The sequence below is a fragment of the Alistipes sp. UBA6068 genome (assembly GCF_949428155.1).
Taxonomy (GTDB): domain Bacteria; phylum Bacteroidota; class Bacteroidia; order Bacteroidales; family Rikenellaceae; genus Alistipes; species Alistipes muris.
Genome location: NZ_CASQFS010000013.1, coordinates 1 through 46196, shown reverse-complemented (window position 1 = coordinate 46196; position 46196 = coordinate 1). Strand labels below are relative to the sequence as shown.

45 protein-coding genes and 2 tRNA genes are annotated in these 46196 nt (G+C 58.9%); 34 read left to right on the top strand and 13 right to left on the bottom strand.

Annotation, left to right across the window (positions count from 1 at the left end):
- The first annotated feature begins 111 nt into the window (after positions 1–111).
- The 3 genes from QVG21_RS08205 to QVG21_RS08195 all read left to right on the top strand — a co-directional run bounded on the left by QVG21_RS08205 (position 112) and on the right by QVG21_RS08195 (position 4178).
- Positions 112–1038 (top strand): tyrosine-type recombinase/integrase, encoded by a 927-nt coding sequence (locus QVG21_RS08205; RefSeq protein ID WP_287923937.1) that lies wholly within the window; start codon positions 112–114, stop codon positions 1036–1038.
- A gap of 112 nt (positions 1039–1150) precedes the next feature.
- Positions 1151–2380, top strand: coding sequence for an AAA domain-containing protein (locus QVG21_RS08200; RefSeq protein ID WP_287923934.1), 1230 nt, complete (start codon positions 1151–1153; stop codon positions 2378–2380).
- A 1204-nt stretch (positions 2381–3584) separates the two neighbouring features.
- Positions 3585–4178: an ORF6N domain-containing protein gene (locus tag QVG21_RS08195; RefSeq protein WP_287923932.1), complete on the top strand. Its 594-nt coding sequence runs from the start codon at positions 3585–3587 to the stop codon at positions 4176–4178.
- Positions 4179–4231: 53 nt separating this feature from the next.
- Here QVG21_RS08195 and QVG21_RS08190 read toward each other — a convergent pair.
- Positions 4232–4321, bottom strand: a tRNA-Ser gene (locus QVG21_RS08190).
- Positions 4322–4644: 323 nt separating this feature from the next.
- Here QVG21_RS08190 and QVG21_RS08185 point away from each other — a divergent pair.
- Entirely contained in the window at positions 4645–5766 is a 1122-nt protein-coding gene (locus QVG21_RS08185; RefSeq protein ID WP_287923929.1) for a hypothetical protein, read from the top strand.
- Between the two features lie 21 nt (positions 5767–5787).
- Complete coding sequence (locus QVG21_RS08180) at positions 5788–7509, top strand: OmpP1/FadL family transporter (protein ID WP_287923927.1); 1722 nt, start codon at positions 5788–5790, stop codon at positions 7507–7509.
- 165 nt (positions 7510–7674) lie between these two features.
- Here the strand turns inward: QVG21_RS08180 and QVG21_RS08175 are convergent, their stop codons facing one another.
- A complete protein-coding gene (locus QVG21_RS08175; protein ID WP_251214533.1) occupies positions 7675–8667 on the bottom strand; it encodes a manganese catalase family protein in 993 nt (330 codons plus the stop codon).
- Between the two features lie 283 nt (positions 8668–8950).
- Between QVG21_RS08175 and QVG21_RS08170 the strand changes: the two genes are divergently transcribed.
- The 6 genes from QVG21_RS08170 to QVG21_RS08145 all read left to right on the top strand — a co-directional run bounded on the left by QVG21_RS08170 (position 8951) and on the right by QVG21_RS08145 (position 13327).
- Complete coding sequence (locus QVG21_RS08170) at positions 8951–9580, top strand: hypothetical protein (RefSeq protein WP_287923924.1); 630 nt, start codon at positions 8951–8953, stop codon at positions 9578–9580.
- Between the two features lie 7 nt (positions 9581–9587).
- Positions 9588–10091: a helix-turn-helix domain-containing protein gene (locus tag QVG21_RS08165; RefSeq protein WP_287923921.1), complete on the top strand. Its 504-nt coding sequence runs from the start codon at positions 9588–9590 to the stop codon at positions 10089–10091.
- A complete protein-coding gene (locus QVG21_RS08160; RefSeq protein ID WP_287923918.1) occupies positions 10054–10506 on the top strand; it encodes a hypothetical protein in 453 nt (150 codons plus the stop codon). The genes QVG21_RS08165 and QVG21_RS08160 overlap by 38 nt, the downstream gene beginning before the upstream one ends.
- Positions 10507–10667: 161 nt before the next feature.
- Entirely contained in the window at positions 10668–12152 is a 1485-nt protein-coding gene (gene proS / locus QVG21_RS08155) for a proline--tRNA ligase (RefSeq protein WP_251214532.1), read from the top strand.
- Positions 12153–12538: 386 nt separating this feature from the next.
- A complete protein-coding gene (locus tag QVG21_RS08150) occupies positions 12539–13120 on the top strand; it encodes an RNA polymerase sigma factor (RefSeq protein ID WP_251214531.1) in 582 nt (193 codons plus the stop codon).
- Between the two features lie 57 nt (positions 13121–13177).
- Positions 13178–13327 carry a hypothetical protein gene (locus QVG21_RS08145; protein WP_251214530.1) on the top strand — a complete coding sequence of 50 codons (150 nt, stop codon included), beginning with the start codon at positions 13178–13180 and terminating at the stop codon, positions 13325–13327.
- Between the two features lie 121 nt (positions 13328–13448).
- Here QVG21_RS08145 and QVG21_RS08140 read toward each other — a convergent pair whose 3' ends face one another.
- Positions 13449–14039 carry an HdeD family acid-resistance protein gene (locus QVG21_RS08140; RefSeq protein WP_251214529.1) on the bottom strand — a complete coding sequence of 197 codons (591 nt, stop codon included), beginning with the start codon at positions 14037–14039 and terminating at the stop codon, positions 13449–13451.
- Positions 14040–14227: 188 nt separating this feature from the next.
- On the opposite strand from QVG21_RS08140, the gene QVG21_RS08135 reads away from it, so the two are divergent.
- Positions 14228–15097, top strand: coding sequence for an enoyl-ACP reductase FabI (locus QVG21_RS08135; RefSeq protein WP_287923913.1), 870 nt, complete (start codon positions 14228–14230; stop codon positions 15095–15097).
- Between the two features lie 51 nt (positions 15098–15148).
- On the opposite strand, the gene QVG21_RS08130 is transcribed toward QVG21_RS08135, so the two are convergent.
- The 3 genes from QVG21_RS08130 to QVG21_RS08120 are packed head-to-tail and all read right to left on the bottom strand — an operon-like array spanning position 15149 to position 18183.
- Positions 15149–16372, bottom strand: coding sequence for a cytochrome d ubiquinol oxidase subunit II (locus tag QVG21_RS08130; protein ID WP_287923911.1), 1224 nt, complete (start codon positions 16370–16372; stop codon positions 15149–15151).
- A 5-nt stretch (positions 16373–16377) separates the two neighbouring features.
- Positions 16378–17964, bottom strand: coding sequence for a cytochrome ubiquinol oxidase subunit I (locus QVG21_RS08125; RefSeq protein ID WP_287923908.1), 1587 nt, complete (start codon positions 17962–17964; stop codon positions 16378–16380).
- Positions 17965–17979: 15 nt separating this feature from the next.
- Positions 17980–18183 (bottom strand): DUF4492 domain-containing protein, encoded by a 204-nt coding sequence (locus QVG21_RS08120; protein ID WP_287923939.1) that lies wholly within the window; start codon positions 18181–18183, stop codon positions 17980–17982.
- Between the two features lie 118 nt (positions 18184–18301).
- On the opposite strand from QVG21_RS08120, the gene QVG21_RS08115 reads away from it, so the two are divergent.
- Together QVG21_RS08115 and QVG21_RS08110 are read left to right on the top strand one after the other, a co-directional pair.
- Complete coding sequence (locus QVG21_RS08115) at positions 18302–19741, top strand: Na+/H+ antiporter NhaC family protein (RefSeq protein WP_287923905.1); 1440 nt, start codon at positions 18302–18304, stop codon at positions 19739–19741.
- A complete protein-coding gene (locus tag QVG21_RS08110; protein WP_287923904.1) occupies positions 19738–20388 on the top strand; it encodes an HAD family hydrolase in 651 nt (216 codons plus the stop codon). Before QVG21_RS08115 ends, QVG21_RS08110 begins: the two co-directional genes overlap by 4 nt.
- Here QVG21_RS08110 and QVG21_RS08105 read toward each other — a convergent pair.
- A complete protein-coding gene (locus tag QVG21_RS08105) occupies positions 20385–21512 on the bottom strand; it encodes a sigma-54-dependent transcriptional regulator (protein ID WP_251214523.1) in 1128 nt (375 codons plus the stop codon). The two genes, QVG21_RS08110 and QVG21_RS08105, sit on opposite strands and share 4 nt — an antisense overlap.
- A gap of 307 nt (positions 21513–21819) precedes the next feature.
- Between QVG21_RS08105 and QVG21_RS08100 the strand changes: the two genes are divergently transcribed.
- From QVG21_RS08100 to QVG21_RS08050, 11 genes are all read left to right on the top strand, one after another.
- Positions 21820–22503 (top strand): DUF4290 domain-containing protein, encoded by a 684-nt coding sequence (locus QVG21_RS08100; RefSeq protein ID WP_287923899.1) that lies wholly within the window; start codon positions 21820–21822, stop codon positions 22501–22503.
- A 114-nt stretch (positions 22504–22617) separates the two neighbouring features.
- A complete protein-coding gene (locus QVG21_RS08095) occupies positions 22618–23760 on the top strand; it encodes a peroxiredoxin family protein (protein ID WP_251214521.1) in 1143 nt (380 codons plus the stop codon).
- Between the two features lie 3 nt (positions 23761–23763).
- Positions 23764–24516 (top strand): UDP-2,3-diacylglucosamine diphosphatase, encoded by a 753-nt coding sequence (locus QVG21_RS08090; RefSeq protein ID WP_251214520.1) that lies wholly within the window; start codon positions 23764–23766, stop codon positions 24514–24516.
- The gene (thyA, locus tag QVG21_RS08085; RefSeq protein WP_287923893.1) at positions 24513–25406 is read left to right on the top strand and encodes a thymidylate synthase; all 894 of its coding nucleotides are present in this window, start codon (positions 24513–24515) and stop codon (positions 25404–25406) included. Before QVG21_RS08090 ends, thyA begins: the two co-directional genes overlap by 4 nt.
- A gap of 77 nt (positions 25407–25483) precedes the next feature.
- Entirely contained in the window at positions 25484–25963 is a 480-nt protein-coding gene (locus QVG21_RS08080; RefSeq protein ID WP_251214518.1) for a dihydrofolate reductase, read from the top strand.
- Positions 25964–26140: 177 nt separating this feature from the next.
- Positions 26141–26839, top strand: a complete 699-nt coding sequence (locus QVG21_RS08075) for a 4Fe-4S dicluster domain-containing protein (protein ID WP_251214517.1) — start codon at positions 26141–26143, stop codon at positions 26837–26839.
- 8 nt (positions 26840–26847) lie between these two features.
- Positions 26848–27933, top strand: coding sequence for a heterodisulfide reductase-related iron-sulfur binding cluster (locus tag QVG21_RS08070; protein ID WP_287923889.1), 1086 nt, complete (start codon positions 26848–26850; stop codon positions 27931–27933).
- A gap of 28 nt (positions 27934–27961) precedes the next feature.
- Complete coding sequence (locus QVG21_RS08065; RefSeq protein ID WP_251214515.1) at positions 27962–28966, top strand: FAD-dependent oxidoreductase; 1005 nt, start codon at positions 27962–27964, stop codon at positions 28964–28966.
- A gap of 4 nt (positions 28967–28970) precedes the next feature.
- Positions 28971–29306, top strand: a complete 336-nt coding sequence (locus tag QVG21_RS08060) for a 4Fe-4S dicluster domain-containing protein (protein ID WP_251214514.1) — start codon at positions 28971–28973, stop codon at positions 29304–29306.
- 2 nt (positions 29307–29308) lie between these two features.
- Complete coding sequence (locus QVG21_RS08055; protein ID WP_287923885.1) at positions 29309–31093, top strand: (Fe-S)-binding protein; 1785 nt, start codon at positions 29309–29311, stop codon at positions 31091–31093.
- A gap of 141 nt (positions 31094–31234) precedes the next feature.
- Positions 31235–31310, top strand: a tRNA-Met gene (locus QVG21_RS08050).
- A gap of 151 nt (positions 31311–31461) precedes the next feature.
- Here the strand turns inward: QVG21_RS08050 and QVG21_RS08045 are convergent.
- From QVG21_RS08045 to QVG21_RS08030, 4 genes are read right to left on the bottom strand one after another with little or no spacing between them, the layout of a single operon-like run.
- The gene (locus QVG21_RS08045) at positions 31462–31737 is read right to left on the bottom strand and encodes a hypothetical protein (protein WP_287923883.1); all 276 of its coding nucleotides are present in this window, start codon (positions 31735–31737) and stop codon (positions 31462–31464) included.
- A gap of 51 nt (positions 31738–31788) precedes the next feature.
- A complete protein-coding gene (locus QVG21_RS08040; protein ID WP_251214511.1) occupies positions 31789–33198 on the bottom strand; it encodes a CCA tRNA nucleotidyltransferase in 1410 nt (469 codons plus the stop codon).
- A gap of 3 nt (positions 33199–33201) precedes the next feature.
- Positions 33202–33924: a pyridoxine 5'-phosphate synthase gene (locus QVG21_RS08035; protein ID WP_287923879.1), complete on the bottom strand. Its 723-nt coding sequence runs from the start codon at positions 33922–33924 to the stop codon at positions 33202–33204.
- Entirely contained in the window at positions 33896–34090 is a 195-nt protein-coding gene (locus tag QVG21_RS08030; protein ID WP_287923877.1) for a hypothetical protein, read from the bottom strand. The genes QVG21_RS08035 and QVG21_RS08030 overlap by 29 nt, the downstream gene beginning before the upstream one ends.
- Between QVG21_RS08030 and QVG21_RS08025 the strand changes: the two genes are divergently transcribed.
- The 6 genes from QVG21_RS08025 (at position 34080) to QVG21_RS08000 (ending at position 40810) form a co-directional block, all read left to right on the top strand.
- Entirely contained in the window at positions 34080–34973 is an 894-nt protein-coding gene (locus tag QVG21_RS08025) for an NAD(+)/NADH kinase (protein WP_287923874.1), read from the top strand. The two genes, QVG21_RS08030 and QVG21_RS08025, sit on opposite strands and share 11 nt — an antisense overlap.
- A gap of 232 nt (positions 34974–35205) precedes the next feature.
- Positions 35206–35919 carry a polyprenyl diphosphate synthase gene (gene uppS / locus QVG21_RS08020; protein WP_287923871.1) on the top strand — a complete coding sequence of 238 codons (714 nt, stop codon included), beginning with the start codon at positions 35206–35208 and terminating at the stop codon, positions 35917–35919.
- Between the two features lie 27 nt (positions 35920–35946).
- Positions 35947–38487 carry an outer membrane protein assembly factor BamA gene (gene bamA / locus QVG21_RS08015; RefSeq protein WP_287923868.1) on the top strand — a complete coding sequence of 847 codons (2541 nt, stop codon included), beginning with the start codon at positions 35947–35949 and terminating at the stop codon, positions 38485–38487.
- A 96-nt stretch (positions 38488–38583) separates the two neighbouring features.
- The gene (locus tag QVG21_RS08010; protein WP_251214506.1) at positions 38584–39090 is read left to right on the top strand and encodes an OmpH/Skp family outer membrane protein; all 507 of its coding nucleotides are present in this window, start codon (positions 38584–38586) and stop codon (positions 39088–39090) included.
- Positions 39091–39124: 34 nt separating this feature from the next.
- On the top strand, positions 39125–39649 hold the full coding sequence (locus QVG21_RS08005) for an OmpH/Skp family outer membrane protein (protein ID WP_251214505.1): 525 nt from the start codon (positions 39125–39127) through the stop codon (positions 39647–39649).
- Between the two features lie 198 nt (positions 39650–39847).
- Complete coding sequence (locus tag QVG21_RS08000) at positions 39848–40810, top strand: helix-turn-helix domain-containing protein (protein WP_287923865.1); 963 nt, start codon at positions 39848–39850, stop codon at positions 40808–40810.
- A gap of 1 nt (position 40811) precedes the next feature.
- Here QVG21_RS08000 and tamL read toward each other — a convergent pair whose 3' ends face one another.
- Positions 40812–43190, bottom strand: coding sequence for a translocation and assembly module lipoprotein TamL (tamL, locus tag QVG21_RS07995; RefSeq protein WP_287923863.1), 2379 nt, complete (start codon positions 43188–43190; stop codon positions 40812–40814).
- A 5-nt stretch (positions 43191–43195) separates the two neighbouring features.
- A complete protein-coding gene (locus QVG21_RS07990) occupies positions 43196–43942 on the bottom strand; it encodes a nitroreductase family protein (protein ID WP_251214502.1) in 747 nt (248 codons plus the stop codon).
- 147 nt (positions 43943–44089) lie between these two features.
- On the opposite strand from QVG21_RS07990, the gene dapF reads away from it, so the two are divergent.
- The 3 genes from dapF to QVG21_RS07975 are packed head-to-tail and all read left to right on the top strand — an operon-like array spanning position 44090 to position 45933.
- On the top strand, positions 44090–44893 hold the full coding sequence (dapF, locus tag QVG21_RS07985; protein WP_287923860.1) for a diaminopimelate epimerase: 804 nt from the start codon (positions 44090–44092) through the stop codon (positions 44891–44893).
- Positions 44894–44903: 10 nt separating this feature from the next.
- Complete coding sequence (locus QVG21_RS07980) at positions 44904–45092, top strand: hypothetical protein (protein WP_251214500.1); 189 nt, start codon at positions 44904–44906, stop codon at positions 45090–45092.
- Between the two features lie 4 nt (positions 45093–45096).
- Positions 45097–45933 (top strand): alpha/beta fold hydrolase, encoded by an 837-nt coding sequence (locus QVG21_RS07975; protein ID WP_287923857.1) that lies wholly within the window; start codon positions 45097–45099, stop codon positions 45931–45933.
- The last annotated feature ends 263 nt before the right edge of the window (positions 45934–46196 follow it).

Genomic DNA, 46196 nt, shown 5'->3' with positions numbered 1-46196 from the left:
CCATTCCTCCGTAAACTCCGGGAATCTCAAATGGGGAACATTAGCGAAAAAATAGCTGCAAAACCCACCTTATTTCTATCTTTCTGCTATATAATCTAACCTTTTTAAGATATGATAGCAGAAACCAGACTTTCGGAAATCGTCGCTTTGTGGAAAGAGGACAAAAAACAGTATGTAAAGCGTTCGACCTTTGCGGCCTACACGCTATTGATTGAAAACCACATCTTACCGGTATTCGGAGAAACGACACTCGTTGAGGAGCAGGACGTGCAAACATTCGTATTTCGGAAGCTCAACGAAGGATTGAGCCATAAAACGATTAAGGATATTCTAATCGTTCTGAAAATGATATTGCGTTTCGGCGTTAAGAATCAAATGATGGAATATCGGCAAATAGATATAAAGTTTCCGCCCGAACGAGACAATCATTCGATAGACATATTGAGCCGTTCGCATCAAAAACAAATCATGGAATATATCCAATCCCACTTTACATTCAAGAACTTGGGTATTTATATCTGCCTGAGTGCCGGAATGCGCATCGGAGAAATTTGTGCGTTGACATGGGATGATTTGGATGTCGAAAACGGAATTATCCATGTTCAAAAAACGATTCAACGCATCTATATCGTGGGAAAATCCCGGAAACATACCGAGGTGATTCTCGATACCCCGAAAACAAAAAACTCTATTCGAGAGATTCCGATGACAAAGGATTTGCTGAAGATGCTTCGCCCCATCAAGAAAATAGTGAACGGATGTTTCTACGTTCTGACAAATGAGCCGACCCCAACAGAACCGCGTACCTATCGGAACTATTACAAACAATTCATGCAGTCGCTCGGTTTGCCTTCGATGAAATTTCACGGTCTGCGACATAGTTTCGCTACGCGTTGTATCGAAAGCAAATGCGACTATAAAACCGTAAGCGTTCTGTTGGGACATTCCAATATCAGTACGACGCTCAATCTATATGTGCATCCGAACTTGGAGCAAAAGAAAAAATGTATGGAGCAAATGTCCAGGCTATTACGTTAAAAATGCAGCAAACCGTGGCTAATTGTCACGGTTTGTCCTAAATGGTCGGAAATCTGAAAGGTCCCTGGAATAGCCCGAATGGTCCGGAGAAAAGCTGTTCGATTAAGTAATCATGGATGAAGCGTCGCAGATTTCGGTTGAAATGGGGGCCTTGGTACTTATGTGCGCCCGAAATGCGGTGATTGTCGGTGATTCGATGCAGTTACCCAACGTCATTACCGATGCGGATAGGCCTCGATTGCAGGCCATCGGAGCAAAACATGCGGTAGATGCCCGCTATAATTGCGCAGGAATAAGTTTTTTGGAATCGGTCTGCCAAGTCCTCCCCAACGCTCCGCAGACATTGTTGCGCGAACACTATCGCTGCCACCCGAAAATCATCAACTTCTGCAACCAGAAATTCTACGGCGGGCAACTTGCCATCATGACTGAAGACCGGGGCGAAGCCGATGTAATCTCCGCCTGGCGGACGGTCCCGGGCAATCACGCACGCGGTCAGTTTAATCAACGGGAAATCGAAGTCGTTGCACGCGAAGTGTTGCCGAATCTCCCCTACGACAGTGCTGAAACCGGGGTCATCACACCCTACAACGAGCAGGTCTCGGCACTTAGCAATCGGTTAGGCGGAAATATCGACGTAGCAACGGTACACAAATTCCAGGGACGCGAGAAGGATGCTATCGTGATGTCCACCGTAGACGATACAATCAAAACATTCGTGGACGACCCCAACTTGTTGAATGTGGCCGTCTCGCGTGCCAAGCGCAAGTTTTGTTTAGTTGTCTCCGGTAACGAACAAACCGAAAGCCGTCATATCCCCGATTTGATAGCCTATATCGCGTATAATAACTGCACGATAACGCAGAGCCGGATTTGTTCGGTTTTCGACCTGCTTTACGAACAATACGCCAAGGCCCGGCAGGCATTTCTCAAAAAACATCTCCGGATTTCGCGGTTCGACTCCGAGAATCTGACTTTCGGCCTGTTGGAAAAAATTCTGGCCGAGGATGCTCATTTTTGCCACCTGGGAATCATTTGTCATCAGCCCTTGTGGCAACTCATCCGCGACTGGTCGCTGCTCGACGACGATGAACGTCGCTACGCCTCCAATAGAGCTACGCATCTTGATTTTCTGATTTACAACCGGGTGAGCAAACAGCCCGTGCTGGCAATCGAAACCGACGGATACAAATTTCACAAGCAGGGCACCCGCCAAGCCGAACGCGATGAAAAGAAAGATCGCATCCTGGCCCAATACGGTCTTCCGCTGCTGCGGCTCTCGACTATCGGAACCGATGAGAAAGCGAAAATTCGAGCTCGGTTACATGAGATTCTAATATAAGACATCTGCCACCTCCATAAACAGCGAAGCACAAGGGTTTTGTTTCCTTGTGCTTCGGTCCTTTGTTCATTCTGTCGTGGATGGCTTTGTTGCAGACATGGAGAATGAACATCGGAGGTTGTTGCTGGTGTAATTGTTAAAAATGGGTGCGGAGCAGAAAAACGTTGCTGGGATGTGACGCAACTCAACCTCCGGGGCTCCGTTTCTCCGCACCCAGGGCCCGGCGGTCAGGGTAAGTCTTACGCAGGAATTCTGCGCAGACTATATATTATCAAGTTATTCGGCAGGCAGTCTTAAAAAAACCAGGGCGGGGTGCGACGGTCCCGGCCGCCCTTAAATTTATTCCACAATATGTTGCAGCCGTAATTAGCTTGTGTTGAACACTCACACCCACGAAAACAAAAAAGGGGCGCGGTGTCAGCCCCAGTAAGCAGGTCGTGGAAAACCCGAAGTTGAAGCTGTCCTGCGCCCCAGTCAAGCCCTGCTTGTAGAACATAAGAACAAGCAGGACATAACCGAGACTGACAACCGTTATACCAACTTCAAACCCTCTCGAAAGAGGTTTCCACGTTTGCCTACTGGTATAAAGAGTTGTTTACCCTTTATGTCGTTATGTCCGTCGGCTAAGCCGAACTATTCTCTCGCAAATTTAGCATAAAAGCCATGTTCATTATATGATTTCGGTGCAAATATAGGAAAAAATATTCTATTCCTACGAATTCATAGGAATAAAAATAGCGGTTTCGGAGTGTTCTTTGTAAAAAATATTGAGTGAAGCATACAAACGATAAGTTATTGCACTCAATCGCGGCCCGGTTGAAACAGCTCCGAACCGATCGTGGTTATACCCAAGAAGTGGTTACCGATCAAACCGGAGTGAATGTCGGGCTGTATGAAATCGGAACTACAAATATTACGGTTATACTTTTGACTGTATTATGCAATTTTTACGAAGTGACATTGGAAGAATTTTTCCATAATATGGAATACGAAAAATAATATATACCTTTACTTCCAGTTCAGAATGACATATCGGCAATTTTCCGTTTCGTTATTTTGAACCGCAGGCAAAAGTTCTTGCTTTGACTGCAAAAATTATTTCCAAAAAGTAACACACGACGCAACTTCCGGGGCGGAAAGAAACTGATTTCTTTCCGCCTTTTTATTCTATTTGATGTTGTCAACCGTGTTCCGTCCCGGCACAATGAACCCCCAACTTACCGCCATCCAAAACAAAATCTATGAAATCCGCGGCCAGCGCGTCATGCTCGATTTTGACCTTGCAGCACTTTATCAAGTCGAAACCCGCACACTCAAGCAAGCGGTACGGCGCAACATCGAACATTTTCCCGAAGATTTCATGCTCCGACTGACTCCTGATGAGGCTAATTATTTGATAGCCATAGGGAGATCACAAAATGTGATACCCCCGGACTACAATATCGGCTCTACGGAAATGTTCGCATTTACAGAGGAAGGTGTAGCCATGCTTTCGGGTATATTGCGCAGCAAAGTTGCCGTGGATATTAATATTGCAATCATGCGTGCATTCGTAGCGATGCGCAACTACATTATGACGACCACGACCGTGACGGCCGAACTTGCGGAAATCCGGGCGAAGCTGGCGCTTCTGGAACGCAATGACGAAGACAATGCCGAAGCCGTGAACGACCTTTCGGAAGACATGCGCAAGGAACTGGACAATATCTACGAAGCGATTGCGGCTTTGTCAGTCAAGGTACCCCAGGCCCGAAAACCCCGCCGGGCCATCGGTTACAAAACCGGAGAGGAGGAGTGAAAACAAAAAAGGTTGCAAACCACTGCTTGCAACCTCATCGAAATCCGATTCGCTGGCGGAGAGAGAGGGATTCGAACCCCCGGTACAGTTGCCCGTACACCGCATTTCGAGTGCGGCCCGATCGACCACTCCGGCATCTCTCCGAATAACGGAACCCGAAACCCGCGTTTCGAGACTGCAAATATAGAAATAATTTTTTATTAAAATACGCAAAGGCCCCGAAAAAAAACGCACGAAACGAAAAAACACAAGGAAACACCGCGCAAAGAATTGCTGAACGCGAATAATTTTTACCTTTGCAAAAAAGGCATCCATCGAAAACAACGACGCAAAGGATTGCACCATTTTTGCCGTGGAAAGAGAAGCGGAGCGTACGGAAAGGGTCCGATAATTCCACGAAGCCATACTAAAACCGACACGGATTTCGTTGGATGGACAAACAGATGACGTTAATAACAAGCGCGTTATGAAAAAATGGCTATTTATCATCGGAACGGCCGCGACGACGGTGTGGCTGACGGGATGCTCGTCGAGCTACTTTGCCGCGGCGGGATACGGAAACGACGACCTCTATGCCATTCACGACAAGGCGGAGATCGCCCGGCGCCAACAAGCGGAAGCCGAAAAGAAGAAAGCCGAGGCCGAAGCCCGCAGGGCGGAATGGGAAGCCCGGCTGGCCGAGGCGGAAGCCAACGCCGTGCAGCGGCGCTACTACGAAACGACGTCGAACCCCTACGAGGACGTGCTGGCCGACACCTACGAAAGCGCCTATGCCCGGCGTCTGCGGGGCTTCGAGTCGCCGACGTACCGGATGCCGTCGAGCTACTATGATTTCCGTTACGGCAGCTCGTTCCACTACGTGTCGGCCTACGACCCTGCGTTCTACAACGTGATGGTCATGGGCGACCAGGTGTGGGTCGAGCCCAAATACATCACCGCCATGTTCGGCACGTGGGGCCGCCCGTCGGTCTACGTGGACCCGTGGTACTACGGCTGGAACTGGCGTCCCCATTTCAGCTGGGGATTCTCGTTCGGCAGCTGGGGCTGGGGTTTCGGACCTTGGTACGACCCGTGGTACTATCCGGGCTGGGGTCATGGCTGGGGATGGGGGCACCCGCACTGGGGACCTCCGCACTGGGGCGGGCATCCGCATCGTCCCTACGCCTCGAACATCGTACACCGTGCCAATCCCAATACCCCACCCTCATCGGGCAGCCGCTACTACAACCGTGACCAACGTTTCGGCACCTACGGGACGAGCGGCACGCCGAACCGCGGCAGCAGCAACGGCCATTTCGGCGTACGCAACCCGTCGTCGGGCAATCAGAACGCCCGGCCGGGCACCACGACGAACCGCGGCAACAACCGTGGCAGCTACTCGAATCCGTCGTACCGCAACAACTCGGGCGGCAACACCTACAACCGCGGCGGCTCGACGAACAACAATTCGGGAAGCTCGTACAACCGCGGCAGCAACAACTCGGGCTCGTCGTACAACTCGGGCAGCTACAACCGGGGCGGCAGCACGGGCGGCTCGTACAACCGCGGCGGCGGGGGCGGAAGCTCGCGCAACGCAGGCGGACGCTAAACAGACAAAACACGAAAAGCAATGAAACGCACACGCTGGATTATATGGGCCGCGATACTGGCCGTCGGGACCGCCACGGCCCAGACGAGCTACAACCGCGACATGGGCGGTCTGCTCATCGACCGCGACGTCATGACGCCGGCCGACCTGCTCGGCCTGTCGCAGACGCAGTTCAACTTCGGAACGGCGCGGGCGATGGCAATGGCGGGAGCTTTCACTTCGCTGGGAGCCGACGCCTCGTCGATGGCTATCAACCCGGCAGGACTGGGCATGTACCGCAAAAACGAAGTGACCTTCACACCGATGATGACCTTCGCGCGAAGCACGACGCCGGATGCGGGTGCCTACGGCAGCAACAGGACCAACCGCTTTTCGGCCTCGAATTTAAGCGTGGTCATCAACACGGTGAACCGCACCCGCGGGCTGATCGGGCTGAGCATCGGATTCGGCTACAACCGCATTGCCGACTTCAACTACGACTACTCCTACCAGCGTTCGGGGCAGGCCGCGACGGTGGCCGACGTCTATGCGCGGCAGATGGTGTGGAACCGCATCTCGAAAAACGACTTCTATGACGACGGCGGCCAGGGCAACAGGAACTGGGACCGCATAGCCCCCCAATACTGGAATGCCGCCCTCGCCTACCGGGCCTACATGATCGATCAGACGGGCGAAAACGCCTGGGCCCCGACGTGGATCGGCAACGGTGCCGACATCACGCACTACACCACCGTGAAGAGCCGCGGCTCGGCGGGCGAATTCGCGATGTCGGTAGGCGCCAACATCGAAAACAAACTTTATGTAGGCGCCACGGTGGGCATTCAGAGCATCCACCGGAAACTCTACGTCGACTACGCCGAAGACTACCGCTATGCCGACCCGAGCACGGAACACCCCTACGGCACCGACCCCTCGCTCGACTACCAGCTGCTCTATGCGAAACTCAACCAGGCCATGATTATAAACGGTGCGGGCGTGAACCTGAAAGTAGGTTTGGTCTACCGGCCGATTCCGGGCCTGCGGATAGGCGCGGCGTTCCACACGCCGACTTACTATTCGCTCGACCGCAAGTACCAGAGCTCGGCAGCCTCGATGGCCTTCGCCAACCGCAACACCGACCCCAACGTACGCCCCGACAGCAAGGGCTACATCTCCTCGGGCACGGAAAACATGACCACCCCGCTGCTCTACGACGAAAACCCCGACGGCTGGTCGTTCACCACCCCGGCCCGTCTGCTGCTGGGCGCATCCTACACGTTCGGCAGCCGGGCCATCCTGTCGGTGGACTACGAGCGCGACTGGTACAACGGAATCCGCATGAGCGACAACCCGATAGGCGCCGAACTCAAGCACTCGTACAAGCAGACGTTCCGCGACATGCTCAAAGGCTCGAACATCGTCCGGGCAGGCGCGGAGTTCAAGGCGCTGCCAGGACTGGCCCTGCGTGCCGGATTCGGATACAGCGGTTCGATGCTGCGCGACGAAAACACGATATTCGCACAGCCGGCCATCAAGAAGACGGTCTATTACAGCGCAGGCATCGGCTTGGCGCTGTCGCGGGTATGCACGCTCGACCTGGCCTACCAATACATGAAGCACACCACGACGGACTACTATCTGTTCTACGTGAGCGAGACGGAAGACACCCCCACGGGGCCGCAGGATATGTTCGCGGAGAGTTCGCTCTACCGCACCGATTTCGCCCGTCACAACGTGGCGCTGTCGCTCAGCTTCCGGTTCTGACACTCCGGACCGACCCGGATGCTCGCCCCTGCCGCAACGGTTTGCGGCAGGGGCGATGCCGTTTCAGCCCAAGACATAAAAAAGGCCGTCCGGTTTCCCGGACAGCCCTGCGAAACAACCCGGTGGCCTACTCCCCACCGACCGGACCGTTCCGAACCGGAGGAATCAGTCCTGCTCGACCGGACGGCGGCGGGAACGGGACGCCGTCCCCTTTTTATCGTTTTCGGCCGGGGAATATTCGCACCATTCGAGGTTGCGTTCGGGCGTCGCGCGGCGAACTTCGCGGCTGCGCTCCTTGGCGAGCTTCCGATCGTCGCTGCGCACCGAAGCCAAGGTGCGCGACGTACCCTGCGGCTCGATTCGGGTGAGGCCGTCGGTCTCGCGGACCTGCCGGCAGGGGTCCTCGACATAAATCCACTCCTCGTCGAGCCCCGTGCTGCGGCCCTCGTTCCAAGGCCCGCGCGCGTCGTCGCCGACCGAGTGGTTGGAGTAGATGTTGCTGTAGCGGGGATCGCTCTGAAGCACTCCCGGCGGGAAATTGGGCTGGATGGTGTCGAGCGCCGCCTCGAACTGCTGGAAATGGGCGACCTCGCGCGTGAGGAGGAAGTTGAGCGTTGCGAGCACATCCTTGTCGTCGGTGAACTGCATGAGATACTCGTAGACGATTTTCGCCCGCGACTCGGCGGCGATGTTGGACCGCAGGTCGACCGTCAGGTCGCTGTTGGCGTTGACGTAGGAGCCCTGCCAGGGCACGCCGTTGCTGTCGGTGAGCCGGGGCCCGCCGCCCGTAATCACCCCGAACTGGGGATTGATGGAGAAGGCCTGGTGAATGAAATCATCCTTGGAGAAATCGCCCTCGCCGAAGACGTCGTTGCGCTCGGCGGCATCCTTGAGATTGCCGTTGACACCCGCCAGAAGCATCTGGATGGTAGCGCCGACAATCTCCAAATGGCCCAACTCCTCGGTGGCGATGTCCATCAGAAGATCGTACTTGTCGGGATAGGGGTTGTGGCAGGCGAACGCCTGCACGAAATACTGCATGGCCGCTTTCAACTCGCCGTTGCCGCCGCCGAACTGCTCGAGCAGCAAGCGCGCGAACCGGGGGTCGGGCCGCGAAACCCGGGCCTTGAACTGGAGTTCCTTGGAATGGTAGAACATACGTTTGTTTTTTAGTTCGGTTTATTTCCGCCTGCAACGCCGCAGTCCGGCGGCGGAACCTGCCGGAACCCGACAGAATCATGCGCCGAAAAGACCGCGGCATACTCCGCCAAGTGCAAAAGGGCTGCCAAAAAGGATGCGGAAAAAGGCGCCCGAACGATTATTCGACTACTCTATTTATAAGCAATTCTATTGATATACTTTGTCGATTTTTTGTTGAGAATATTTGGTTTTTGCCGCAGAAGAGTGTATTTTTGCAAAAAATCAACCTGCAGGTTTATTCATGGAGTTTGCGATAATACTGACATATCCTCCGGGAACAAAAAGGTGTGCAGACAGAATATTATTCTCCGCCCGCTACAACGAAGACGAACTAAGATCGTTTGGCATAAGTAATGATAACATCGACTTCAACGACCTATATAAAGGAAATGATGAATTTAACAAAATACGCAAACTTTGGCAAGACCCGGCCTATTTGGATGATTTCTATAACGAAAACGAACATTTTTTCAACTCCGAATATTGGAACAATATAAGCAAAACCCAGTTCATTACCGACACTATCGCCTCTGCACCCCTTATTTTCGACAAACTAAAAAAAGCCACAGAAGAAAACACGCTGGAAGAATTGTTTCAGCCACTGGACAAAGAAGATGGAGAAAAGGCCGACTACACGAGCATACGAGTCAAATCGAAATACGGCGAGATACGACATCGGTTCGCATTCAGAATCTATGCCGTAAAAATCGAGGACGGCTGCTATGTCATTACGGGTGGAGCGATCAAAATAGCCAAAGACATGGGGAAAGCCCCCAATACGCGAATAGAATTAGCTAAAATAAACCAGGTCTATGCCGAAATAGGAGGCATGGACGACAAGAATTCGTTCATCGAGTTCGTTTTTGAGTGAAGCTGTTATGGGAAAACTGAAAGAAATGCTCTGGTCGAAAGCGACCGAGACGGATTCGAGTTGGACCGAAGAAAACAACTATGCGCTTGCGCATGTCGAAGAAATCCGGGCCAACACGAAAATCATCCTGCGAATCAGACAATACATGGAAGACCACGGGATGCGACAGAACGAACTGGCAGAAAAACTTTCCGTCACGCCGCAGTACATCAACAAATTGTTGCACGGCGCCGACCCCGACCTGAAAGTTTCCACGGCCGTTCGCTACAGCAACATACTGGGCATAAACCTGATAGAAATACCGGAACCCGAAGCTAATGCAAAACCGGAATTAATAGTAAAAATCATCAAGGTGGAAGAATGCCGACCGAATCCTGAAAAAGAAATTTCCGGCACACCAGCCGAAAACGGAAATTCCATTTATTATTACAATACATTAACAGCGAAAACCGCACAAGCATTGAAATGGTCTTATGGGAGAAAAACCAAACACGACAAAAGGCTCAGCTAACAGTATCGGCTATGCGCTGAAAGGAATCTCGACCGAAAAGTTTGAAGCTATATTTGAACCGTCCGGTCCGGTGGAAATCAACTTGGCCGTCTCAATCAAAAGCAATTACGACGAACAATCCATCGGTTTAAACTTAGGCATCCGTTTTCGGGAAAACGGCAACGAATTTCTGAAACTCGAAAGCACCTGCCATTTTGAAATAAGCCCCAACGATTGGATCAGCATGTCCGACCCGGAAACCGGAAATGTCACCTTGCCGAAAAATTTTCTGAACCATTTGGCATCAATAGCCATCGGAACAGCGCGCGGCATTCTGCACTCCAAAACGGAAAACACGCCTTACAACAAATTCTTTCTACCATTGATCGACGTTGCCGAATTGGGCGGCAAAGATTTGGTTGTCAAAAAAGAATAAGGATTCTCCGAAATTCATTGAACGTGAATAATGCGCCCGAACAAATTGTTCGGGCGCATTATTTTCAAGGACCTCAGGGAAAAGAGGAAGCAACCTTATAAATTGTGAATAAAAATCACTAATTTTGTGCTTTGAAAAAAGCTAAAACGCAAATCAGCACTATGGCAAAGGAACTCAAGGACCTGACCAAATCGGACGAGAACTACTCGCAATGGTACAACGACCTGGTGGTCAAGGCGGGGCTGGCCGAAAACTCGGCCGTACGCGGCTGCATGGTAATCAAACCCTACGGCTATGCCATCTGGGAAAAGATGCACGACGCTCTGGACCGGATGTTCAAGGAAACGGGCCATCAGAACGCCTACTTCCCGCTGTTCATCCCCAAGTCGTTCTTCTCCAAGGAAGCGCACCACGTGGAGGGATTTGCCAAAGAATGCGCCGTAGTGACCCACTACCGGCTCAAGAACGACCCCGAAGGCAAGGGAGTGGTGGTCGACCCGGACGCCAAGTTGGAAGAGGAGCTGATCGTACGTCCGACGTCGGAGACGATCATCTGGAACACCTATAAGAACTGGATTCAGTCGTACCGCGACCTGCCGATTCTGTGCAACCAGTGGGCCAACGTGGTCCGCTGGGAAATGCGCACGCGCCTGTTCCTGCGCACGGCCGAATTCCTGTGGCAGGAGGGCCACACGGCCCATGCGACGCGCGAGGAAGCCATCGAGGAAGCCACGAAGATGATTCACGTGTACCAAAAATTCGCCGAGGAATGGATGGCCGTACCGGTGGTGGTGGGCCACAAATCGCCCAACGAGCGCTTCGCCGGAGCCGAGGACACGCTGACCATCGAAGCGCTGATGCAGGACGGCAAGGCCCTGCAAAGCGGCACGTCGCACTTCCTGGGGCAGAACTTCGCCAAGGCGTTCGACGTGCAGTACGTCAACAAGGAGGGCAAGCTGGAATACGTATGGGCTACCTCGTGGGGCGTTTCGACCCGTTTGATGGGTGCCCTTATCATGGCCCACTCGGACAACAACGGCCTGGTGCTGCCGCCGAAACTCGCGCCGATTCAGGTGGTGATGGTACCGATTTACAAGACGGCCGAGCAGCTGGCCGAAATCGTGGCCCGGTTCGAGCAAATCGCCGCCGAACTGCGGGCCAAAGGCATCAGCGTGAAAATCGACGACCGCGACAACGTACGCCCGGGCTTCAAGTTCGCGGAGTACGAGCTCAAGGGCGTACCCGTCCGCTTAGCGATGGGCGGCCGCGACATGGAGAACGGCACGGTGGAACTCGTGCGCCGCGACACGCTGGAAAAGGAGACCCTTTCGCAGGAGGGGCTGGCCGGACATATCGAAACCCTGATGACCGACATCCAGCACAACATTTTCCGCAAGGCGCTCGACTACCGCAATTCGATGATTACGCGCGTCGACACGTGGGACGAGTTCAAGCGCGTGCTCGACGAAAAGGGCGGCTTCATATCGGCCCACTGGGACGGCACGGTCGAAACCGAAGTGGCCATCAAGGAGGCCACGAAAGCCACGATCCGCTGCATTCCGGTCGACGCCGAAGAGGAAGAGGGCGTCTGCGTCTTCTCGGGCAAACCGTCGCACCGCCGCGTCCTGTTCGCCCGGAGCTACTAAAGATTTCGGGAAACCGTTTGTCCATGCGCGCCGGAATTGTTCCGGCGCGTTTTTCATGGCGGACAGCCGCACATTTCACCGGCGAAAACGGTCGGTTGACCGGAAAACGGAGGGCAGACAAAACGCCGGAAAAACCTGGCCGGAAAGGCCGTCACGGCACGAAATTTGCACTTCCGCACGACGCAAAAAAGAGCCCGGACGGGTTCGGACGGAGTGGAAGCCGGTTTGGTATTTCGGGAAAAAGTGCTTACCTTGCCGAAGCAAGGCCGCTCCGGAAGACCGGAACCGAAGGCCGGAGCCGCTGGCTCGAATTCGCAACAACGCAAAAAAAACGGATCGCCTATCGAGAAAATTCTACTCTTTGCAACCAAATTGAGGAGAAGAGTATGAACGTACAGTCGAATGACCGGGTATTGCTCAGCCGATACCTTTCGGGGGACCGGAGCGCCATTTCGCAACTCATCGAACGCCACAGCCGCCGCGTGCGCGACTACATACGGATGCTGGTCAAGGACCGCGACGTGGCGGAAGACATCTTTCAGGAGACATTCATCAAAGCGGTGCGCGTCATCGACGAAGGCCGCTACTGCGACAACGGAAAATTCCTTTCGTGGATACTCCGCATAGCCCACAACCAGGTAATCGACCACTTCCGGGCCCGGCGCCAGGACAAATCGGTGACCGAAGCCGAAGCGGGCTACGACCTGCTGGGCTCGCTGCGCCTGGCCGAGAAGACGGTCGAAGACGAAATCGTGAGCCGCCAAATCGAAAGCGACGTGCGGATGCTGATCGAGATGCTGCCGCCCGAACAGCGCGAAGTGGTGATGATGCGCTACTTCGGCGGGCAGAGCTTCAAGGAAATCGCCGAGCAGACAGGCGTGAGCATCAACACCGCGCTGGGACGGATGCGCTATGCGCTCATCAACCTGCGGCGCATGATCAAGGAAAAAAATCTGGTTCTGTGCTGAGTTCTGCACAATATTCGCCGTAGACACTGCGTTATCCATATAAAAAGAGACTTGCCTATGGAGGATATTGACAAAAACGAAGTTTCCGACAGTGCCAACTCCGAAGACGACGAACTGATGCTCAAGGAAGTGATTCGCGACGAAGCCGACCTCTACTACCTGCACCACTATCTCTCGGACGTGCTGCGGCCTGCGGACGATTTTTAACGAGGTTAGTTATTCAATTAGTTTTTGATGGGGAGAGGAACCGGACGTGTCCGGTTCCTCTCGTTTTTGCACGAAAAAACCGGGGAGCGAACTCCCCGGTTTATCATTCGGCGTACGCTTCTCAGCAGTCGCCCTTCGCCAGACAGCGGTGGGCGGTCCGCAGCTGGAACGAGAGCGCCATGGCCGAAACGCCTGCGAAAAGCAGCGCGACCCCGAGCCATACGACCACGAACGCCGTGCCGAAGACCAGCGGCTGGAAAAGCATCCACAGGGCGCACAGCAGCAACAGAACCCCGCCGACGATGGTCCAACCGGCGCCCGAGATGCCCATGGCCCGCATGTCGCCGCCCAGACCGATGGTGCTGAAACCACGGAACAGGAGCCAGAACCCGAGCACGATAGGCAGCGTGACGGCCGAAAGGGCGACATTGAACACCAGAATCAGACCCAGAATAATCTGGATGACACCCCCGGCCAACATCCAGCCGCGGCCCGTGACGAAATGGTCGCTCGAAGCCGAGAGCACGACCTCCAGGATACCTGCGGCGAGGATGACCCAACCGAAAAGCACCGCCATGCTTACGTAACTCTGAGCGGGATAGACGAACACGAGGATTCCGAGCACGAAAAGCGCGATGCCGATGAGCAGCATCAGCCACCAGTAACGCACGGCCTGCTTCGACCGCTCGATAAGGTAAGTTACATTTTTCATCGTAAAACTTGTTAAATTAAAGCTGTCTGCTCTCCGACAATTCGCGTGCCGGAGCGGACGCAGGCCGAATCGATCCGGACCCTGCCGAAGCGGAAAAGCCTGCACGGAATTAAACCGATAAAAACGGCCGGAAAGGAGCGATTGAAAAAATTTTGTTACTTTTGTCCGGAATTTTAACCTTGTACAACATGGCATCTCAATTACTCAAAGGAAAGAAAGGTCTGATTTTCGGAGCGCTCAACGAGCAGTCCATCGCCTGGAAAGTGGCGGAGCGGGCAGTAGAGGAAGGCGCCGAAATCGTCCTCACGAATACGGCCATATCCATCCGCATGGGCACCATCGGCGAGCTGGCCAAAAAATGCAACACGATAGTGGTTCCGGCCGACGCGACGAGCGTGGAAGACCTGGAGAACCTCATCGACAAGACGATGGAGCACTTCGGCGGCCGCTTCGACTTCATGCTCCACTCCATCGGCATGTCGCCCAACGTCCGCAAGGGCCGCACCTACGACGACCTGGACTACGACTATCTGTCGAAAACGCTCGACATCTCGGCCGTTTCGTTCCACAAGGCCATCCAGGTAGCGCGCAAGAAGGACGCCATCAACGAATGGGGCTCGATCGTGGCGCTGTCGTACATCGCCGCCCAGCGCACGCTCTACGGCTACAACGACATGGCCGACGCCAAGGCGCTGCTGGAATCCATAGCCCGGAGTTTCGGCTACATCTACGGCCGTGAGAAGCACGTGCGCATCAACACCGTCTCGCAGTCGCCCACGCCGACCACGGCGGGCAACGGCGTGCTGGGGCTGGGCGACCTGATGTCGTTCGCCGAAAACATGTCGCCGCTGGGCAACGCCACGGCCGAAGACTGCGCCAACTACGTGCTGACGCTCTTCTCGGACTTCACGCGCAAGGTGACGATGCAGAACCTCTTCCACGACGGCGGATTCTCGTCGATGGGCATGTCGCGCCGCGCGATGAAGACCTACGAAAAGGGCATGCGCTTCGACGACGTGCACCAGAACCAATATCCGTTCGGCGAGACGAAAGAATAAGTCCGGACGGACGGAAACGAATGCGGGGCCTCGGATGAGGCCCCGCATTTTTCAATATTGGTGTCCGTCGCCGTGCAGTTCGCCATGCAGCTCGCCGCGTGTGAGCGGCCTGCGGCTGACGGCCCGCCACGCATACCATATATAAGCCAGCACGAACGGAACCAGCAGCGAAACATACGCCATCACCCGCAGCGTGAAAAGGCTCGACGACGAGTTGCGGATCGTCAGCGACGACTGCATGTCGGCCAGCGAGGGGTAATAAGCCGTGTGATTCCACCCGGCACAAAGCAGCAGCGCCAAAACGGCGAGCACCGTTCCGGCACCGCCGTACCAAATCGCCTTGCGGCTGCCGCGCCAGCCCGCATAAACGCTCCACAACACCAACCCCACGCCGACCGCGAGCCCGACAGCCAGAAAAGGCATCTGAGAAAAATTGTGCAGATATTTATAAGGTTCGGCCGTAATCAGCCCGGCCGGGTTCTCCGTGTAACCCGTGGCGAAAAGCAGATGCACCAGCCACGCCACGAAGAAAGGCACGAATCCGCACCCGCAAAACAACATCCGCCTGCGGGCCCGGCAGAAAACGGGTTCGTCGCCGACACTGTTCATCAGATACTGACAGCCGAGCGTCATGGCGAGCAGAACGACAGCGACGCCCAGCACCGGGTTCCACACGACAGCCAGCGCATCGAGCCCATACCACGGGGTGGTCCATTGCGAAATGACGGTGCTGCCGTTGGTGCCGGGGTCGGCCAGATTAAGCCGGTCGACGGTGAACGGGGCCCCGGTGAAAAGGGTCGAAAGGGCCGTGCCCAGCAAGAACGGGCCCAAGATGCCGTTGACCAGCAAAAACGCATCGAACGTTTTTGCGCCCAGCACGTTGGCAGGCTTGCGGCGATATTCGTAAGCCACGGCCTGCACCACAAAACAGAACAGAACCGCCATCCACACGTAGAACGCCCCGCCGAACGAAGTCGAATAGAAAAGCGGGAACGACGCGAAGAATGCGCCGCCGAAGACGACCAGCGTCGTGAAAGTCAGCTCCCACTTGCGCCCCAGCGCATTGACCGCCAACGAACGCTCCTCGTCGGTCCGGCCGATGCTGTACAACAGCGCCTGCCCGCCCTGCACGAAAAGCAGAAAAACGAGCAAAGCTCCCAAAAGCGAAATCAAGAACCACCAGTAGTGCTGCAAGAAAGCGAACGCTTCCGAAGAGCCGCCCCCCTCCGGGCCATGCCCGAGCGAAAAAACCTGCGTGAAGATGAACGTATCCATAAGTATCAGAGTTTCTGGGGTTCGGAATTTCCGGCCGCATCGGGACCGATTTTAATCTGCCGCAGGAGAATGCTCACCTCGGCGGCGAAAAGCGCCGTAAAAAGAGCGAGAAAAAGGAAGAACGTGACGCTGACCGAAGCGCCGGGAATCTTCGAGGCGGCGACCCCCACGGGCATCAGGTCCTGAATGGCCCACGGCTGGCGCCCCGCCTCGGTCACCACCCACCCCGCCTGCGAAGCGAGATAGGCCAGCGGAATCATCCACACACACGTCCGCAGCAGCCACCGCCGTGACGCAAGCCGGTTGCGGCGGTTGAGCCACCACACGACGCCCAGCACCACGATAAAGAGGACTCCGGCGCCGACCATGACGCGGAACGAATAGAAAAGCAGCGGCACGTTGGGCACCAGCTGCGCGGGCGTCTCCAGATAACCGTAACCCAAATAGGCGAAATATTCGCTCAGGAACTCCTCTCCCTCGGAGGTCGCCGGGTCGAACTTACGCCCCACGGCGGCCATCGTCCGGCGGTCGCCCGCTTCCGAAGCCGCCCGGTAACGGGCCAGCTCTGCGACCGCCACCCGGCCGCGGGCCATCTTCTCGGCGGCCGACAAAATCCCCTGCTTCGGATTGCCCGCCAACAGGTCGCCGATACCCGGCACATAGGCCTGCGCATCGCGGAAACTCATGACCGACAACAATTTGGGAACGCCTAACCCGAAATAGAAAGGATCGTCGGCCGTGCGGCTGCCTGCGGGCCGGAGCACCCCGACGACCGTGAGCGGCGCCCCGGCCTGACCGTTGTAGAGCGCCTCCAAAGCGGCCAGCTTCATGGGCTGGACGCGGGCGACGAGCGCCCCCGAACGGTCGCCCGTAAAGGCGGTGACGAGCGCAAAGACGAATCCGAACACCGACGCCACGCCGATGCTCTGCCGGGCCATCCGCTCCTCGCGGCGGCGCAGGAGATACCACGCGCTGACGCCGACGACGAACAGCGCGGCGAGCATGAACGACGAAGCGACGGTATGGAAAAACTTGTTGACGGCGACGGGCGAAAAGGCGACCTCCCAGAAAGAGGTCATTTCGTTGCGCACGGTCCCCAAGTTGAACGTACACCCGACGGGATACTGCATCCAGGCGTTGGCCACCAGAATCCACCAGGCCGAAAGGCTGGCGCCGACGGCCGTGAGCCACGTAGCGGTGAGGTGGACCCTACGGCTCACCTTGTCCCACCCGAAGAACATGACGGCAATGAAGGTGGTTTCGAGGAAGAACGCCATGATGCCCTCGATGGCGAGCGGCGCGCCGAAAATATCGCCGACGAAGTAGGAATAGTTGGACCAGTTGGTGCCGAACTCGAATTCGAGGATGAGCCCCGTGGCCACGCCGATGGCGAAATTGACCCCGAACAGCCGCATCCAGAAACGGGCGGTCCGCCGCCAGAACTCGTCGCCGGTGCGCACCCAGCAACTCTCCATGATGGCGACCAGCACGCTCAGCCCGAGCGTGAGCGGCACGAAAAGCCAATGATAGACGGCCGTCAGAGCGAACTGCGCCCGCGACCAGTCGACGGTCTGCAAATAATCGGAAACCATATTCGATTCAGGATTTCAAATTCCGGTGAGCTGCTCCAGCACGCAGGCCGCCTGCTGGGGCGCGCTTTTCCCGGCGAGCAAATCGGGGAAGAAGAAAAGCCGGAGCACGGCGAACATGACGAAGAGCTTGACCAGGACAATGGCCCACAAGGTCCGGCCGAGGGTCATCGCCCGGAACCCGTCGACATAGAAGAACACCACCCGTCTGAGAAACGCCATCATCGGCCGCACGCATTTGCCGCACGCTCCGCAAAAATCGCCGCAAACCGCCCGCCGTATTCCGCCGTTGCACTTTATTTTGTATTTTTGCCCCCGGTCAGGTTATCCGGTCAGAAAAATGCAACACGAAACAACGAAAACACCGTCGCCGTGGGTGGCGGTCATCCCGCTGGCGGTACTCACGCTGCTGCTCTACGTAGTGATCCGCTGCTTCGGCGGCGGCGCCATCGACGGAGGCAGCCAGATCGCCCTGCTGTCGGCCGCCTCGGTCTGCGTGATGCTCTCGATAGGCATCTACCGCTGCCGCTGGGCGGTGCTCGAAGAAGCCGTCATCGACAACATCCGCGCTTCGGCGTCGGCCATCATCATCCTGCTGCTCATCGGCGCCATAGCAGGGTCGTGGATGGTCAGCGGCGTAGTCCCGACGATGATATGCTACGGTCTGAAAATCCTGCATCCGTCGTTCTTCCTGGTAGCCACTTCGGTCATCTGCGCCGGAGTGTCGCTGATGACCGGAAGTTCGTGGACGACCATCGCCACCATCGGCGTGGCACTGATGGGCATCGGCCGGGCGATGGGATTCCCCGAAGGCTGGGTGGCCGGAGCCATCATCTCGGGCGCCTACTTCGGCGACAAGCTGTCGCTGCTCTCCGACACCACGGTGCTGGCCTCCTCGACCGTCGGGGTCGACGTCTTCGCCCACATCCGCTACATGCTGCGCACCACCGTGCCGTCGATGCTCCTTGCGCTGGCTGTCTTCACCGTAGCGGGCCTCACGCTCGACCACGAAACCGGCACCCACGCACAACTCTACGCCGAGACGCTGCGCGCCTCGTTCCGCATCACGCCGTGGCTGCTGCTGGTGCCGCTGGCGACAGGCCTGCTTATCGCGCGCAAGCTCCCGGCAATCGTCACCCTCTTCGCCGCCACGGTATTCGCCTGCATCGCCATGCTTGCCGCACAGCCCGGGCTGGTGGCCGAAGTGGCGGGGGTCGAAAAACTCGGATTCCTCTCGGGATTCAAGGGGGTGCTGATGACCTGCTTCGGCCCGACGGCCATCGAAACGGGCAACCTCCAGCTCGACGAACTGATCGCCACACGCGGCATGGCCGGCATGCTCAACACCGTGTGGCTGATTATCTGCGCCATGTGCTTCGGCGGCGTGATGACGGGCAGCGGCATGCTGCGGTCGCTGACCGGAATCTTCCTGCGGCTGGTGCGCCGCAGGTTTCCGGCCGTGGCCTCGACCGTGGGTGCGGGCATCTTCTTCAACCTCTGCACGGCCGACCAATACATTTCCATCATTCTTTCGGGACGCCTTTTCCGCGAGCTGTACGCCGAACGGGGGCTCGATGCGCGCCTGCTCAGCCGCTCGGTCGAGGATTCGGCCACGGTCTGCTCGGTACTCGTGCCGTGGAATTCGTGCGGCATGACGCAGGCCACGGTGCTGGGTGTATCGACCTTCGTCTACATGCCCTACTGCATCTTCAACATAGTCAGTCCGCTGATGTCGCTCGCGGCAGCGGCCGTGGACGGACGCATCCGCAGAAAACGATGAAGACCGAACTGGCGATTTTCGACCTCGACGGCACGCTGCTCGACACCATCGGCGACCTGGCCGTGGCGTGCAACGCCTCGCTGGCGCTGCGCGGACTGCCGCAGCACTCCTACGACGAATATTGCGGCTTCGTGGGCAACGGCATCATGCGGCTGGTGGAACGGGCCCTGCCCGAACCGCTGCGCTCGCCCGAGAACGTGGCGCTGATGCGGGCTGACTTCGTGCGCTACTACACCGAACATATCGACACCTACACCAAGCCCTACCCCGGCATCCCCGAACTGCTCTCCGAGCTGGTGCGCCGGGGCGTGCGGCTGGCCGTGGCTTCCAACAAGTTTCAGGCAGGCACCGAAAAGCTCGTCCGGCTTTTCTTCCCGCAAATACCGTTCGATCCGGTTTTCGGGCAGCGCGCAGGGGTGGCGCTGAAGCCCGACCCGGCGGTGGTGGAAGAGATATTGGCCCGCACGGGCATCGCGCGCGAACGGACCCTCTACATAGGCGATTCGGGCATCGACATAGAAACGGCCAAGGCCGCAGGAGTGCGGTCAGCCGGCGTCGCGTGGGGATTCCGCACCCGCGCCGAACTCGAACAGGCAGGCGCGGACCACATCGTCGACCGGGCCGAAGAACTGCTCGGAATACTCTAACAATAGTTCTTGACGTCGTCGGCCGTAATCTTCTCCTCGCTGAGGATGAGCAGCCGCTCGATGACGTTGCGCAGCTCGCGGATATTGCCCGTCCACGGCTTGGCTTGCAGGGCGGCCAGCGCTTCGGGGTCGATTTTCTTGGGCGGGAGGTTGTATTCGGCCGAAATGACGCGGATGAAATGGCCGACCAGCTCGGGGATGTCGCCCGCGCGGTCGCGCAAGGCAGGCACCCGCACGACCACGACGCCGATGCGGTGGTAGAGGTCCTCGCGGAAATTGCCCTTGTCGATCTCCTCGCGCAGGTTCTTGTTGGTGGCGGCGATGACCCGCACGTCGACATCGATGTCCTTGTCGCTGCCGACGCGGCTTATCTTGCTTTCCTGCAACGCCCGCAGCACCTTGGCCTGCGCGGCGAGCGACATGTCGCCGATTTCGTCCATGAAAAGCGTGCCGCCGTCGGCCTGCTCGAACTTGCCCTTACGCTGTTTGATGGCCGAGGTGAAGGCCCCCCGCTCGTGGCCGAAAAGCTCGCTTTCGATAAGCTCAGAGGGGATGGCGGCACAGTTGACCTCGACGAACGGAGCGGCCGAACGGGGGCTTTTGGCATGCAGCCAACGGGCCACCAGTTCCTTGCCGGTACCGTTCTCGCCGGTAATCAGCACGCGCGCGTCGCAGGGCGCAACCTTGTCGATGAGCTGCCGCACCTGCCCGATACGTTCCGAAGTGCCGATAATCTCCTCGGCGTGCATGGCATGGGCCCGGCGCGCGCGGCGCGCAGGAGCGGCGGCGGGTTCGGGCGCCGGGTCGTCGATGGTGCGGTGAATCGACCGCAGCAGCCGGTTCATGTCGACGGGCTTGGTAAGGTAATCGCGGGCTCCGCTGCGCACCGCCTCGACCGCCGAATCAATGGACGCCTCGGCCGAGAGGACGATGAACGGAACGCCCGTATCGGGGACCTTGCAGCCCGTGTCGGAGAGAATGACGTCGAACGGAATCTTACGGCACATCTCCGACGCTGCGGCTTCGTCCTCGACCGCCTCGGTCGAGAAACCCTCGTATTCGAGCCGCTCGCGCAGCGTGTTTCGCATACTTTTTGAACGGTCGAGAATTAAAACCTTTGCCATAATTGTTTTTTCTGAAATTTTACCTACTTTTGTCGGAGCCGAACCCTGCCGCCACGGCAGCAGAAACCGCTTCGCGGAAGCAGCGGGCGGCATCGCAGCGGCCCCGGCCGCAACGGGTCCGCAAAGGCCCCGAAACCCGGCTTCCGACCCAAAGGTAGGGCTTTCCGCCGCGTAAAACCAATTTCCGGGCCCGGTCCGGCGGCCGGATTCCGGCCCGCAGAAACAGCCCGAATCGCACCACTGCAAACGACCTGCCGGACCTCGCGGCCGACCGCACGAAACAGCCGCCGCGACCACAACGACAACCATGAAAAAGAACTACAATTACACACGCCGCAAGCTGTATCTGCCCGAATACGGGCGCCACATCCAGGAGATGATCGATTCGCTGTCGCTCATCGAGGACCGCCGCGAACGCAACCGCCAGGCACGCGCCGTCATCGCCGTCATGGGCAACTTGTTCCCCCTGCTGCGCGACACGGCCGACTACACCCACAAGCTCTGGGACCACATGTTCATCATGTCTGATTTCCAGCTCGATGTCGATTCGCCCTACCCGCGTCCCTCGCGGCAGGAGCTCACCGCGGCGCCCCACCGGATGCCCTACGCCCAGAGCCGTCTGAGCCATAAGCACTACGGCAAGTACGTGGGCCAGATGCTCCGCAAACTGGGCGAGGCGAACAACCCCGGCGCCGTGGCACGGACGGTCGGCAACCTGGCTTGCTACATGCGTGCCAAGAGCTACGAATACAACCAGGAGCACCCCAACAACGAAATCATCATAAAGGACATCAGGCAAATGTCCGCAGGTGCCGTGCAGATCGACGAAACGGCCTTGAATAATCTCCGAAGCGACTACAAACAGCACTTTTCGGCGCGTCCGCAGAAAGGCGGACAGCAGCGTCAACAGCGCATGCAGCGCGGCCGCAACCAGCAGCACGGCAGCCGCAATTTCCAGAAAAACGGCCAGCGGCGCAATTCGCAGAAATAAAACTTGCGCCATTATTGGATTATCCCTATATTTGTAGATAGAAGACAGACGCCGCCCCGACTACGCTCCGGCCCGTTCTGTCGTTGAACCCCGACCATGCGAAAACTCAGCAACATGAACAGACTTACGCTCGGCGCCCTGCTCGCCGCAGCCCTCCTGGCCACCGGATGCCGCTCGACGAAGGCGACCCTCGCAGGCCGTTTCGCGGGCAGCGAAGCCCGCAGCGTCTATCTCGAACAGGTCACCCCGCTGGCGCAGACGATCATCGATTCGGCCGCCCTGGGTCCCGACGGCGGCTACAAGTTCCGGCTCAAGGACGTGGCCGCCACGCCGTCGCTCTACAACCTCGTGTGCAACGGCGAGCGGATTCCGCTGCTGATTGCCGGGGGCGACCGCCTGACGGTGAACGCCGTGGGCAGCGTCGTCCGCAACTACACGGTCGACGGCTCCGAAGAGACGGAACTGCTCCGGCAGTTCTACCAACCCTACGTCGCCGGAGCGCAGAAGCTCGACGCCATCGCCGCGCAGTTCGCCCGGCAGGACCTGGCGGAAGCGCAGCGCAAGGCACTGGGCAAGGAATACACGGCCGAATATTTCCGCATCCGCCGCGAACAGCTCCGCTTCATCATCGAAAACAAGGCTTCGCTGGCCGCCGTCTACGCCCTGTATCAGCGGCTGCCCGGCGACACCTACCTTTTCAACGGCGACAGCGACGTGGTCTACTTCCGCACCGTGGCCGAAGCCATCGAAGAACGCTACCCCGAATCGCCCTACCTGCAGCCCCTGCTGGGCGAAATCGCCCGCATGGACGCCCGCATCAGCCTGACCTCCAAGGTCTCGGAAATGGGCTATCCCGACCTGGAGCTGCACGACATCTACGGCCGTAAAATCCGGCTCTCGTCGCTCGCGGGCAAGGTGGTTCTGATCGACTTCTGGTCGGCCGAAGCGGGCAACAGCAACACCCTCAACGCCGAACTGAAAGAGACCTACCGCAAATATGCCGACGCCCCCACCTCGTTCGAGGTCTACCAGGTGTCGCTCGACACCTCGAAAGCCGCGTGGATTACAGCCGTGCAGGAACAGCGTCTGCCGTGGATTTCGGTGAGCGACCTGCGCGGACGCGCTTCGGCGGCCGTGGGTCTCTACAACATCAGCAAGCTGCCCGCCAACTTCCTCATCGACAAGAACGGCACGCTCGTGGCCAAGGACATCTACGGCAAGAGTCTGGAACGCAAACTCGACGAGCTGACCCGATAAGCCATGCCCGTCTACTTCGCATCCGACGTCCACCTCGGAGGTGGCGACCCGGCGGCGGCCCGCGCCGTCGAACGGAAGTTCCTCGCGTGGCTCGACCTCGCGGGCAAAGATGCCGAAGCGATTCTCCTCGTAGGCGACATTTTCGATTTCTGGTTCGAGTACCGCCGGGTCATCCCGACAGGCTATGCCCGCGTGCTGGGCAAGCTGGCCGAGCTGACCGACCGGGGCGTGCGCGTGGTGCTGTTCACGGGCAACCACGACATGTGGACGGGCGACTGTCTCGCCCGCGAATGCGGCGTGGAGGTCTGCACCTCGCCGCAGGTCATGACGCTCTGCGGCCGCCGGATTTTCATCGCCCACGGCGACAACATGCAGATAGACGGACAGCCGCTGCTCAAACTGCTGAACCGCGTCTTCCGGTCGCGGGCCCTGCGCTGGCTCTTTTCGTGGGGCGTGCATCCCGACTGGGCGGTGTGTTTCGGCCGCTGGTGGAGCGGACGCTCGCGCAAATCGCACCACGCCGAGGGAGCCCCCACCGCCGCCATGACCGAGCCGCTGATCGAATATGCCCGCAACTATGCAGCTACCCACCCCGAGCCGCCCATAGACCATTTCGTATTCGGCCATCTGCATTTCGCCCGCGACTACCGCGAAGCGGGGCTCCACACGGTCCATCTGGGCTGCTGGGAAGAGACCCCTGCCTACGCCGTGCTCGACGACACGGGCGAACTGACCCTCAAACGATTCGACCGATGAAACAATATCTCGACCTCCTGCGCCGCATCCGAACCGAAGGTGTCATCCGCGGCGACCGCACGGGCACGGGCACGAAAAGCGTGTTCGGCCATCAGATGCGGTTCGACCTGAGCGAGGGATTCCCGTTGCTGACGACCAAGAAAGTCTTTCTGAAAGGGGTTATCCACGAACTGCTGTGGTTCCTGCGCGGCGACACGAACGTCCGCTGCTTGGTCGAAAACGGCGTACATATCTGGGACAACGACGCCTACCGCTATTACGGCGAGCTGTGCGCGGCACGGGGAATCCGCCCGCTGGACCGCGATACGTTTCTCGCATCGGCAGGCGCCGAATCGCCCATAGAGGGCTATCGCTATGGCGACCTCAACCACGTCTATGGCTACCAATGGCGTTCGTGGCCGCGGCCCGACGGCAGCACCATCGACCAGATTGCGCAGGCCGCGGAACTGATTCGGAAGAACCCCGAATCGCGGCGCATCATCGTCTCGGCATGGAACGTCGCTGAAGTCGAAGAAATGGCCCTGCCGCCGTGCCACGTGCTGTTCCAATTCTACGTAGCCGAGGGACGTCTCTCGTGCCAGCTCTACCAGCGAAGCGCCGACACGTTCCTCGGAGTACCGTTCAACATCGCGTCCTATGCGCTGCTCACGCAGATGATGGCGCAGGTGTGCGGACTGCGGCCCGGCGAATTCATCCACACGTTGGGCGACACGCACCTCTACCTCAACCACATGGAGCAGGTCGACGAGCAGCTCTCCCGCGCTCCGCGGCCCCTGCCCGTCATGCGGCTCAACCCCGATGTGAAGTCCGTCTTCGATTTCCGCTACAACGATTTCACACTCTCCGGCTACGACCCCTGGCCCGCCATCAAGGCACCGATGTCATTCTGACCGCACAACGTACAAGGCAGAACGTCATTGCGAGGGGGGGGGCGATGGACCGGAAACAATCAAATCGCAGAAAACCTATGATTTCAATAATAGTTGCCGTAGCGTCGAACGGAGTAATCGGCGACAAGAACACGCTGCTGTGGCACATCCGCGAAGACCTGCAGCACTTCAAGGCGCTGACGACGGGCCATCCGGTGGTCATGGGACGCAAAACCTACGAATCGCTGGGCCGCCCGCTGCCCAACCGCCGCAACATAGTCGTCTCGCGGCAGGAGATAGCAATCGCAGGCTGCGAAGTCGTGCACTCGCTGACCGAAGCGCTGGCGCTTTTCGCCGCCGAAGAAGAAGTCTTCATTATCGGCGGCGCGCAGATTTACGCCGAAGCGCTCCCCTTGGCCGACCGCTTCTACCTCACCCGCGTCGAACATCCCTACGAGGGCGACACCCGTTTCCCCGAATGGGACTCGGCGCAGTGGCGGCTCGTCGCGTCGGAAGCCTTTCCGCACGGCGAGACCTATCCCCACCCGTTCGTCTTCGAGACCTACGAACGGCGATAGACGCCCCATTAAATCGTTTTAGCAAGGTTGCTAAAACGTTTCAACAGCCCGGGGCTGCATATCTGTACATGCCATATCGACCCGTCCAATCGGTCCGGCGACCCGAAATTAGGTATTTATACCACCTCGCAGGCGGCCGATAATGAGTACCTTTGCCGAGCAAAGGATACTGCGAACATGGCAAAATATTTCGACATGCTGATGGAAGACGTGCGGTTCCGCGAGGGGCTCAACTCCTGCATGAACTGCGGCGTCTGCACGGGTGTCTGCCCGGCGGCGGAGTTCTACAACTACGACCCGCGGCAGATCGTCAGCATCGTACAGACCCGCGACGAAGAAGCCATCGAACGTCTTCTGAAAGGCGACACCATCTGGTACTGCGGCGAGTGCATGTCGTGCCGCCCCCGCTGCCCGCGCGGCAACACGCCGGGCTATGTGATCCAGGCCCTGCGCACGCTGTCGCAGAAACTGGGATTCTTCGCCGAAAGCGAAAAGGGACGCCAGCAGCTGGCCCTCAAGCGCATCATCGGGGACAACATCCTGCGCACGGGCTACTGCATCGTACCGCGGCTGGTCAAACCCGACCTGCACCCCGAACAAGGCACCGTCTGGAAGTGGATTTTCGACCACGACAAGGATATTTTCCCCCAATTCACCCCGGTCTACATGCGTCACGGAGCCGGGGCCCTGCGGCGCCTGGACGAAGAGTCGCTCGGCGAAATCGACCGCATTTTCGAGGTGAGCGGCGGCAAGGCCATGTTCGAGAGCATCGAACGGCACTCCGACCGCAAGGCCCGCGAACTGGGCTACGAGGAGGGCGCCGACCAACGATACATGATGGACGTCTTTCTGAACAACAGCAACGAACATTACTGACCGACGCCATGAAACGCAACAGCTGGAAAGAATACCAGAAACAGATAGCCGACGACCGCTACTACTACGCGCGCAGCTGCATCCGCCAGAACTTTTTCCCGGGCAGCGAAAAGGCGTTCATCGACATCCTGCAGAACGACCTTGGCCGCGACCTGCTGGACGACCCCAAGCACTCGTCGTGCACGGGCATCGGCTACCACTCGGACATCGTGCCGCTCGAAACGATTATGACCGTCGTGGCGCGTCAGTTCGCCCTGATGACCGAAGCGGGCTACGAGAATTTCGTGGCCTCGTGCATCACCTCGTTCGGCGTCTACTCCGAGATTCTCGCCACGTGGGAGGAGTTCCCCGAGACGGAGGAGAGGACGCGCGAGAATCTGCTGAAAGCCACGGGCCGCGAATTCCGCAAGCCGGCCAGCCTGGCCCACACCTCGGACGTGATGTTCCACTTCCGCGAGGAAATCGCCCGCAAAGCCAAGCACAAGCTGGTGAACGCCCTCACGGGCGAACCGCTGCACGTGGTCGAGCACATCGGCTGCCACTACGCCAAGATTTTCCCGAAATCGGGCATCGGCGGATCGGAATTCCCCTACGTGCTGGCCGGCATGATCGAATCGTGGGGCGGCCAGTGCGTCGACTATCCCGAACGGCGCCACTGCTGCGGCTTCGGATTCCGCAACTACCTGGTGCAGGCCAACCGCGGCTATTCGATTGCCAACTCGCACAAGAAGCTGGAAAGCATGGCCCCCTACAAACCCGATTTCATCGTGGCCAACTGCCCGGGCTGCGCCATGTTCCTCGACAAATGGCAGTACGCCATCGCCGAAATGGAGGGGACGACCTACGGCGAGAACGGCCACGGCATCCCGGTGCTGACCTACGAGGAGATGGCCGGGCTGGTGCTGGGCTACGACCCGTGGGCCCTGGGCATGCAGATGCACCAGGTCGACGTGGAACCGCTCCTGGACAAGATGGGCATCGACTACGACCCTGCGGCCAAATACCTGGGCCGCAACGGCAAATACATAGGCAAACCCGCTTCGGCGGTGGTCAACGGCTGCCCGCCCGACACGCTCTACGACATGCGCGAATAGGCGGCCGCCCGAAACTGAAGAAACTCGTATGAAAAAGGTTATCATCATAGGCGGCGGTGCCGCGGGCATGCAGACGGCCCTGCGCCTTGCGGAGCGGGGCATCGAAGCGCTCATTCTCGAAAAGGAAGCCGAAGCGGGCGGCAAGCTCCGGGGCTGGCACGCGCTGTTCCCCACGTTCACTCCGGCGGAAGAGGTACTCACGGAGCTGCGCCGCCGCATCGAGGAGAAAAAAATCGAGATACGCACCCGTTCCGAAGTCCGCAGTCTCACGCCCAAAAGCGTGACCCTCGCCGACGGCCAGCGGCTCGACTGCGACGCCGTGGTGCTCGCGTCGGGCTTCACGCTGTTCGACGCCGCCATCAAGGAAGAATACGGCTACGGGCTCTACGACAACGTTTTTACCTCGGCCGACATCGAACGGATGCTCAACGAGGGCCGTGTGGCACGTGCCGACGGCTCGGCTCCGCAGCGCATCGCCCTGCTGCACTGCGTGGGTTCGCGCGACGAAAAGGTATGCCAGCAACATTGCTCGCGCGTCTGCTGCATCACAGGCGTGAAGCAGGCCATGGAACTCAAGCAACGTTTCCCCGAAGCCGACATCTTCAACTTCTACATGGACATCCGCATGTTCGGACCGGGCTACGAGGAGATGTACCGCGAAGCTCAGCAGAAATGCAACGTCCATTTCGTCCGCGGCCGCATATCGGAAGCGGCGCCGACGCTCGACGGCCGCATCCAGATCAAGGCCGAAGACACCCTCACGGGACGCCCTCTGCGCATGAGCGTCGACATGCTGATTCTGCTGGTCGGAATGCGGGCCAACGACGACAGCGCCGCCCTGGCCGAAAGCGCCGGACTGCAACGCTCCCCGAGCGGATTCATGGCCCCGCGCGACCACTTCCTGCACAACGTCGAAAGCAACGTCGAAGGCATTTTCTACGCCGGGACCGTCACGGCGCCCAAGAACATCGGCGAGACGCTCAACGAAGCCATCGCAGCGGCCGACGCCGCGGCGGACTATCTGAACGAGTAAAGGCATGGCATCCATCAACTTCGGATATACGATTTCCAAGCCCCGGGCCATCGACGTCGACCGCAACAACCTGCGCCGGAGCGACGAAATCCTGCACGAAATGCCCGAACTGCAAACCTGCATCGGATGCGGGAGCTGCACGGCGGTCTGCACGGCCGGCAATCTGACGGAATTCAACTTCCGCAGGGTCCACACCCTCGTGCGCCGCGGCGAATACCAGGGCGCCTACGAGGAGATGAACAAGTGCATGCTGTGCGGCAAATGCCGGCTCGTCTGCCCGCGGGGCATCAACACGCGCGGGGTGGTCATGCTTATCAAACACAAATTGGGAGACCTCTGACCATGAAGTTCTACGCACCGTTCTGCCTGCCGTTCATCATCGGCGCCACGGCCATGTTCGCCATCGTGCTGGGCAAGTGGCTCGTATGGCTCCTGCGGCTGCCCCGCGCCGACAAGATGCTGATTCTGCGCGGCCTGCCCTCGCGCGCGACCTTCGGAGCCGTCGGCGAAGTCTTCTGCGAATCGCTGCTGCACCGCCGCATTTTCCGGGTCAACCCCGTGCTGGGCTACATGCACATGTCGCTGGCTTTCGGGTGGTTCCTGCTTATCTCGGTCGGCTGGATCGAGACGGTCGCCCACTTGGGATTCCGCTATGTCCCGCTGCAAGGACACGTCTTTTTCAAGTACTTCGCAACGAGCCTCGAACACAAGCCGTTCTTCGACTTCGCGATGGACCTGCTGCTGCTTTTCGTCCTTTCGGGCGTGGCGCTGGCATGGGGCAAGCGACTGCGGTCCAAGGCGCTGGGCATGCGCCGCACGACCAAACACGTCCTCGGCGACCGCATCGCCCTGTCGGCCCTGTGGTTTATCTTCCCGGCGCGTCTGCTGGCCGAAAGCGCCACCTGCGCCCTCTACGGCGGGGGGGGGTTCCTCACCGGGACCCTCGGCGAATGGATGCACGACCGCATCGGAATGCTCGCGCTGATGAACCTCGAAAGCGCCGCATGGTGGTTCTACTCCTCCTGCCTGGGGCTTTTCTTCGTGGCGCTGCCGTTCTCGCGCTACATGCACATCTTCACGGAAATACCGCTTATCTTCCTGCGCCGCTACCGGCTTCGTTCCGGCGAAAAGGCGACTTCGTACGACCGTTTCCAGCTCGAAGCCTGCTCGCGCTGCGGCATCTGCATCGACCCCTGCCAGCTTCAGAGCGTGCTGGGCGTCGACAACGTGCAGTCGGTCTATTTCCTGCGCGACCGCCGCTACAAGATGCTCCGGCCCGAAATCGCCGACAACTGCCTGATGTGCGGCCGCTGTGCGACGAAATGTCCGGTCGGCATCGACCTCAACACTCTGCGGCTAAACTCGCGCGACAGGCTCCGCAACCTGCCCGACAAACGCCGCTACGCCTATCTGAAAGAGACCGACCGCTCGCAGGGTTCGGGCAAGGTGGGCTATTTCGCAGGCTGCATGACCCTACTGACGCCCCGCATCTTGCAGGCCATGGAGCAGGTTTTCACGGCGGCGGGCGAACAGGTGTGGTGGGCCGACCGCAACGGCGGCGTCTGCTGCGGCCGTCCGCTCAAGCTCTCGGGCGAAACCGATGCGGCCCGCAAGATGATGCGCTACAACACCGAGCTGTTCCGTAAACACGGCATCACAACGCTGGTCACCTCGTGCCCCATCTGTCTGAAAGTTTTCCGCGAAGACTACGCGCTGGAAGGCATCGAAGTGCTCCACCACTCCGAATATATCTTGCGCCTGCTGCGCACCGAGCGTCTCCGGCTCAGCCACGGCGACACACGCTACACCTACCACGACCCCTGCGAACTGGGACGCGGAAGCGGCATCTACGACCAGCCGCGCGCCGTCATCGAAGCGATGGGCCAACTGCTGGAACCGGCCGAGACGCGCGAGAACGCCCTATGCTGCGGCTCCTCGGTCGCCAACACGGCCATTTCGGACGGACAGCAGGCAGCCATCGCCCGTTCGGTAGCCGCGGAACTGGAAGCCACCGGAGCCGAAACCATCGTCACAGCCTGCCCGCTCTGCAAAAAAGCCATTGCGCGCGGCGCCACCAAAGAGGTGCACGACCTGGCCGAAATCGTCGCGGCCCATATCCGGCGATAATTTTTTTCGGTGCGTTAACTCCCTGCACGGCAACCCGGTAGAGGAAAAGCGCATGAACGGATGCGATTTTTATTTTGCAAACACCGTTTTTTGTATTACCTTTGCACTCGCAACAGCGATAGATTCATTCTGACGATATATCGCGGGATAGAGCAGTTGGCAGCTCGTCGGGCTCATAACCCGGAGGTCGGAGGTTCGAGTCCTCCTCCCGCTACCAAAGGGGCCGAACGAAAGTTCGGTCCCTTGTTTTTTTGCCCGGAGAGGACGAAAGCGGAGGTTCGGACGGTCTTAGGAGTGAATGCAGAGCCGGATTCGTCCGGGCCCTGCCGAACGACGGCAGGCCGAAGACAAGCAAAGTCCCCCCCCCACTATCGCACGCTGACAGTCGGCATGCGGTTGATATCGAGACCTGGCATCTCGCGGACATCGACCTGGAAACCGCCGAAAGGTGCACAGATTTCCACGCGTGGAATCTCGACGATACGGACGTTGACCACATCCTTGGACAAATAGGCCGCGGCGGCAGGATCGGGGAGCAGATCGGCCTTGGCAGGCGTAACGAACGAAATATCGCGCAAAACAATCAGTACAAGACAAAGAGCGATGACGGTAAGAACCGCCTTGGTATAAAAATCGGTTTTCATAGGAGGGGATTAAAATTGGACAAAATATCTATCGGCTGAAAAGTCCGAAACCTATGCTTTGTCGGATTCGGGCAGCACCAATCCCCGCTCGGCGGCAAGGCGGAGCATCAACGCGTAGGCGGCATCGTATTCGTTGGGAATCTCGCCGTCGAGAATCGCATTCTTGATAACCTCCTTGATTTCGCCGATGACGCGCGAAGGACCTATGCAGTAGGTCTTCATGATGATTTCGCCCGTAATCGGCGGCTGGAAGTTGCGGATGCGGTCGCGCTCTTCGAGGTCTTTCATCTTGCGGCGCACCAGCTCGAAATTGGCCATGTAGCGCTTCACCTTGGCGTCGATGCCCGACGTGATGTCGGCTTCGCACAGCGTCATCAGCGCCTCGATGTCGTCACCCGCCTCGAACAGCAGACGCCGCACGGCCGAATCGGTCACAAGGTCCTCCGAAAGGATGATGGGCCGCAGATGCAGGAACACGAGCTTCTGCACGAACTTCATGTGCTCGTTGAGCGGCAGTTTCAGCTGCCGGAAAATCGCGGGCACCATCTTCGAGCCGAGCACCTCGTGGCCGTGGAAGGTCCACCCGATGCGCGGGTCGTAGGCTTTGGTCTGCGGCTTGGCGATGTCGTGCAGCACGGCGGCCCAGCGCAGCCACAAGTCGCCGGAACGGCGGGCCACGTTGTCCAGCACCTTGAGCGTATGGGCGAAATTGTCCTTATGGGCATGCTGCCCGCGGCGCTCCACCCCCTTGAGCCGGTGCATTTCGGGGAATATCAGTTCCAGCAGTCCGGTCAGTTCGAGCAGCTCGAAACCCATCGAGGGCACGGGCGAAAGCACGATTTTGTTGAGTTCGGACGCAATCCGTTCGCGCGAAACGATTTTGATGCGGGAGGCGTTGCGGCGGATGGCCTCGAAAGTTTCGTCTTCGATGGAGAAACCCAACTGGGCCGCAAAGCGCACAGCCCGCATCATGCGCAGCGGGTCGTCCGAAAAGGTGATGTCCGGGTCGCACGGCGTACGGATGATGCAGGCGTCCAAATCGTCCAGCCCGCCGAACGGGTCGACCAGCTCGCCGAAGCTGTCGCCGTTGAGCGACCAGGCCAGCGCATTGATGGTGAAGTCGCGGCGCCGCTGGTCGTCTTCCAGCGTTCCGGCTTCGACCTGCGGCTTGCGCGAATCGCGCGTATAGGATTCCCGCCGCGCCCCCACGAATTCCACCTCGACCCCTCCGGCCCGAAGCATCGCCGTGCCGAAAGTCTTGAAAACCGACACCTTGGTGTGCAGTTCCCGCCCCAGCGCCTCGGCCAGCGCGATGCCGCTGCCCACCACCACCACGTCGATGTCGGTCGACGGACGGCACAGATAATGGTCGCGCACATAACCGCCCACCACGAAGGCTTTCACCCCCTGGGCATCGGCCAAGCGCGAAATACGGCGGAATATGGGATTCGACAGCGGCACGCGTTATTCGGCGGTTTTGAGTTGGCGGCGATAGAGCTGCACGGTGTTTTCCAGCCCTAAGTAGAGCGCGTCGCTGATAAGCGCATGGCCTATCGAGACCTCGTCTGTCCACGGAATCCGCTGCACGAAATAATGCAGATTCTCCAGTGACAGGTCGTGCCCGGCGTTGAGCCCCAGCCCCTGCCGCCGCGCTTCTTCGGCAGCCGCGACATAAGGCGTAACCGCCCGCTCCGGGTCGGCCGGATACTCACGGGCATAGGCTTCGGTATAGAGTTCCACCCGGTCGGCACCGCAGACCTTGGCCCCGGCGACCATGGCCGGGTCGGGGTCGACAAAGAGCGAAACCCGAATGCCCTGCTCATGGAAACGGGCCGTCACAGCGGTCAGAAATTCCCGGTTGGCCACCGTATCCCACCCGGCATTGGAAGTTATCGCGTCGGGAGCATCCGGTACGAGCGTCACCTGCGCCGGAACGACCTCCGACACCAACGCGACGAACTCCGGCGTCGGATTGCCCTCGATGTTGAACTCGGTCCGAAGCACCCGCCTGAGCGCCCGCACGTCGTCGTAGCGGATATGCCGGGCATCGGGCCGCGGATGGACCGTAATCCCGTCGGCGCCGAACCCCTCGATGCGGGTTGCGGCGAGCACCACGTCGGGCAGGTTGCCGCCCCGCGAATTGCGGACAACGGCAATCTTATTGATATTTACGCTCAACTTTGTCATAAAATTCACTATATTTGCTTGGTGAACCCTGCCGGCGGGACGACACGCCAAAAACGTTCTCAGCCCGGTCCGGATTCCCCGCAATGCCGTTCTCCGACCCTGTGCAGGAGTGCGGCGGCGTGGTAAAGTTACTTACTTTTTTTGAAACTCCGCCGATGAAAATCATACTTTTTTCCCGCAGCGGCCCCGCCCGCAGCGCCGAAGAACTCCGCCAGCTGTTCGACACCCTCCGGGCCTCCGGATTGGGGTTCCTGGTCAACGAAGAGTTCGCCGAAGCGGTCCGCGCAACAATCGGGCTGGAAATCCCTGCCGACTGCATCTACGGCAAGCGCATCGGCCCGCAGCCCGAAGGCACGATCATGGTGTGCTACGGCGGCGACGGCACCTTGCTCGAAGGGGTGCACCGGCTGGGCGGCGCACCCATACCCGTGCTGGGCATCAACGCCGGGCACCTGGGATTCCTCACCGGAGCCCCGAACGAGGGGCTGGAACAGATTTTCGGCCAAATAGCCCGCGGTGAGCTGTCGGTCCAGCCGCGGTCGATGCTCGAAGTGCAGGGCGGCTTCGCCGGAAACCCCGACAGCCGGCTGGCCCTCAACGAAATGACCGTCCGCCGCCACGGAGCCGACATGCTTTCGATAGAGACCTACGTCGACGGTCAGATGGTCGCCACCTACCACGGCGACGGGGTCATCGTTTCCACCCCCACGGGCTCGACGGCCTATTCGCTCAGCGCGGGCGGCCCGGTCGTGGCGCCCTCCTGCGCCTGCCTGATTATCTCGCCGCTGGCGCCTCACAACCTAACCATGCGCCCGGTGGTCATCCCCGACACGGCCCGCATCGACCTGCGCGTACACGAACGCCGCTCCGATTCGTTCGTCACCCTCGACAACCGCATCTACCCCGTCGGCCCCGAAGCGACCTTCACCGTGCGGCGGGCCGAACAAAAGATTTTTCTGGCCATGCCGCACAATATCTCTTTCTACGACACGTTACGCAATAAGATGATGTGGGGCGTGGACTTACGAGAAGTGAAAAGTGAAAAGTGAAAGGCGGAAATTGATTATCCGGGGGCCGGCCTCTCGGGAGCAGCTTACATCTTCCGCACGGCCATGACCGCCATCTTTTCGGCAGACCACAGGCCGCACGAATCGTGAAAGCATTCGGGGCCCGTACTCCAAAATCGACAGAAGCCGGAAACGATTTTTAATTTTTCATTTTTAATTCTTAATTACACCACCTTGGAATAACCCGGTAAAATCCCTATATTTGTGCCCTATTATGAGCGACGAGAAACGCATACCGCAGCACGTGGCCATCATCATGGACGGCAACGGACGCTGGGCCGAGCAGCGCGGACTGGAGCGATACCAAGGCCACGCGGCCGGCATCGAACCCATCCGGGCTTCGTCGCGCGCCGCCATCCGTCACGGAGTCGCCTACCTGACGCTCTACGCCTTTTCCACCGAGAACTGGGGCCGTCCTGCGCAGGAGGTCGACGCGCTGATGGAGCTGTTCTGCCAGAGCGTCATCCATGAAACGCCCGACATGCAGCGGCAGGGCATCCGCCTGCGGACCATCGGCGACCGGAGCCGTTTTTCCGAAAAGGTGCAGGCCCACCTCGCGCAGGCCGAGGAGCTCACGGCTGGGGGCGACAAACTCACCCTCACGCTGGCGCTCAACTACTCCTCGCGCGACGAAATCACCCGGGCCGTCCGCAAGCTCGCAGCCCGCGCAGCCGCCGGGCAGCTCGCCCCGGAAGCCATCGACGAAGCGACCATCGGCCGCACGCTCGACACGGCCGCCGACCCGGACCCCGACCTGGTAATCCGCACCAGCGGCGAACGCCGGCTCAGCAATTTCCTGCTCTGGCAGGCTTCCTACGCCGAACTCTGGTTCCCGGAGGTGCTGTGGCCCGATTTCACCGAGGAGGAGTTCGACCGGGCGATGGAGGAATACGCCCGGCGCGAACGGCGGTTCGGGCTGGTCAAGTAAATGAAGTTGAAGATTAGATTGGAACAGATGAATCATTTCGGCAAGGTATTCGCGGCAACGGCGCTGCTGACGCTCCTTTGTGCGAATACGTCCGCTCAGGAGCCCGCTCCCGCCCAGCCCGCAGCGCAGGAAAAGAGCGTTTCTTTCCCCGAAGACGCACCGATGCTGCGCTCCGACGAAGCCCCCCGGCTCTACCGCATCCGCAGCGTCGACATCCACGGCGTACAATACCTCAACCCCGAAATCATCAAGTCCTCGGCTGGGCTCATCGCGGGCGATTCGATTTACCTGCCCAGCGACTTCATTTCCAACGCCATTTCGCGGCTGTGGAGCCAGCGGGCCTTTTCGGACGTGAAGATAGGCGCCGAAATCGAGGGCGATGACCTCGACCTGCAAGTGTTCCTCAAGGAGCGGCCCCGCGTGCTCAACTGGGATTTCGAGGGGGTCACCAAAGGCAAGAAAAAAGACCTGCTCGAAAAACTCAAGCTCCGCCGCGGCGGCGAGCTGTCGGACTACGTCATCGACAAGAACATCAAGCTCATCAAGGCTTATTGGGCCGACAAGGGTTTCCGCAACGCCGAGGTCGGTGTGCGCGTCGAGAACGATTCGCTGCGGCCCCAGGCGGTCAAGGTGACCTTTCTGATCGACAAGAAGGACAAGGTCAAAATCGGCAAAATCAACTTCATCGGCAACGACCAGTTCCCCGACAAGCGCCTGCGCCGCACGTTCAAGAAGACCCATCAGAAGTCCATCAACTTCCTGCGCAACACCAAGCTCAACGAAAACGATTTCGAGGAGGACAAGGAGCTGCTCATCGACTTCTACAACGCCCGCGGCTACCGCAACGCCACCATCGTGCGCGATTCGGTCTACCCCATCGACAGCAAGCGGCTGGGCATCGACATCGAACTCTCGGAGGGCAACAAATACTATATCCGCAACGTCTCGTGGGTCGGCAATTCGGTTTACGAAACCGACGAATTGCAGCGCATGTTCGGCGTCAAGCAGGGCGACACCTACGACAAGAAGACCATGCACAAACGGCTCGGCATCCAGAAGGAGGTCGACCTCGAAGCCATGTCCGTCTCGTCGCTCTATCAGAACAACGGTTATCTGATGTCGCAAATCGAGCCCGCCGAGACCATCGTGGGCCCCGATTCCATCGACATCGAAGTCAAGGTCTTCGAGGGCAAGCAGTTCACCATCAACAACGTCGGCATCACGGGCAACCAGCGCGTCGACGACGAGGTCATCCGCCGCGAGCTCGCCACCTACCCCGGCGAACTCTACAACCGCTCGCTGCTGATGCGCACCCTGCGCCTGCTGGGTTCGATGGGCCACTTCAACGCCGAGAACATCGCCCCCGACATCCGGCCCGTCTCGAACGAGCTGGTCGACATCAACTGGGCGCTCGAAGAACAGGCTTCCGACCAGTTCAACGTCGCCGGCGGCTGGGGTTCGGGCACGTTCGTCGGCTCCATCGGCATCACGCTCAACAACCTTTCCATCCGCAATTTCTTCAAGAAAGGCGCCTGGCGTCCCTACCCGATGGGGCAGAACCAGCGGCTTCAGCTTTCGGCCCAGACCAACGGTACTTATTACAAGGCCGTCGCTTTCAGCTTCACCGACCCGTGGCTGGGCGGCAAAAAGCCCAATTCGTTCACCCTCTCGGCCCACTACTCCGACCAGAACGACGCCTATTTCATCACCCAGAAGCCCACCCGCTTCTTCCGCACCTACGGTGCCGCGGCCGGTCTGGGCAAGCGTCTGACCTGGCCCGACCCCTACTTCACGTTCTACGCCGAAGCCAACTACGAACGCTATTCGCTCAAGAACTGGAAGACGTTCGTGATGGACAACGGTTCGTCCAACCTGCTGTCGCTCAAGCTGGTATTCGCCCGCAACTCGGTCGACCAGCCCATTTACCCGCGCCGCGGTTCGGAATTCAGCGCCTCGGTCCAGGCGACCCTGCCCTACTCGCTGTGGAACGGCAAGGACTACAGCAACCCCAACATGAGCCAGCAGGAACGCTACCGCTGGATCGAATTCCACAAATGGCAGTTCAAGGCGCAGTGGTTCCAGTCGCTCACGCGCAACGAAAACTTGGTGCTGATGCTCAAGGCCGAAATGGGCTACTTAGGCAGCTACAACAAACACAAGGTTTCGCCGTTCGAGCGCTTCGAGGTCGGCGGCGACGGCATGACGGGCTACAACATCTACGGTATCGACATCATTTCGATGCGCGGTTACGAAGACGGCGCACTCGACCCCTCGGACAACTATTCGCGCGGCTACAACAAGTACACGGCCGAACTGCGCTACCCCGTCATACTGAAACCCTCGTCGCAAATCTACGTGCTGGGCTTCCTCGAAGGCGGTAACGCGTTCGATTCGTGGCGCGACTTCTCGCCCTTCAAAATCAAGCGTTCGGCGGGCTTCGGCGTGCGTCTCTACCTGCCTGTGGTGGGCATGCTCGGCATCGACTGGGGCTACGGCTTCGATCCCCCGGCAGGCAGCACCAAAAAGAGCGGCAGCCAGTTCCACTTCGTCATGGGACAGCAGTTCTGACGGCGGCGGCCGCACCGTGGCAATAAATTTGAAAGAAAAGAGTTATATTTACGGAGTATTCCGCCGCCCAAGGGCATAACTTCAAAACACCGGATTATGAAACGTCTGATTCTCCTCGCCGCTTTCCTGCTGGCCGCCACCGCGCTGTCGGCCCAAAACTGCATCGTCGTCAACAGCGAAAAGGTCTTCAAGTCGATCGACGCCTACAACGAAGCCATCGCCGAGCTGGACAAGCTCGCCGAACAATACCAGGAGCAGGTCGACGCCCGCTATGCCAAAATCGAAAGCATCTACAACAATTATATGGCGCAGAAGACCTCCCTTTCGGCCAGCGCCCGCCAGTCGCGCGAGAACGCCATTCTGACCCTCGAAAAGGAGGCCGCCGAATACCAGGAAAGCATCTTCGGGCAGGAGGGAACGCTCATGAAGAAGCGCGTCGAACTGATTGCGCCCATTCAGAAACAGGTCTTCGCCGTCATCGCAGCCTATGCCAAGCGCGCAGGCGCCGAGGTGGTAATCGACTCGTCGAACAACCCGACGCTGCTTTACACCGACCCCACGGCGGAACGCACCCAGCAAATCATCGACGCGCTCGCCCAATAAACAAGCCATCAAAACATTAACGCATACACTAACTATGAAAAAGGCTATCAAACTGACCCTTGCGGTTGCCCTCATGCTGAGCGCCACGTCGCTCTTCGCCCAGAAGTTCGGGCGCATCAATTCGCAGGAGATCCTGCTGGCGATGCCCGAAACCAAGGAGATGGAGACCAACCTGCAAGCCTATGCCAAGGACCTCCAAGACAACCTGGAAACCATCGCCGTCGAATTCAACCAGAAACTGGCCGACTTCCAGAAAAACTACGCCACCTATTCCGATTCCGTGCGCCAGCTCAAGGAACGCGAACTGCAAGAGCTGCAGAACCGCCGTCAGGAGTTCGAGCAGGTAGCCCAGCAGGACATTCAGAAAAAACAGCAGGAGCTGCTGACCCCGATTATCGAGAAAGCCAAGGCCGCCATCGACAAGGTCGCCAAGGAAAACGGCTACATGGCCATCTTCGAGACCGGATCGCTGGCAGCGTTCGACGAGGCCGCCCTCACCGACCTCGCCCCGCAGGTACGGGCCGAACTGGGCATCACCGACGCTCCCGCCGCACAATAGTTTCCGGAGAAACGTTTCTCCGTTTTTCAACGCGCTGTTTCCAGCGCGTTTTTTTGTTGCCGTTCCCCGGAGCAGAAAGCGATGCGAGTATTCGCGTTTTCGATTCCCTCCGCCTTGTTGTTCGATATGACCTATTTTCCGACTTTCCGGGCCGAATAAAGCATAATATTCTTATTTTTGTCGTCTAACTTGGAACCAATGGACAGCAAGCAACAACCGAATACCGCACCGATAGCCAGCTTCTCGCTCGGCGAACTCATCAGCATAGCAGGCGGCAGCCGACCGGCCCCCGACTTCCTCATCGTCCACAGCGATGCCTCGCAGCTGGACGCATTCCGGTTTCCGTGCAGAATCAACGCCTTCTTCATCGGTCTCGGACACGAGGGCGAAACCGAGATTTCGATCAATCTGAACCAATACACGCTGCGCCGGAACACGCTTTTTCTGATAGGGCCGCAGAGCATCATCCGCACCGGACACGGCGGAACGCTCAAAGGCGACGTCATCGTCGTGTCGCCGCAGTTCATGCAACGGATGAACATCGGGTCCAAGCAAATCATGTCGCTTATTCTTCAGCTCAGCGCCCACCCCTGCATCGAAATTTCCGACGAGGAGAGCCGGCAGCTCCGCGACTTCATCCGTCTGATGGATGCCGAAAGAGGTGTTTCCGGGGAGTTCTCCGACCAGCTGCTCGGCAACCTGCTGCTCGCGACGCTCTACAAAATCGGCAACACGCTCCAAAGCTACCTCGAAGCGCATCCCGCCGCACAGGAGCGCAGCAACAGCCGCGCCGACATCTATTTCCGCAAGTTCCTCCAAACGCTCAGCGAACACTACAAGGAAGAACGCAGCGTCGGATTCTACGCCCGCGAACTCTGCGTCACGCCCAAATACCTGACCACGCTCGTCAAGCGCATCAGCAGCAAGTCGGTTTCGGAGTGGATAGAAATCTATGTCATCCTCGAAGCCAAAACGCTGCTCAAATATTCGAGCCTGAGCATCCAGGAAATCGCCTATACGCTCAACTTCCCCAACCAGTCGTTTTTCGGGAGCTACTTCAAGCGCAACACGGGCATGTCGCCCTCGCAATACAAGTCGGCCGACTGCCCTGCGGAAAACGGCGGGGGGGGGTATTCTTTGGATGCTTCTGAGGTAGAGTAGATTAGAACGGATAGCCCACGCCGAAGTTGAGCGCCGTATTTTTCCAGCGGAAGTTGTGGATCCACCGCTCGCCCGCAGGCTTGTTGGGATTGTGAAGCTGAATGCCCCAGTCCAGGCGCAGCACGGCGAACTTGATGTCGAGCCGCAAGCCCAGTCCGGTGTTGAATCCCAGCTGCTTGTAGAAATCGTCGAAATGGAAGACCGCCTCGCTGGAATACTCCGACGGATTGGTCCGGACGTACCAGATATTGCCCACGTCGAAGAACGTGGCTCCGTGGACGATGCCCCATATCGGGAAACGGAATTCGAGGTTGGCCTCCAGCTTCATGTCGCCCAACTGCGTCGGAAATTCGTCCGTCCGGGTAATCGGCACCGAACCCGGGCCCAACGTACGCGGGGTCCAGCCGCGCATGCTGTTGCTGCCGCCGGCATAGAACAGACGGTCGAACGGCACGACCTTGGAATTGCCGTAGGCCAGCGCCACACCGCCGTACAGACGCCATGCAAGGGCCGTTTTCTCGCCCATCATGATTTTGCGGCTAAGGCTGAGGTCGGTGCGGAAATACTGCGCATAGCGCAGTTTGAATATCGTGTAGTAGTCCTTGCCGGGCACAGGCTCCGAAAAGAGGTGTTCGAGCCCGTCGATCAGATTGCCCGAAGTCTCCACGTTGAAGCGGATGACCGTAGCGTTGCGGCCCAGGTGCTTGAGCTGGTTGTTGAAACCGTAGCTGAACGCAAGGCCCGCAATGAACTGCGATTCGTAGCTCTTGATAAGGTACTTGTTGGTGGTCCCTTGCAGGAAATCACTGTTCAGATAGCTCACGTCGACCACATTGATGTCGATGGGCCGCAGCGAGAACGACGAATAGCGCGAATTGGTCCACAGATAGGTCCATCCCGCACTCGACAGCGTTCGCCGGTAGTAGGGGCGGTCCTGGAAGTTGATGGAGAGCTCGACCTTGGTTTTGGGCTGGTTGACCGAACGGTAGCGCCGCGTGCGCCACGGCACTAAGAAGCGGGGAAAGGTCAGTCCTACCGTGGCACCGAACTCGGTGGCGCGCTTCTTTTTGGCGTCGCGCGCCTTCATGAATTCGTATCCGCCCGTAAACGACACGTCGAACGATTCGGCGCCGCGGAAGATGTTGCGGTTCTGGTATCCGGCCGTCGCCTTGAGCCCGTAGAAACTCGACGTCGTACTCCCCTCCAGCTCGATCTTGAAACTCTGCTTGAGCATCGGCGTGCAGAGAATGTTGCAGGTCAGATAACCCTCCTGGGTATAGTCGGTGCGGGTCGAATCGGCCGTCGCACCGATATACGAAACGTAATTGGTGACGTCCACCGTCTGCGGCTGCTCGACGAAAGCGATGCGGGCGCTGCGGAAATACCCCATCGCCATGAGGTCGGTATAGGTGCGGTCGACCTGCGCCGAATTGTAGACATAGTTGGGATAGAGCGGCACCGCCTGCCGCAGAATCGAAGGCCGCAGGTTGGGCTTGCCCTCGTAGATGACGTTCAGACCCCGGTAGTAGAGCGTGTCGAGCCGCGAAACGAGGGTCGAATCGCTCCGGATGGCCAGCGGGTCGTAGTCGGGGAAGATGTTGATCCGCTCGATACGGTAGACCATGTTGTTGTCCATGACGGCCTGCCCGCGCTCGTCGTAACCCGTCAAGTGCTGCTTGACCACAATCCGCACCCCCACGCGGTGGTCGGCCGAGAGGGTGTCGGCCACGAACTCGATGTTGTTGACCGAAAAATTGTAGTAGCCCCGCTCCTTCAGATAGGCCGTGATGCGCTCGCGCTCGCTGTCGAGCATCGTGATGTCGAAAATCCGCCCCGGGCGCACCAGCGTGTTGGCCGTGTCGGGGGCCAGAATCTGTTCGAGGAACTTGTCGCGGAACTCATAAGAAACCGTGTCGATCAGATAGGGCGCCCCCTGCCGCACGCGGTAGGTCACCTTGGCCCGCCTGCGGCGCGAAAGGGTGTCGACCTCGAACGACGCCCGCGACGAAAAGAACCCCTTGGTATCCATGTAGACCTTCAGATTCTCGGCGCTCTTCTGCGTCAGATTCATGTCGAGCAGCACCGGCTCCTCGCCGATTCGGCGCTTCCACTCGTTCCATTTGTTGGTCTTCGCGGGGTCGGCCTGCTCGTAGAGCCACACGTAGAAATTGGTCCCCAAAAACCGTTTGTTGGGGGTCTGCCGCACGTACTTTTCCAGGTCGGCCGTCGGGATCCGCTGCTTGCGGGGCGCCGAACGGTCCTCCTCGACGGTCACTTTCTGCAGGAAATATTCCCCCTCGGGGATATGGCGCGTGACGCTGCATGCCGAGCAAACAATGCCCAGCACCACAGCTGCCCCTATGCGACGCGCCTTGTGCACCCTCGTTAATTGTTGAAGAATCCTTGTTCCTTGAGCAAAGCGAAATAAGCCTGCGAAACGGCGAGGTTGTCGCGGCGGACATAGCGGCGCTCGGTGAATATCTTGGCCAGGTTTTCCAGCCCGTTCTCCTCGATAAGCCGCTTCGTCTCCTCCGACTCCTCGCGCTCGGCCCACAACTCGTCGATTTCGGCCGCCGTGTAGTCGGTATACTTCTCGTAGTGGACCACCGCATCGAGCGGCAGACGGTCGGTCAGCCCGGGCGTTTCGTCGGGATACCCCACCACCACGGTGGTCAGCGGAATGACCCCCTTGGGCAGCTCCAGAATCCGGGCGATGTCGGCCGCCGTATAGAGGGTCGTACCGAGGTAGCAAATGCCCAAGCCGTGGATTTCGGCCTGCACGCACAAATTCTGCGCCGCCAGCAGCGCATCGGTCGCCGCATTGAGGAACCACTCGAAATTGTCGTAGGCCGGGTCGGCACCGCGCTGCTCGCACCACTGCGTGAAACGGTGCACGTCGGCGCAGACCGTGACCACGCACGGGGCCTGGGTCACCATCGGCTGGTTGAAATGGCACGGCGCCAGCCGTTCGCGCATGGCCTTGTCGCGCGTGACGACCAACGAATAAAGCTGCATGTTGCCGCAGGTCGAAGCCCGCGTAGCGGCTTCCAGACACTCGCGCAGCACCTCGTCGGGGATGGGTGCCGGGCGGAACTTGCGTATCGAGCGATGCTTGAAAAGCATGTTTTTCATGACGGACGGTTTGTTCGGGTTCTGCAAAAACGATACAAAGAACGGCCCGGAACGGCCGGGCGCATATCTTTTGCAAATTTAGCAAAACTTTCAGAAGTTTTATTATTTTTGTAACAAGATAACTGCCACGGACAAGACAGCAAAACCATGCGTTCGGCTTTCTGGAAATACGAGGGAGCGGGCAACGACTTCATCCTCGTCGACAACCGCCGGGGCGGCTTCACGGCCGACCCGCAGCGAATCGCCCGGCTGTGCGACCGCCATTTCGGCATCGGCGCCGACGGGCTGATGACCCTTTCGGCGAGCCCCGGCCACGACTGCTCGATGCGCTACTACAACGCCGACGGCTCGCCCGGCGAAATGTGCGGCAACGGAGCCCGCTGTTTCGCCCTTTTTGCCGAACACTTGGGCATCGGCGGCCGCGAAAAGAGGTTCGACGCCACCGACGGCCTGCACCGGGCGACGATTCTTGCGGCCGACGCTTTCGCCGGCGAAGTCGAAGTCGGCATGACCGACGTCGAACGAATCGTCAGCGGCGACGGCTGGTGGTTTCTCAATACGGGCGTTCCCCACTATGTGGAATTCGTGGACGACCCGGCCGCGGTCGACGTCGTAGCACGCGGCTCCCGCATCCGCCGCGACACCGCCCGGTTTCCGCAGGGTACCAACGTCAATTTCGCAGCCATCGTCGGCGACGGCCATCTGCGGATGCGCACCTACGAACGGGGCGTCGAAAACGAAACGCTCGCTTGCGGCACGGGCGCCACAGCCGCCGCCATCGTCGCCAACTTCACCCGCCAACCTGCCACCGACCGGTTCCGCATCGACGTACCCGGCGGCCAGCTGCGCGTGACCTTTACCCGCCGCTCCGACCAACACTACACGGACATCCGCCTCACGGGGCCAGCACGCCGCGTCTTCGAGGGAGTGTTCGACACAGACAATCACTAAGTCACCACCCATGAAAACACCCAAGGAGGTTCGCCACCGCGACACGGACGAACTTCGCAAGGCCAAGCGCCTTGAACCGATGCACAAAAGCGGCAAGGAACGCCATGCGCTCTACAGCCGCATGGACGACGAAACCGACGACGAACTGCCGCGCCCCAAACGCGAATCGGCGCTCGACTATCTGGACGACAACGAATAGGCCCATGACCGAAAAGTTCATCATGGCAGGCCCGACGGCCCTGCATGTCTGCGATTCCGAACAAGGCGAACGGTGCGTCGTGCTGCTGCACGGCTATCTCGAATCGCTCCTGGTATGGGAAGAATTCGTACCGCTGCTCTACAAACGCGTGCGCGTGGTCACGCTCGACCTGCCGGGCCACGGCATTTCCGAAGTGAAAGGCGAAGTCCACACTATGGAATTTTTGGCCGACACGGTAGCCGACGGACTGCGGGCGCTCGGAATCGAACGGTGTACGCTGGTCGGCCATTCGATGGGCGGCTACGTAGCGCTGGCCTTTCTGGAACGCCATCCCGAAATGCTCGACGGCCTTGTGCTGCTGAGCTCCACCCCCAATGCCGACACGCCCGAAAAAGCCGAAAACCGCCGCCGGGAAATCGCCCTCGTGCGGGCCGGAAAGAAAGATGCGCTGGCGCGCGTGGCGCCCGCCGCCGGCTTCGCCCCCGAAAACCGCCGGCGCATGCAAGACGAGGTAGAAGATTTGACCGAGCAGGTTTTCATCACCGAGGACGAGGGAATCATCGCCCTGCTGAACGGCATGATTGCCCGCAAGGACCGCAACGAGCTGTTGCGCGAATCGTCCGTACCGCAACTATTCATCCTCGGCTGCCACGACGGGTATATTCCGGCCGAAGCCGCCGAAGCAATGATAGCCGCCCACCCGCAGGCGCAGGTCGTCCGGCTCGAAAACTCGGGACACATGGGGTTCCTCGAAGAACCCGAAGCGACCGCACAGGCATTGCTGCAATTCATCTTCGGCAGCCCGACCGAGTGCGCAGCCGCAACCGAAACCCGGGCTTGAGAGACCATCCCTTTTCTGGGTGGCTTCGCCTCGATTTAACCGCACTTTAATCACAACGGTCGCTTATTGCACGCGCGAACACACGCCGCACTCGGAGACAAGAAAAGCGCATGAATTTCTTGATTTCCGGCATCCCTATCGGCTTTCCATTCTACACGAAAGACTTTTTGTGTTATAAATATAACGCAAAAAGATTTTTTGATTATTCTTTTGGTCTGAAATTTGCGGGGGGGGGATTTTTTGTATCTTTGCACTGCCGGGCT

Excerpts from the sequence above, each read along its gene's own strand:
- QVG21_RS08180 (WP_287923927.1), top strand. The coding sequence starts at position 5,788 with ATGAAACGCACACGCTGGATTATATGGGCCGCGATACTGGCCGTCGGG.
- QVG21_RS08205 (WP_287923937.1), top strand. The coding sequence starts at position 112 with ATGATAGCAGAAACCAGACTTTCGGAAATCGTCGCTTTGTGGAAAGAG.
- QVG21_RS08195 (WP_287923932.1), top strand. The coding sequence starts at position 3,585 with ATGAACCCCCAACTTACCGCCATCCAAAACAAAATCTATGAAATCCGC.
- QVG21_RS08000 (WP_287923865.1), top strand. The coding sequence starts at position 39,848 with ATGGACAGCAAGCAACAACCGAATACCGCACCGATAGCCAGCTTCTCG.
- QVG21_RS08045 (WP_287923883.1), bottom strand. The coding sequence starts at position 31,737 with ATGAAAACCGATTTTTATACCAAGGCGGTTCTTACCGTCATCGCTCTT.
- QVG21_RS08010 (WP_251214506.1), top strand. The coding sequence starts at position 38,584 with ATGAAACGTCTGATTCTCCTCGCCGCTTTCCTGCTGGCCGCCACCGCG.
- QVG21_RS08005 (WP_251214505.1), top strand. The coding sequence starts at position 39,125 with ATGAAAAAGGCTATCAAACTGACCCTTGCGGTTGCCCTCATGCTGAGC.
- QVG21_RS08065 (WP_251214515.1), top strand. The coding sequence starts at position 27,962 with ATGAAAAAGGTTATCATCATAGGCGGCGGTGCCGCGGGCATGCAGACG.
- QVG21_RS08175 (WP_251214533.1), bottom strand. The coding sequence starts at position 8,667 with ATGTTCTACCATTCCAAGGAACTCCAGTTCAAGGCCCGGGTTTCGCGG.
- QVG21_RS08150 (WP_251214531.1), top strand. The coding sequence starts at position 12,539 with ATGAACGTACAGTCGAATGACCGGGTATTGCTCAGCCGATACCTTTCG.
- QVG21_RS08165 (WP_287923921.1), top strand. The coding sequence starts at position 9,588 with ATGGGAAAACTGAAAGAAATGCTCTGGTCGAAAGCGACCGAGACGGAT.
- QVG21_RS08115 (WP_287923905.1), top strand. The coding sequence starts at position 18,302 with ATGCAACACGAAACAACGAAAACACCGTCGCCGTGGGTGGCGGTCATC.
- QVG21_RS08120 (WP_287923939.1), bottom strand. The coding sequence starts at position 18,183 with ATGGCGTTTCTCAGACGGGTGGTGTTCTTCTATGTCGACGGGTTCCGG.
- bamA (WP_287923868.1), top strand. The coding sequence starts at position 35,947 with ATGAATCATTTCGGCAAGGTATTCGCGGCAACGGCGCTGCTGACGCTC.
- QVG21_RS08140 (WP_251214529.1), bottom strand. The coding sequence starts at position 14,039 with ATGAAAAATGTAACTTACCTTATCGAGCGGTCGAAGCAGGCCGTGCGT.
- QVG21_RS07975 (WP_287923857.1), top strand. The coding sequence starts at position 45,097 with ATGACCGAAAAGTTCATCATGGCAGGCCCGACGGCCCTGCATGTCTGC.
- QVG21_RS08035 (WP_287923879.1), bottom strand. The coding sequence starts at position 33,924 with ATGACAAAGTTGAGCGTAAATATCAATAAGATTGCCGTTGTCCGCAAT.
- QVG21_RS08030 (WP_287923877.1), bottom strand. The coding sequence starts at position 34,090 with ATGATTTTCATCGGCGGAGTTTCAAAAAAAGTAAGTAACTTTACCACG.
- QVG21_RS08200 (WP_287923934.1), top strand. The coding sequence starts at position 1,151 with ATGGATGAAGCGTCGCAGATTTCGGTTGAAATGGGGGCCTTGGTACTT.
- QVG21_RS07990 (WP_251214502.1), bottom strand. The coding sequence starts at position 43,942 with ATGAAAAACATGCTTTTCAAGCATCGCTCGATACGCAAGTTCCGCCCG.
- QVG21_RS08105 (WP_251214523.1), bottom strand. The coding sequence starts at position 21,512 with ATGGCAAAGGTTTTAATTCTCGACCGTTCAAAAAGTATGCGAAACACG.
- QVG21_RS08135 (WP_287923913.1), top strand. The coding sequence starts at position 14,228 with ATGGCATCTCAATTACTCAAAGGAAAGAAAGGTCTGATTTTCGGAGCG.
- QVG21_RS08130 (WP_287923911.1), bottom strand. The coding sequence starts at position 16,372 with ATGGATACGTTCATCTTCACGCAGGTTTTTTCGCTCGGGCATGGCCCG.
- QVG21_RS08060 (WP_251214514.1), top strand. The coding sequence starts at position 28,971 with ATGGCATCCATCAACTTCGGATATACGATTTCCAAGCCCCGGGCCATC.
- QVG21_RS08055 (WP_287923885.1), top strand. The coding sequence starts at position 29,309 with ATGAAGTTCTACGCACCGTTCTGCCTGCCGTTCATCATCGGCGCCACG.
- QVG21_RS08080 (WP_251214518.1), top strand. The coding sequence starts at position 25,484 with ATGATTTCAATAATAGTTGCCGTAGCGTCGAACGGAGTAATCGGCGAC.
- QVG21_RS08185 (WP_287923929.1), top strand. The coding sequence starts at position 4,645 with ATGAAAAAATGGCTATTTATCATCGGAACGGCCGCGACGACGGTGTGG.
- QVG21_RS08100 (WP_287923899.1), top strand. The coding sequence starts at position 21,820 with ATGAAAAAGAACTACAATTACACACGCCGCAAGCTGTATCTGCCCGAA.
- QVG21_RS07980 (WP_251214500.1), top strand. The coding sequence starts at position 44,904 with ATGAAAACACCCAAGGAGGTTCGCCACCGCGACACGGACGAACTTCGC.
- uppS (WP_287923871.1), top strand. The coding sequence starts at position 35,206 with ATGAGCGACGAGAAACGCATACCGCAGCACGTGGCCATCATCATGGAC.
- dapF (WP_287923860.1), top strand. The coding sequence starts at position 44,090 with ATGCGTTCGGCTTTCTGGAAATACGAGGGAGCGGGCAACGACTTCATC.
- QVG21_RS08170 (WP_287923924.1), top strand. The coding sequence starts at position 8,951 with ATGGAGTTTGCGATAATACTGACATATCCTCCGGGAACAAAAAGGTGT.
- proS (WP_251214532.1), top strand. The coding sequence starts at position 10,668 with ATGGCAAAGGAACTCAAGGACCTGACCAAATCGGACGAGAACTACTCG.
- QVG21_RS08125 (WP_287923908.1), bottom strand. The coding sequence starts at position 17,964 with ATGGTTTCCGATTATTTGCAGACCGTCGACTGGTCGCGGGCGCAGTTC.
- thyA (WP_287923893.1), top strand. The coding sequence starts at position 24,513 with ATGAAACAATATCTCGACCTCCTGCGCCGCATCCGAACCGAAGGTGTC.
- QVG21_RS08070 (WP_287923889.1), top strand. The coding sequence starts at position 26,848 with ATGAAACGCAACAGCTGGAAAGAATACCAGAAACAGATAGCCGACGAC.
- QVG21_RS08090 (WP_251214520.1), top strand. The coding sequence starts at position 23,764 with ATGCCCGTCTACTTCGCATCCGACGTCCACCTCGGAGGTGGCGACCCG.
- QVG21_RS08160 (WP_287923918.1), top strand. The coding sequence starts at position 10,054 with ATGGGAGAAAAACCAAACACGACAAAAGGCTCAGCTAACAGTATCGGC.
- QVG21_RS08095 (WP_251214521.1), top strand. The coding sequence starts at position 22,618 with ATGAACAGACTTACGCTCGGCGCCCTGCTCGCCGCAGCCCTCCTGGCC.
- QVG21_RS08110 (WP_287923904.1), top strand. The coding sequence starts at position 19,738 with ATGAAGACCGAACTGGCGATTTTCGACCTCGACGGCACGCTGCTCGAC.
- QVG21_RS08145 (WP_251214530.1), top strand. The coding sequence starts at position 13,178 with ATGGAGGATATTGACAAAAACGAAGTTTCCGACAGTGCCAACTCCGAA.
- QVG21_RS08025 (WP_287923874.1), top strand. The coding sequence starts at position 34,080 with ATGAAAATCATACTTTTTTCCCGCAGCGGCCCCGCCCGCAGCGCCGAA.
- QVG21_RS08075 (WP_251214517.1), top strand. The coding sequence starts at position 26,141 with ATGGCAAAATATTTCGACATGCTGATGGAAGACGTGCGGTTCCGCGAG.